This window comes from Pantoea sp. X-Soil-TKNS-1207 (assembly GCF_059730485.1).
On record NZ_AP035958.1, the window covers coordinates 2,750,604 to 2,808,274 of the forward strand.

At 56.0% G+C, this 57,671-nt stretch carries 52 protein-coding genes, 1 tRNA gene and 1 other annotated feature (2 of these 54 cut by a window edge); of the genes, 25 read left to right on the forward strand and 28 right to left on the reverse strand.

What is annotated here, in order from left to right; genetic code table 11:
• From tssM to AC6I8V_RS12980, 7 genes are all read right to left on the reverse strand, one after another.
• A protein-coding gene (gene tssM, locus AC6I8V_RS12950; protein ID WP_497842651.1) for a type VI secretion system membrane subunit TssM crosses the window boundary here: on the reverse strand, positions 1 to 3,587 show its 5' portion. The gene continues 40 nt to the left of window position 1, outside the view; the window shows 3,587 of its 3,627 coding nt (coding positions 1-3,587); it begins with the start codon at positions 3,585 to 3,587; its stop codon lies beyond the left edge, outside the window.
• Positions 3,588 to 3,590: 3 nt separating this feature from the next.
• Positions 3,591 to 4,832 carry a DotU family type VI secretion system protein gene (locus AC6I8V_RS12955; RefSeq protein WP_497842652.1) on the reverse strand — a complete coding sequence of 414 codons (1,242 nt, stop codon included), beginning with the start codon at positions 4,830 to 4,832 and terminating at the stop codon, positions 3,591 to 3,593.
• A gap of 16 nt (positions 4,833 to 4,848) precedes the next feature.
• Entirely contained in the window at positions 4,849 to 6,189 is a 1,341-nt protein-coding gene (gene tssK / locus AC6I8V_RS12960; RefSeq protein WP_497842653.1) for a type VI secretion system baseplate subunit TssK, read from the reverse strand.
• A 9-nt stretch (positions 6,190 to 6,198) separates the two neighbouring features.
• Entirely contained in the window at positions 6,199 to 6,687 is a 489-nt protein-coding gene (gene tssJ / locus AC6I8V_RS12965) for a type VI secretion system lipoprotein TssJ (protein WP_497842654.1), read from the reverse strand.
• Between the two features lie 24 nt (positions 6,688 to 6,711).
• Complete coding sequence (locus AC6I8V_RS12970; RefSeq protein WP_497842655.1) at positions 6,712 to 7,305, reverse strand: SH3 domain-containing protein; 594 nt, start codon at positions 7,303 to 7,305, stop codon at positions 6,712 to 6,714.
• A gap of 1,017 nt (positions 7,306 to 8,322) precedes the next feature.
• Positions 8,323 to 8,979 carry a methionine ABC transporter permease gene (locus tag AC6I8V_RS12975; RefSeq protein WP_497842656.1) on the reverse strand — a complete coding sequence of 219 codons (657 nt, stop codon included), beginning with the start codon at positions 8,977 to 8,979 and terminating at the stop codon, positions 8,323 to 8,325.
• Complete coding sequence (locus AC6I8V_RS12980; protein ID WP_497845837.1) at positions 8,960 to 9,976, reverse strand: methionine ABC transporter ATP-binding protein; 1,017 nt, start codon at positions 9,974 to 9,976, stop codon at positions 8,960 to 8,962. The genes AC6I8V_RS12975 and AC6I8V_RS12980 overlap by 20 nt, the downstream gene beginning before the upstream one ends.
• A 280-nt stretch (positions 9,977 to 10,256) precedes the next feature.
• On the opposite strand from AC6I8V_RS12980, the gene AC6I8V_RS12985 reads away from it, so the two are divergent.
• The 3 genes from AC6I8V_RS12985 to AC6I8V_RS12995 all read left to right on the forward strand — a co-directional run bounded on the left by AC6I8V_RS12985 (position 10,257) and on the right by AC6I8V_RS12995 (position 13,199).
• A complete protein-coding gene (locus tag AC6I8V_RS12985) occupies positions 10,257 to 10,895 on the forward strand; it encodes a TetR/AcrR family transcriptional regulator (RefSeq protein ID WP_497842657.1) in 639 nt (212 codons plus the stop codon).
• A gap of 78 nt (positions 10,896 to 10,973) precedes the next feature.
• Positions 10,974 to 12,353: a D-arabinono-1,4-lactone oxidase gene (locus AC6I8V_RS12990; RefSeq protein WP_497842658.1), complete on the forward strand. Its 1,380-nt coding sequence runs from the start codon at positions 10,974 to 10,976 to the stop codon at positions 12,351 to 12,353.
• An 18-nt stretch (positions 12,354 to 12,371) separates the two neighbouring features.
• On the forward strand, positions 12,372 to 13,199 hold the full coding sequence (locus tag AC6I8V_RS12995; protein ID WP_497842659.1) for a glycosyltransferase family 8 protein: 828 nt from the start codon (positions 12,372 to 12,374) through the stop codon (positions 13,197 to 13,199).
• A 101-nt stretch (positions 13,200 to 13,300) separates the two neighbouring features.
• On the opposite strand, the gene AC6I8V_RS13000 is transcribed toward AC6I8V_RS12995, so the two are convergent.
• Positions 13,301 to 14,422 (reverse strand): Gfo/Idh/MocA family protein, encoded by a 1,122-nt coding sequence (locus AC6I8V_RS13000; protein ID WP_497842660.1) that lies wholly within the window; start codon positions 14,420 to 14,422, stop codon positions 13,301 to 13,303.
• 354 nt (positions 14,423 to 14,776) lie between these two features.
• On the opposite strand from AC6I8V_RS13000, the gene AC6I8V_RS13005 reads away from it, so the two are divergent.
• Positions 14,777 to 14,852, forward strand: a tRNA-Asn gene (locus AC6I8V_RS13005).
• Positions 14,853 to 15,012: 160 nt separating this feature from the next.
• Here the strand turns inward: AC6I8V_RS13005 and AC6I8V_RS13010 are convergent.
• Positions 15,013 to 16,035, reverse strand: a complete 1,023-nt coding sequence (locus AC6I8V_RS13010; RefSeq protein ID WP_497842661.1) for an LLM class flavin-dependent oxidoreductase — start codon at positions 16,033 to 16,035, stop codon at positions 15,013 to 15,015.
• A 220-nt stretch (positions 16,036 to 16,255) separates the two neighbouring features.
• On the opposite strand from AC6I8V_RS13010, the gene AC6I8V_RS13015 reads away from it, so the two are divergent.
• Positions 16,256 to 17,227 (forward strand): fatty acid desaturase, encoded by a 972-nt coding sequence (locus AC6I8V_RS13015; RefSeq protein ID WP_497842662.1) that lies wholly within the window; start codon positions 16,256 to 16,258, stop codon positions 17,225 to 17,227.
• Entirely contained in the window at positions 17,220 to 18,008 is a 789-nt protein-coding gene (locus AC6I8V_RS13020; protein WP_497842663.1) for a phosphate/phosphite/phosphonate ABC transporter substrate-binding protein, read from the forward strand. Before AC6I8V_RS13015 ends, AC6I8V_RS13020 begins: the two co-directional genes overlap by 8 nt.
• Positions 18,009 to 18,036: 28 nt before the next feature.
• On the opposite strand, the gene fusA is transcribed toward AC6I8V_RS13020, so the two are convergent.
• Positions 18,037 to 20,133 (reverse strand): elongation factor G, encoded by a 2,097-nt coding sequence (gene fusA, locus AC6I8V_RS13025; RefSeq protein ID WP_497842664.1) that lies wholly within the window; start codon positions 20,131 to 20,133, stop codon positions 18,037 to 18,039.
• 205 nt (positions 20,134 to 20,338) lie between these two features.
• Here fusA and AC6I8V_RS13030 point away from each other — a divergent pair, with 205 nt between their 5' ends.
• Positions 20,339 to 21,250, forward strand: a complete 912-nt coding sequence (locus AC6I8V_RS13030) for a ketopantoate reductase family protein (RefSeq protein ID WP_497842665.1) — start codon at positions 20,339 to 20,341, stop codon at positions 21,248 to 21,250.
• 53 nt (positions 21,251 to 21,303) lie between these two features.
• On the opposite strand, the gene AC6I8V_RS13035 is transcribed toward AC6I8V_RS13030, so the two are convergent.
• Complete coding sequence (locus AC6I8V_RS13035; protein ID WP_497842666.1) at positions 21,304 to 22,077, reverse strand: YdcF family protein; 774 nt, start codon at positions 22,075 to 22,077, stop codon at positions 21,304 to 21,306.
• A 99-nt stretch (positions 22,078 to 22,176) separates the two neighbouring features.
• Between AC6I8V_RS13035 and AC6I8V_RS13040 the strand changes: the two genes are divergently transcribed.
• Positions 22,177 to 23,232, forward strand: coding sequence for a LacI family DNA-binding transcriptional regulator (locus AC6I8V_RS13040; RefSeq protein ID WP_497842667.1), 1,056 nt, complete (start codon positions 22,177 to 22,179; stop codon positions 23,230 to 23,232).
• A 322-nt stretch (positions 23,233 to 23,554) separates the two neighbouring features.
• Here AC6I8V_RS13040 and tmaR read toward each other — a convergent pair whose 3' ends face one another.
• The 4 genes from tmaR to dacD form a co-directional block, all read right to left on the reverse strand.
• The gene (gene tmaR / locus AC6I8V_RS13045) at positions 23,555 to 23,875 is read right to left on the reverse strand and encodes a PTS system regulator TmaR (protein ID WP_013509702.1); all 321 of its coding nucleotides are present in this window, start codon (positions 23,873 to 23,875) and stop codon (positions 23,555 to 23,557) included.
• Between the two features lie 161 nt (positions 23,876 to 24,036).
• Entirely contained in the window at positions 24,037 to 25,095 is a 1,059-nt protein-coding gene (locus AC6I8V_RS13050) for an FUSC family protein (RefSeq protein WP_497842668.1), read from the reverse strand.
• Positions 25,096 to 25,265: 170 nt separating this feature from the next.
• Entirely contained in the window at positions 25,266 to 25,727 is a 462-nt protein-coding gene (locus AC6I8V_RS13055) for a GyrI-like domain-containing protein (protein WP_497842669.1), read from the reverse strand.
• An 87-nt stretch (positions 25,728 to 25,814) separates the two neighbouring features.
• Complete coding sequence (dacD, locus tag AC6I8V_RS13060; RefSeq protein WP_497845838.1) at positions 25,815 to 26,981, reverse strand: serine-type D-Ala-D-Ala carboxypeptidase DacD; 1,167 nt, start codon at positions 26,979 to 26,981, stop codon at positions 25,815 to 25,817.
• A 195-nt stretch (positions 26,982 to 27,176) separates the two neighbouring features.
• On the opposite strand from dacD, the gene sbcB reads away from it, so the two are divergent.
• Positions 27,177 to 28,598, forward strand: a complete 1,422-nt coding sequence (sbcB, locus tag AC6I8V_RS13065; RefSeq protein ID WP_497842670.1) for an exodeoxyribonuclease I — start codon at positions 27,177 to 27,179, stop codon at positions 28,596 to 28,598.
• Between the two features lie 61 nt (positions 28,599 to 28,659).
• On the opposite strand, the gene AC6I8V_RS13070 is transcribed toward sbcB, so the two are convergent.
• The 5 genes from AC6I8V_RS13070 to ltnD all read right to left on the reverse strand — a co-directional run bounded on the left by AC6I8V_RS13070 (position 28,660) and on the right by ltnD (position 33,707).
• Positions 28,660 to 30,009 (reverse strand): GntP family transporter, encoded by a 1,350-nt coding sequence (locus tag AC6I8V_RS13070; protein ID WP_497842671.1) that lies wholly within the window; start codon positions 30,007 to 30,009, stop codon positions 28,660 to 28,662.
• A gap of 122 nt (positions 30,010 to 30,131) precedes the next feature.
• On the reverse strand, positions 30,132 to 30,911 hold the full coding sequence (locus tag AC6I8V_RS13075) for an HPr family phosphocarrier protein (protein ID WP_497842672.1): 780 nt from the start codon (positions 30,909 to 30,911) through the stop codon (positions 30,132 to 30,134).
• Positions 30,911 to 31,537: a 3-oxo-tetronate 4-phosphate decarboxylase gene (gene otnC, locus AC6I8V_RS13080; RefSeq protein ID WP_497842673.1), complete on the reverse strand. Its 627-nt coding sequence runs from the start codon at positions 31,535 to 31,537 to the stop codon at positions 30,911 to 30,913. The genes AC6I8V_RS13075 and otnC overlap by 1 nt, the downstream gene beginning before the upstream one ends.
• Positions 31,534 to 32,796 (reverse strand): 3-oxo-tetronate kinase, encoded by a 1,263-nt coding sequence (gene otnK, locus AC6I8V_RS13085; RefSeq protein ID WP_497842674.1) that lies wholly within the window; start codon positions 32,794 to 32,796, stop codon positions 31,534 to 31,536. Before otnK ends, otnC begins: the two co-directional genes overlap by 4 nt.
• A 2-nt stretch (positions 32,797 to 32,798) precedes the next feature.
• Entirely contained in the window at positions 32,799 to 33,707 is a 909-nt protein-coding gene (gene ltnD / locus AC6I8V_RS13090; RefSeq protein ID WP_497842675.1) for an L-threonate dehydrogenase, read from the reverse strand.
• Positions 33,708 to 33,967: 260 nt separating this feature from the next.
• Between ltnD and ygbI the strand changes: the two genes are divergently transcribed.
• Positions 33,968 to 34,729, forward strand: a complete 762-nt coding sequence (gene ygbI / locus AC6I8V_RS13095; protein WP_497842676.1) for a DNA-binding transcriptional repressor YgbI — start codon at positions 33,968 to 33,970, stop codon at positions 34,727 to 34,729.
• A gap of 82 nt (positions 34,730 to 34,811) precedes the next feature.
• Here ygbI and AC6I8V_RS13100 read toward each other — a convergent pair whose 3' ends face one another.
• Positions 34,812 to 36,170 carry an APC family permease gene (locus tag AC6I8V_RS13100; RefSeq protein WP_497842677.1) on the reverse strand — a complete coding sequence of 453 codons (1,359 nt, stop codon included), beginning with the start codon at positions 36,168 to 36,170 and terminating at the stop codon, positions 34,812 to 34,814.
• A 374-nt stretch (positions 36,171 to 36,544) separates the two neighbouring features.
• On the reverse strand, positions 36,545 to 37,963 hold the full coding sequence (locus AC6I8V_RS13105; protein WP_497845839.1) for a glutamine synthetase family protein: 1,419 nt from the start codon (positions 37,961 to 37,963) through the stop codon (positions 36,545 to 36,547).
• A gap of 207 nt (positions 37,964 to 38,170) precedes the next feature.
• Here AC6I8V_RS13105 and puuD point away from each other — a divergent pair, with 207 nt between their 5' ends.
• The 3 genes from puuD to AC6I8V_RS13120 are packed head-to-tail and all read left to right on the forward strand — an operon-like array spanning position 38,171 to position 40,792.
• Entirely contained in the window at positions 38,171 to 38,935 is a 765-nt protein-coding gene (gene puuD / locus AC6I8V_RS13110) for a gamma-glutamyl-gamma-aminobutyrate hydrolase (protein ID WP_497842678.1), read from the forward strand.
• On the forward strand, positions 38,932 to 39,489 hold the full coding sequence (gene puuR / locus AC6I8V_RS13115) for an HTH-type transcriptional regulator PuuR (protein WP_497842679.1): 558 nt from the start codon (positions 38,932 to 38,934) through the stop codon (positions 39,487 to 39,489). Before puuD ends, puuR begins: the two co-directional genes overlap by 4 nt.
• Before the next feature lie 25 nt (positions 39,490 to 39,514).
• On the forward strand, positions 39,515 to 40,792 hold the full coding sequence (locus AC6I8V_RS13120) for an NAD(P)/FAD-dependent oxidoreductase (RefSeq protein ID WP_497842680.1): 1,278 nt from the start codon (positions 39,515 to 39,517) through the stop codon (positions 40,790 to 40,792).
• A gap of 32 nt (positions 40,793 to 40,824) precedes the next feature.
• Here the strand turns inward: AC6I8V_RS13120 and AC6I8V_RS13125 are convergent, their stop codons facing one another.
• Positions 40,825 to 41,652, reverse strand: a complete 828-nt coding sequence (locus AC6I8V_RS13125) for an SDR family oxidoreductase (protein WP_497842681.1) — start codon at positions 41,650 to 41,652, stop codon at positions 40,825 to 40,827.
• Positions 41,653 to 41,834: 182 nt separating this feature from the next.
• Here AC6I8V_RS13125 and hisL point away from each other — a divergent pair, with 182 nt between their 5' ends.
• The 12 genes from hisL (at position 41,835) to AC6I8V_RS13185 (ending at position 51,735) form a co-directional block, all read left to right on the forward strand.
• Positions 41,835 to 41,882: a his operon leader peptide gene (hisL, locus tag AC6I8V_RS13130; RefSeq protein ID WP_100396937.1), complete on the forward strand. Its 48-nt coding sequence runs from the start codon at positions 41,835 to 41,837 to the stop codon at positions 41,880 to 41,882.
• Positions 41,858 to 41,979: a sequence feature (His leader region), on the forward strand. It overlaps the preceding gene by 25 nt.
• 54 nt (positions 41,980 to 42,033) lie before the next feature.
• Complete coding sequence (gene hisG, locus AC6I8V_RS13135; RefSeq protein ID WP_497842682.1) at positions 42,034 to 42,933, forward strand: ATP phosphoribosyltransferase; 900 nt, start codon at positions 42,034 to 42,036, stop codon at positions 42,931 to 42,933.
• Positions 42,934 to 42,937: 4 nt separating this feature from the next.
• Entirely contained in the window at positions 42,938 to 44,245 is a 1,308-nt protein-coding gene (gene hisD / locus AC6I8V_RS13140) for a histidinol dehydrogenase (protein WP_497842683.1), read from the forward strand.
• Entirely contained in the window at positions 44,242 to 45,318 is a 1,077-nt protein-coding gene (gene hisC / locus AC6I8V_RS13145) for a histidinol-phosphate transaminase (RefSeq protein WP_497842684.1), read from the forward strand. The genes hisD and hisC overlap by 4 nt, the downstream gene beginning before the upstream one ends.
• Positions 45,315 to 46,382 (forward strand): bifunctional histidinol-phosphatase/imidazoleglycerol-phosphate dehydratase HisB, encoded by a 1,068-nt coding sequence (gene hisB, locus AC6I8V_RS13150; protein WP_497842685.1) that lies wholly within the window; start codon positions 45,315 to 45,317, stop codon positions 46,380 to 46,382. Before hisC ends, hisB begins: the two co-directional genes overlap by 4 nt.
• Positions 46,382 to 46,972: an imidazole glycerol phosphate synthase subunit HisH gene (hisH, locus tag AC6I8V_RS13155; protein WP_497842686.1), complete on the forward strand. Its 591-nt coding sequence runs from the start codon at positions 46,382 to 46,384 to the stop codon at positions 46,970 to 46,972. The genes hisB and hisH overlap by 1 nt, the downstream gene beginning before the upstream one ends.
• Complete coding sequence (gene hisA, locus AC6I8V_RS13160) at positions 46,972 to 47,709, forward strand: 1-(5-phosphoribosyl)-5-[(5-phosphoribosylamino)methylideneamino]imidazole-4-carboxamide isomerase (protein ID WP_497842687.1); 738 nt, start codon at positions 46,972 to 46,974, stop codon at positions 47,707 to 47,709. The genes hisH and hisA overlap by 1 nt, the downstream gene beginning before the upstream one ends.
• Positions 47,691 to 48,467, forward strand: a complete 777-nt coding sequence (gene hisF, locus AC6I8V_RS13165) for an imidazole glycerol phosphate synthase subunit HisF (RefSeq protein ID WP_497842688.1) — start codon at positions 47,691 to 47,693, stop codon at positions 48,465 to 48,467. The genes hisA and hisF overlap by 19 nt, the downstream gene beginning before the upstream one ends.
• On the forward strand, positions 48,461 to 49,072 hold the full coding sequence (hisIE, locus tag AC6I8V_RS13170; protein ID WP_497842689.1) for a bifunctional phosphoribosyl-AMP cyclohydrolase/phosphoribosyl-ATP diphosphatase HisIE: 612 nt from the start codon (positions 48,461 to 48,463) through the stop codon (positions 49,070 to 49,072). Before hisF ends, hisIE begins: the two co-directional genes overlap by 7 nt.
• Positions 49,073 to 49,159: 87 nt before the next feature.
• Positions 49,160 to 49,636: a YbaK/prolyl-tRNA synthetase associated domain-containing protein gene (locus AC6I8V_RS13175; RefSeq protein ID WP_497842690.1), complete on the forward strand. Its 477-nt coding sequence runs from the start codon at positions 49,160 to 49,162 to the stop codon at positions 49,634 to 49,636.
• A 66-nt stretch (positions 49,637 to 49,702) separates the two neighbouring features.
• Positions 49,703 to 50,500, forward strand: coding sequence for an ABC transporter substrate-binding protein (locus tag AC6I8V_RS13180; protein WP_497842691.1), 798 nt, complete (start codon positions 49,703 to 49,705; stop codon positions 50,498 to 50,500).
• A 119-nt stretch (positions 50,501 to 50,619) separates the two neighbouring features.
• Complete coding sequence (locus AC6I8V_RS13185) at positions 50,620 to 51,735, forward strand: succinylglutamate desuccinylase/aspartoacylase family protein (protein WP_497842692.1); 1,116 nt, start codon at positions 50,620 to 50,622, stop codon at positions 51,733 to 51,735.
• Positions 51,736 to 51,804: 69 nt separating this feature from the next.
• Here AC6I8V_RS13185 and AC6I8V_RS13190 read toward each other — a convergent pair whose 3' ends face one another.
• The 5 genes from AC6I8V_RS13190 to gnd all read right to left on the reverse strand — a co-directional run.
• Positions 51,805 to 53,751: a hypothetical protein gene (locus tag AC6I8V_RS13190; protein WP_497842693.1), complete on the reverse strand. Its 1,947-nt coding sequence runs from the start codon at positions 53,749 to 53,751 to the stop codon at positions 51,805 to 51,807.
• A 17-nt stretch (positions 53,752 to 53,768) separates the two neighbouring features.
• The gene (locus tag AC6I8V_RS13195) at positions 53,769 to 54,176 is read right to left on the reverse strand and encodes a GtrA family protein (RefSeq protein WP_497842694.1); all 408 of its coding nucleotides are present in this window, start codon (positions 54,174 to 54,176) and stop codon (positions 53,769 to 53,771) included.
• A 35-nt stretch (positions 54,177 to 54,211) separates the two neighbouring features.
• Positions 54,212 to 56,242, reverse strand: coding sequence for a putative glycosyltransferase family protein (locus AC6I8V_RS13200; RefSeq protein WP_497842695.1), 2,031 nt, complete (start codon positions 56,240 to 56,242; stop codon positions 54,212 to 54,214).
• Positions 56,243 to 56,256: 14 nt separating this feature from the next.
• A complete protein-coding gene (locus tag AC6I8V_RS13205) occupies positions 56,257 to 57,195 on the reverse strand; it encodes a glycosyltransferase family 2 protein (protein WP_497842696.1) in 939 nt (312 codons plus the stop codon).
• 132 nt (positions 57,196 to 57,327) lie between these two features.
• Positions 57,328 to 57,671, reverse strand: the end of a protein-coding gene (gnd, locus tag AC6I8V_RS13210) for an NADP-dependent phosphogluconate dehydrogenase (protein WP_497842697.1). It continues 1,066 nt past the right edge of the window; the window shows 344 of its 1,410 coding nt (coding positions 1,067-1,410); its start codon lies off the right edge, out of view; the stop codon is at positions 57,328 to 57,330.

Here is a 57,671-nt window from a genome sequence, read left to right on the forward strand (position 1 = left end):
ATGCTGCCAGGCGTAAACGACAGCGTGACCTGATGGCCTTCAACGTTAAAGCTGGCCTCGCGCGTCAGGCCATCCGCCGCCGTCTGTCTGGCTCGGTCGAAAAAGCGATTCAATGCCCAGGGGCCGCTGGTGACCAGCGTTGAGGTGGTGCCGTTGGTTAAACCGAGCTGCATACGTACCTGGCTGGTGCCGCCGGGGCCGGGCCAGCTGACCATCTGCACCGCCTGCGGGCCGTGGCTGTAGCGCAGGATCTGACCGTCCACATCCAGCGTCAGGTTGAGGATATCGTTATCCATTTTTACCGTGCGCAGCGTCACGCGGAAGCCAGGCGTGGTCGCGCCATTGGCGAAGAAAGCATCACGAATTGACTGCGCCTGCTGGAACGGGCGCAGCAGCGCTTCACCACCCGGCAACGTTTTGCCATCAATGCCCGGCGTAAAGCGCCAGGCCGCATGGGTGGTATCCACTTTGCTGGCGAGATTAGCGCGGAAGAAGCTGTCCATCAGGCCGCTGCCGGGTGCGAACATGCGGGCCAGATCATCCGGCGTGACTTCGCTGCGGCCGCTGCGCACCAGCGGATAACGGCCCGCGATCGCCTGCTGGCAGAAGCTGCCCACCTCCATCTGGATACGCTTGCGGACGTTATCCATATCGCGACGCTGGGCATCACTGCTGGCGCCCACCGCCATGCTGGAGACCATATTCTGCAACGAACCCGGTAAGCGGCCCGCGCTGGCCTGCACGCGGCTGATGGCATCGCCCGAGGGCGGCGGCATCCCGCTGTTGGCCGCATCCTGCACCGCGGTGAGATAACGATAGAGATCATCAATCTGATGCAGGAAGTCGTCCACCGCCAGCACCTTGCTGCCCTGCTGCAACGGCTGCGCCAGCTCGATAATCGGGGCGAAGTGCGCCGCCACCACCTGCTCCGGTGCCGGATTGCTCTGGCCCTGCGCCGCACTGGCGCGCGGGGCGCTAAACAGCGCTTCCAGCGTGCGGGTGGCGCTGTTGCCGGAGGACGATGCCGGCTGCTGAGCCGTCTGCCCCTCCGTCTGTGGCCGGGTCAGCGTCAGCATTTTGCTCAGGTTGATCACCAGCTGGCGCAGCGGCGAATGGTTGCCGGAAAGCAGACGCGCGGTATTGATGCGCTGCGAGAGATCGGCGCTGTTGTTAAGCTGGATATCGCTGAGGAACTGCTCCCACTGACGAATGTAATCCTGCATATACAGCTGACGCACCGCCAGATCGGTCTGCTGGCTATTCTCCTGCTGCGGGGTTTCCCCCAGCACCCAGCTATCATCCTGATACAACGCCTGCGTCACCGGCGCGATCTGCTTATCGACGTGCTGCCAGTAGCCGTCCGGGGTAAACAGGCCAGAAACCCCGTCATTGACCGATTTGCCGCTTTTGCGCGAGAACACCAGTTCGCTCTGAGGACCGCCCAATGCCGCCAGCGTCACCGGTTGCAGTGCGCCATCACGTTGCAGCAGACGCTTCAGGCGTCCGTAAACGCGCTGTGATAGCGGCATCTGATTAATCAGCGCCTGCTCGCGCTTTACCAGCGCATCATCCTTCGCGTAAGGCGAGGACTGAATTTGCGTTTCCAGCAGCTGTTGCAGATGCCACGCCAGCTGTTTTACTTCTTCCTGGGTAACATTCTGCGGCAGCTCGCGCGTGATATTCAGCATCAGCCAGGCTTGCAGGAATTTGCCGTCATAATGCTTCGGCTGATACAGCATCTGATATGCCTTCAGCGCCTCATAGCTGTAGTCGGCATCGCTGCCGTTGTCATTGCGCAGCCAGCGGGTGATATTTTGCGCCACCTGCGGCAGCAGCAGCTGTTTCAACGCTTTGTTGTACAGCGTCTGGCTGGCATCGCTCACTTCAGTGCCGCGGTACAACCACATACGGCGCGTCAGCGGCGGATCCTGCAACGAAAAGTCTTTGCTTTCAGGCAGATGCAGCAAGGTGTTGAGATACGGCACCAGCGCAAACAGGTCGCCGGTGCCGTTGCGTTGTAGCTCGGCACCCATCTTTTCCACCTGCGGCGTTTTTGCTGCCATCTCCTGCAAATAGGCTTTGTTTTTGCTGTAGCTGGTCAGCCACAGCGCACCGGCAATCAGCACAATCACCAGCAGCGCCAGATAGCCGAACCACAGGCTGGCGCGATTGCGCAGCTCCCACCAGCGATTGCTGGCCGCCAGCCCGGACTCCTGAAACACCACGTCTTCCAGCACATCTTTCAGGAAGAAACTCTGTCCTTTGTTCTGCGGGATCGGCGCGTCTTTTGCCACCTGGTCCCAGCTGCCGGACTCCCCTTCACGCTGGCCTGGCAGATGCAGGGCGCGAGTCAGTTCGCCCATCACGCGGTCAAACGGCAGCCCTTCCTGGGTGCCGCTGGCAAAGTAGATACCGCGCGGTGAGAACTGGGTTTCGAAATCAGATCGGGCAAATAGCGTTTCGAGCGCATCCGCCAGCAACGGCCGGAGGGCGGCAAACTCCTGCGGAAAGAGATAACTTTCGGCGCGTGCCTGGGCATCGCTCTCCGCCAGCAGGGTGTCGGCCAGCCCGGCATCGAGACGCTGTTGCAGCAGGGAATACTCCTGCTGAAACTGGCTGCTGAATTCAAAATCGGCGGTGGACGCCTGCGCCCAGGGGAAGGTAAAGCCCCAGATCTGTTCGCGCTGCGCTTTATCCAGCCCGGCGAAGTAGCTGCGGAAGCCTTTAAGCAGGTCAGCTTTGGTCACCAGGACATACACCGGGAAGCGAATCCCGAGGCGATCGTGCAGCTCCATCAGCCGCTGACGCAGGGCCAGCGCCTGAGCGCGCAGATCCTCCGGCGTTTGCGTCAGCAGGTCCGCCACGCTCAGAGTGACGATGACGCCGTTGACCGGCTGGCGGCCACGGTATTTGCGCAGCAGCGCGAGGAAATGGTGCCATTCGCTGGCATCGCGCTCCTGCTGGCTCTCCTGGGTGGTGTAGCGTCCGGCGGTATCCAGCAGCACCGCTTCGTTGGTAAACCACCAGTCGCAGTCGCGTGTTCCGCCAATGCCGCGCAGCGCCGCCTTACCAAATTTGTCGGCCAGCGGAAATTGCAGGCCGGAGTTAACCAGCGCCGTGGTTTTACCGGCACCCGGCGCGCCGATGATCATGTACCACGGCAGTTGATAGAGATACTGACGGCTAAAACGTTGCGCCCAGAAAGGGGTTCCTTTGCCGTTGTGACGCTGGAAGTGCGCCTTTTTCAGCATATCTGTCGCTTCGGTAAAGCGACTCGCCAGCACCTGTTCCTCATTGGTGAGGCGTTTGCGATCCTGCGGCGGGGCATCCGGCTGCCCGGTTTCCAGGCTCGACATCAGCTTACGGTTGAGCCACAGGTTATACAGCCGCGGGATCGCCTGACTCAGCCCCCACACCAGATAGAGCAACGCGATGCTGATGGCGCGATTCTGTTCCGGCTCCAGCGGCCGGGAATCCACAATGGAAAACACCGGGCCAATCACCCAGATAATGAACGACAACGCGGTGATACCGACAAAGCCCCAGGCAAGGCGACTGGTCAGTAGCGCGAAAAGCATATTCAGCATGGATCAGTTCCCTCTCGCCAGGCCGTTGAGTTCAGCGTGCGTCGCATCCGGCGCCACCAGCAGCGTAATCTCCACGCGACGATTGCGCGCACGATTTGCGGCGCTGGTGTTCGGCACCAGCGGATTGCTTTCGCCGCGCCCTTCCGCTTTCACCCTGGTCGGCTGCGTCAGCTGCTGTTGCAGCAACGTTTGCACCGACTGGGCGCGCGCCAGAGAGAGTTCGTAATTCGACGCAAAACGCGCGCTGCGGATCGGCACGTTATCGGTGTAACCAATCACCAGGATCTTGCCGCTAACGTTGTTCATCGCCGCTGCAATCCGCTGGATCACCGTCTCATAGCGGCCGCGTACCGTCGTCGCCCCTGAAGTGAACAGCCCATCGCCTTTCAGCGTCACCACGCTTTGGTCGGCGTCGTCACGCACCGCGACCAGCCCGGCATCAATTTCCGGTTTGAGGAAGGTTTTCAGATTGAGCGCCGCAGGCGGTGGCGGTGCCGGGTTGCGGATGGCGATTTCCGGCAGCGTGGTCTGATAGATATTCGCCAGCACCGGCGTGGTGTAGTCGCCCAGACGCCAGTTGAGGATGATGTAGAACATGCAGATGCCCAGCCCGGCCACGGCAGCGCAGGCCCACAGCGGGATCATCGGACGCCAAAGTTTGCGCAGCACCGGTTGATCGGTGGGATGGATCGACAGCGCCGGGGCATAGCTGCCGCGCACCCCTTTGATCATCTGCAACAACCGCTGTTTGATGGTTTCCAGCTGCGAGCGGCCGTTATCCAGCACGCGGTAGCGCCCTTCAAAACCGAGCAGCAGGCAGAAATAGATCAGCTCCAGCAGCAGGATATGCTGACGTGGATTCTGCGACAGTTTCGCCAGCAGCTGGAAAAACTTCTCGCCGCCCCAGGTTTCGTTGTGGAACGTCACCAGCAGGCCGTTGCTGGTCCAGACGCCACGGCTGCCCCAGGGCGTCAGCGCCGCGGCCTCGTCCAGCGCGGTGCACAGGCAGTAACGCGCGCCAATAATCACTTCATAGCTAAGGCCGGATTGCTGGCAGCTCAGCTCAAAACGACGGATTTGATCGATCAGCTGCTGGCGCAGACGCGCCGGCTCGTCGTGGGAAACGGAATGTCGGATCTGTGGGATGGCGTTGATCAGCGGATTCGCCGCCGCCACCAGACTATTCTGGCGGCTGACGTCCTGCTGGATGGCTTCGCTATTCGGTTTCGGTTGTGGCTGCATCATGCGTGCTCAGTTTTGATTATTCTGACTGACTGCGAATGGCCCAGAACTCCATATTCAGGCCAGGAAACTCACCGGCAAGGTGCAGCGCAAAGGCACCTGAGCGCTCCATCTCCTGCCACAGCTCGCTGTTCTTATCCAGTTCAAAGTAGCTGTACCCCGCATGCCACGGAATTTGTGGCGGCGCGCCCGGCATGGCCCGCAGCGCCAGACCCGGCAATTGCAGCTGCACCAGATCGCGGATTTTGCTGACGGGCGCGACCTTCATCTGCGCCGGGAAGTGGGTTTTCAATGCATCGGCTGGCACGCTGGCTTTCACCGCCAGCACAAAGCCAAATTCGCGCACCATGCTGCTGTCGGGCACGGTCGCGACATTCAGGCCATGTGAACGCTGAGTCAGCGGCAGCTGGATGGCGCTCTCCTCCATCACCTGCGACAGCCCCTGGCGCAGTTGCAGCGTGAGCCGGGTAAAGCAGCCATGCAGATCGTCATGGTCATACAGCGGCGCGGCATCTGGCGTGCGGGCCGGCGTCCAGGTACTCAGCTCCGCCGCCAGGCTCAGCCAGTGGCAGTAGAGCGATTCGGGATGGAGCAGCGGCAGATGCTGCAAATGGGCATGTAAACCGAGCTGGCGATTGAGCAGCGCCAGCAGCATAAAATCGACCATATCGGCGCTGTTAAAGCGGCCGGTGTTGGGCGCGCGCTGGCTGAGTTGCTGCACGCGCTGCTGCATCAGTCCGTGCAAATCGTTCATCATGCTTTGCAGCGCATGGCTGCCGGTCAGGGTGAGCATCGGCGGGATGTAATCATTGTCGAGGCGGATATGATTATCGCTGCGCTTTTCGACCACGCGCGCCACGCCCATTGCCGTCCATTCGGCGGTGAGATCCTGCTCCAGCATCAGGCGCAGGCGCAATTTGCCGAACTGCACCGTCGCTGCGCCGACCGCCAGCGCATTGTCATCCTCAACCTCGGTTTCCCAGGCGAGATAACGCGCCAGCGAGTCCGGTGAATCCTGAAAGGTCACCGCCTCGCGGCCATTACGTCGCGCCGGGATCGCCAGCACCACTTTTGTCCGATCGATATTGTCGGGCAGATCCAGTGGTGCGGGGCCGTGCTGTGCCTGGCTGAAGGCGAAAAAGGTGCCATCCGGCAGGCAGCCGCTGGCCGCGCTTAACGCCAGTTTGCCCTGACGCAGCAAGGCTTCATCAAACTCAACGTCAAAAAAACCCCAGCTGTACGCGCGCTGAGACTGGCCCCATTCGCGCAGGGTACTGTGCAGAAAGTTTTCCGACTGCTGGAAATGATGAGGGCGCAGGAACATGCCTTCCGTCCACACCACCTTTTCGGCTCTGTTCATATTCATCCTTTACTGCTTAACCGGGCGCAGGCCGTTGATATCAGCAATGATGCTGGCGTCTAACTCGCCGTCGTTGCTTTTCCAGAATTCCCAGAAAGCCCCGCTGTCACCCTCCGGGAAGGGCAGCGCCAGACGCCACACTTTGCCGTCGAGGGACTGATATTCCGCCATGATGCCGATATAGCGCGCTTCAGGCAGACTCTTGCCACTGAGGGTTTTGCTGAGTTGCCCTGGCCGCAGGAAGAACTGCTGGTTGTTCAGAAGCGCGCTGCCCAGCACTGCGGCAGGCTGGTTTTGCAGCGAGTAGAAATCAGCGGACATAAACTCCGCGTCCGAGGTAAGTAACATCACCCGCACCTTCAGGGGCGCACCCGCGTTGATCTGCGGGTGCGCCTGGAAATGCAGGTTGTAACGCGCCACGGATGTCTGGCCGCTACTACAGGCCGTCAGCGCCAGGGCCAGCAGCGGCAACAGCCACTGCCTTAGTCGGGATGCCATAACCTGTCCCTCCATCTCACCGCGTTAGTTGATGATCCAGGTACCGTTATTGCTGTTCTGGCAGGCTTTTCTGTCGCCATCGACCGGGACACAGGTCTTTTTCTTTGCGCTGGCGCGCACACGGCGCTTCGGCTGGTCCGCCTTCAGGGTCTGGTCATACAAATCGCTTTTCACCAGCGCCCGGAACGGAACATAGCCGGTTAACTGCGCAGGCTTCGGCGCGGCTGGCGGGGTTGCTTTCTGTTCACCCGTTTGTGGCGCGTCCGCAGGCTGTGTGTCGGCCTGCGGCGGTTCGCCCAGCGCCAGCCAGTTGTTCTCTACGCTGCCGAGCACGGTATAGGTTTCGCCGGTTTTCAGCGTGCTCACCACCTTGCCGCCGTAGTCCGGACGGGTCATCACCGAGGTCGGATAGAGCGCGCGATATTCTTCATTGATTGGGGTCAGCTGCGTCGGCGGCGTCACCGCATGGCGGTGGATCAGGGCGACGCCATCAACGGTACTGGTCACCAGCGTGTCATCAGTGATGGATGGCGGTGCCTGGCATCCCACGACCGCAAAGACAAACAGCAGACTTAACGCAGTACGAAGATTCACCATTTTCTTCATGTTTAGTTCCATTAATCCCTAAAAAATGGCCATTGGCCGGTTGTTGGCAATACAAATCACTGAATGCAGGCAATCGGCTGCCATTCAGGACCATTCTCAAAAAATTAACCACAACGTCCCCATGGCCTAAACCCGCCGAACGCCGTCAAAAATGATCAGTTCTAATTAAGTATTTCAGATGCAATAAAAGACACGGAAAACCAGGAGGGAATTTTTGCGAGGGCAGAAAACACATTCATTAAAGTGATCAATCTCTGCACCTCAAAACGGGTTTTGCAGTGTTCACAAGACTTTCTTATGTCATTCCTGGTCGTCAGACTGTCATGTTCAGCGAAAGTGATTTATCAGTATTTAATCAGGGTTTACTCATGCTCAGTTATACATACTGAGTGAATGTTGCGATTAATATGCATATAAATCAATACAATGAAAATGTTACGTAACATCATAGCTACCGCACGAGCCTGGTAGATCCCGCCCGAAAGCATAAAATTACATTCCGTATGATAACGTCGGAAAAGATTTACATAAGCCTGACTAAATATCAACGCGACCTTATCCTGGAAATATACATCAACAAAACTTAACAAATAAAATTACCGCAAATTCGATGCGCCATAGAACAAAAACATCAGAATGATCCCAAAAATTGATTTATTTCATAAGAAAATGACCATTTATCATGAATTTTCTTGCATAAAAAATTCATAAAATTTCATAAAAGCATGGCGCTGAATTTTGGCGGGTTAGGAGAAATGGCTAAAAATCTGAAGCGGCAGGTTAATTTACTTACAAAACACCAGGGAGAAGACATTTCATCCACTTAGGGCGCTATTTAATCGATTTTATTAAAATAAATACCCATAGAGATTGTGAAGAAAAAAGAATGATTCAGAATTTCGCCAGATGTAAGCGGGAAATCAGCGGCAATTCAGGGCAGGAATCGGCGCTGATAAGCACTATCAGCACCGTTGAGCAGGAAAATAATCGGGGGTAAAGCAGAGGAAGACGTCGCGGCCTGAGCTGCGGTTAATGTCGTTTATCAACTCGCGCAACCAGACGGTCACCGAGCCACTGAATGCCGCACACCAGGATGATCAATACCGCGATCACCGCCAGCATCACGTTGGTTTCAAACCGCTGATAACCATAGCGAATGGCCAAATCCCCTAAGCCACCGGCACCAATGGCGCCCGCCATCGCCGATGCGCCCACCAGCGCCACCAACGTGACCACAAACCCCGCCAGGATGCCCGGCAGCGCCTCAGGGATTAATACTTCCCACACGATACGTAATTTGCTGGCGCCCATGGCGCGCACGGCATCAATCAGCCCACGATCCACCTCGCGCAACGACACCTCTGCCACCCTGGCAAAATAGGGCGTGGCGGTGATGGAGAGCGGTACGATGGCGGCCCAGGTCCCCAGCGAGGTGCCCACCAGCAGACGGGTAAACGGGATCAGCGCCACCAGCAGGATGATAAAGGGCAGCGAACGAAAGCCATTAATAATCGCCCCCAGCACGCGGTTGATCAGCCGATGCTCGGCGATACCGCCCGCACTGGTCACCACCAGAATCAAGCCGAGCGGCAGACCAGCCAGCAGGGAAAACAGCCCGGAGACCAGCGTCATCAGCAGCGTTTCGCCAATGGCGTTAAGCAATAAATCAATCATGACTGGCGACATAGCCCATAAGCTCCACTTGCGCCTGCTGCTGTTGCAGCCAGCTGATTAAGGGTTGCTGCTGCGTCTGCGGCAGCGCAATAAAGAAACGCACCACGGCGTAGTGCTGAATATGATCCACGCCGCCCTGCAATAACCGGAACGCACCGGGCCACTGGCTGGCGAGGCGCGTCAGCAGATCGCCCTGCGCATCATCACCGGCAAAATTGACCCGATACACCGCCTCCCCTGCGGGTTCAGCCTGTAAACGCGCCGCCAGCGTCTCCGGCAGCTGTGGCAACAGGCCGCGTAATAAGGTTTGCGTCAGCGCGGTTTGCGGGTGGGCAAACACCTGCCACACCGGGCCGCTTTCCACGATTTCACCGGCATCAATCACCGCCACCCGATGAGCAATCGATTTGATCACCTCCATCTCATGGGTGATTAACAGAATGGTGATGCCAAGTTGCTGATTGAGTGACTTCAGCAGCGCCAGAATCGAACGGGTGGTTTCAGGATCGAGCGCCGATGTGGCTTCGTCGCACAGCAGCAGGGCTGGCCCGGCGGCCAGCGCGCGGGCGATGCCCACACGCTGTTTTTGCCCGCCGGAAAGCGCCGCCGGATAGCTATCCGCCTTATCCGCCAGCCCCACCAGTTGCAGCAATTCTGCGACGCGTTGCTGGCGCTGCGCTCTGGCGATACCCGCAATTTTTAGCGGCAGCGCCACGTTCTGCGCCACGGTTTTGGCGGCGAGTAAATTGAAGTGCTGGAACACCATCCCCACCCGGCTGCGTACCGACTGCAACGCTTTTTCCGACAGACCGCTAATCGCCCGCCCCTCGATCTCAATCACCCCTTCATCGGGTCGTTCCAGACCGTTAAGACAGCGGATCAGCGTCGATTTTCCGGCGCCGCTGCGGCCGATAATGCCGAGGATCTCGCCCTGATTCACCGTCAGTGAAACCTTGCGCAGCGCCTGCGTGGTGCCAAACCGGCGTGAAATCTCGCGCACGCTGACCACTTCGGGCGCGGGTTGGATGGCATGTGGCACCGCATCGCTGACCGCACGGCGGGATAATGAAATGTCGGAGGGAAGGAGTAGTGTCATCTTTCAACCTGCATCTGAGGTGAACTGCCCGGTTCACAGACCGGGAATCAGCGCAGTATACGCAGCGCGTTATTATCGCTTAATATCGATTTCAGGATTGTTCTGTACAAAATACATATAAGCGCACCAGCCCTCCGTCTGTACGTGAGATGCTGTGCTAACATCCAGGTTTTGCACCCTTTTATTGAGCACTATGTCGGATATAACCAAACGAAAAAATGACCCTGAAGGGCTAAAAAAACGCATCCTTGCAGGCGCGCTAAAAACCTTTGCCGAATTCGGGATGCAGGGAGCGAGGCTGGAGCAGATCGCCGAACACGCACAGACCACCAAACGCATGGTGGTGTACCACTTTGGTAATAAAGAGAAGTTATATATCGAAGTGCTGGAGCAGGTTTATCAGGCGATTCGTCAACACGAAACCGGACTCAACCTCGCCGCGATGGCCCCGGAGGAAGCGATGGTCAAACTGGTGGAAGCCAGCTTTGATTATCATGTGTCGCATCCCGATTTTATGCGCCTGGTGTGTACCGAAAACCTGCTGCGCGGCCGCTACATCACCCAATCGGAACGCATCAAAGCGCTGAATAAAAGCGCCCTCGATCTGCTCGATGATATTCTGGCGCGCGGTCAGCAGCAGGGCATTTTTATGACCGGCATCAGCACCATTGATGTGCACCGCCTGATCAGCAGCATTTGCGTGCATCATGTCTCGAACCGCTACACCTTTAACGCGCTGTTTAGCCCGGATAATAGTGAAGAGGAAAGTGTGCATCGCAACCGCCAGCTGGCAGTGACGGCCACGCTGCGCTATATCCGCACCACCCCTTAGTCTGCGCCCGTGCTGTGATGGTCTACGCTTTAGTAAGTCAATGGGACCGTCACAGACCTCAGACTAAGGAACGCCGTAGTGAAAGAATCCCCCCTTTATCCATTACGCCATACCGCCAACACCGATAAAACCAGCACCTTGTGGAACTGGGCGCAGAACGCCATTGTCGGCGAGCGTGCGCAGCTACAGCGGCCAGAGAATGAAGCCGAATTACAACATCTCCTGCGACACTCCCAGGGCAAAGTTCGCGTGCTGGGCAGCCGCCTGTCGCCGGGCCGGATGCTGAAAGTGGATGCGCAGGACCTCCTGCTGGATCTCAGCGCATTTCAGGGCGTGATCGCACAGGATGACGAGAGCGTCACCTTTGGCGCCGGCACTCAGCTGGAGCAGGTGTATGCCGCGCTGACAGAAAGGGATCGTATGCTGGCCTCGTCACCCGGTGTGATCGCCGTGCAGACGCTGGCTGGCGCGATGTCCACCGGCACCCATGGCCAGGGGCTGGACCAAAGCTCGCTGGCGGATGAAGCATTGCGCATCCGCATGGTGCTGGCCGATGGCAGCCTGCGCGAATTTAACCGTGGCGACCCCGATTTCCCGGCGGCCCAGGTGGCGCTCGGCGCGCTGGGTATCGTCACCGCCGTGACGCTGCGTACCCGCCCTTTCCGCCTGTTTACCTGCCATAAATTTGCCGTGTCGGCGGATAACCTCGAACAGGATTTACTCAGCTGGAATCAGCAATACGAGCTGAGCAAAGCCTGGTGGTTTGTTGATGACAACCTGATGCACGTCTGGAACGCCGAACAGGCCAGCAGCGAAGATCAGCGCGATTATTACGCCAACCAGCGTGAGGTGATTGAACATGGCGACGAGACGGACAGCAGCCTGAACGACACCATCGATCAGACGCTGGCGCAGATGCATCGCGATACGCAGATTCACGGCAAAGGCGGCAAACAATTCCGCACCGTGACGCGCTTTCGCGATTTCACCGATATCAGCGGCGACATTTACCAGCTGTTTTGTCGTGGTATCGCCGTGCCGCAAATCAATGTGGAGATCGGCGTGCCGCTGGAGAAAACGCCGCAGATCATCAGCAAAATCAAGGCGTGGTATGCGGAAAATCATCCGCATATGCATTATCCCATTATTCTGCGCTGCACCGGGCCTTCGTCTGCCTGGCTTAGCCCGGCGTACCAGCAGCCCACCTGCTTCTTCGGTTTTGTGGTCTATTACGCCGATGACGGTTCGCTGTCGCAGGATGGCCTGCATTTTCTCACCGAGGTGGAGAAACTGCTGGTGGCCGAAGGGGGACGTCCGCACTGGGGCAAATATTATGATGTCCAGCGCTATTGCTGGCGTGATATCTATCCGCAGTGGGACGCCTTTCGCGCCGTGCGTCAGCAGCTCGATCCGCAGCGCCGTTTCAGCAACGACTATGTTACCGCCCTTTTCGATTAAGCCTGACGAGAGGAAAGTATGTTTGCCTGGGTCACTTTATTAACACAACCTGATTATCTGGTGGGGGTAAAAGCCCTGCACCGTTCTCTGAAAAAAAGCGAAACCCAGTGGCCGCTGGTGGTGATGGTGACTGACGCCATTGACCTGGCGACGCGTGAAGCGTTGCAGGCCGATGGCTGTGTGATCCATCCCGTAGCGCCGCTGGCACCACGCGCCGATCTGGATCAGCATTACGCCTCGGCGCAGTTTGGCGAAGTGTGGAGCAAGCTGCGCGCCTGGGAACTCACCGGCTGTGAACGCGTGGTATTCCTCGACGCGGATATGCTGGTGCTGCGCAATATGGATGAACTGTTCACCCTGGATCTCGGTGATTATGCCCTCGCCGCCTGCCACGCCTGTCGCTGCAACCCGAATAAGATTGCCAGTTATCCGGCCAGCTGGCAGCCGGAGAATTGTCATTACACCTGGCAGGAACGCGATCAACCTGCGCCAGCCACCCTGGATCGCTATCTTAATGGCGGCTTTCTGGTGCTGAAGCCGGATATGGCGGTGTTTCAGCAATTGCAGGACAAAGTGGCATCGATTGATGACCTGCGCCGTTACCCCTTCTCCGAGCAGGATCTGCTCAATGAAGTGTTTGCCGAACGCTGGCTGCCGCTGCCGTATATCTACAATGCGCTGAAAACCTTACCGTTTCAGCATTCGGCGATGTGGCGCGAGGATGAGGTGAAGAATCTGCATTACATTCTGGCAAAACCGTGGAAGCGCGATTTGCATCAACCGGAAAGCGAGCGGGACCGCTATTACGCGCTGGATAAGCTGTGGTGGCAGATGGCGGAGGAGTAGCGCGGGGGTGCCAGGTTAGTACCAGGTCGATATCAGGTCGGCATAAATGCCGACCCTACACCCGTAGGGTGCGCATTTGTGCGCACCTGGCCTGACAACACTTACACCGACATCCAGCGACGTTCCACCGCGGACACCGCTACCGCTTCCAGCACCTTCTGCACCTGCAAACCTTCGGCGAAATCCGGCCACATGCGGTCGCCTGCGGCGATGCCGTTAATCAGATCGCGGATCTCCACGGTTTTCTGATCGTTGAAACCAATGCCGTGACCAGCGGAAACGCAGAAGTTAGCGTAATCCGGGTGCGCCGGTCCGGTCAGAATGGTTTTGAAGCCCTGACGGCCAGCGGGTTCATCGTGGATATACAGCTCCAGCTCCGCCATACGCTCCTGGGTATAACGCAGCGAACCTTTGGTACCGGTGACCACGTAGGTCAGCCCCATTTTGCTGCCACAGGCGATACGTGAGGTTTCAAACACGCCGTGCGCGCCGTTTTTAAAACGCAGCAGTGCACTGGCCTGATCTTCGTTTTCCACCGGCAGCAGACGGGTCGGATCTTTCGGGTCCGGGCGCTGCTTAATGACCGTCATCATGTCGCCGCTGACTTCCTCAATATCCCCCACCAGGTAGTGCGCCATATTGACGATATGCGCGGCGAGGTCGCCCAGCGCGCCAAGACCGGCCAGGGCCTGCTGACAGTGCCAGTCCAGCGGGGTTTCCGGCTTCGCCAGATAATCCTCGTTATGGGTGCCGTAGAAATGCACCACCTCGCCAATTTCACCACGGGCGATGATTTCACGCGCCAGCTGGCTGGTGGGGTTTTTCATATAGTTGAAGCCCACCAGAGTTTTGACGCCCGCCTGTTCAGCGGCTTTGACCATCTCTTCGGCATCGGCAACGGAAAGCGACAGCGGTTTTTCTGAGTAGACATGTTTGCCGTTGCGGATTGCTTCCAGCGCCATCTCTTTATGCAGGAAGTTCGGGGCGCAGATATCGACCACATCGATATTGGGATCGCGAACCAGCTCACGCCAGTCGCCAGTGGAACGCGCGAAACCAAAGGTTGCCGCCTGCTTCGCTGCCAGCTCCGGGTTTACCTCCGCCAGCATTTCACGCACGATTTCGCCCTTCAGGGCAAAAACCGTCGGAGCCTGCGCGTAAGCAATTGCATGACAACGACCAATGTAACCACTGCCAATCATACCGATTCTGACTTTGTTCATACCGCACATCCTGGGTTCACGTAAGAAGTGATCTGGAATATAAATTTCACCCTACGTCTCCACAACGGCCAAATGAAATAACTGTGATCATACATGCGAGGTATCTTGCAAAAACGACAAAACTGAATGTAATTTTTCATGGGTTTAGTGACGACAATCACAACATGACATCGTTCTGGCCTGCCATTTGCTGATGAGATGGCGTACACGTTTCATTTCCTGGCCATCAGGCAGTCATGATTTTTATACGCGCCAAAGCACTACTGATGCTTTATTCAGCAGTCAGAAAGATTTGTGAAAAAGGGCTTTGACAAGCCGCAGCCCGCTCGTTACTATGCGCCCCGTTCCAACAATTCCTCTGTAGTTCAGTCGGTAGAACGGCGGACTGTTAATCCGTATGTCACTGGTTCGAGTCCAGTCAGAGGAGCCAGATTCGAAAAAGAGCAGCCTGCAAAGGCTGCTTTTTTTTTGCCTGCGCGCGGCGCCTGCTGGCAGCCACGGCGTGAGTTAAGCAGTACCCGCCAGAGTAAAAAAAAGGGAGGCTCGTAAGCCTCCCAATTAATGCGCGATAACTTGCGCCGCTACGGCGATTAACGCCAGCCCAGCTCCGGGGCCACATGGGTCAGAATCGCTTCCATGACATGGGCACAGTAATCAACGCCCAGCTGATTCGGGATGGTCAGCAGCAGGGTGTCGGCTTCCGCAATCGCTTCATCCTGCGCCAGCTGTTTGATCAACGCTTCCGGCTCGGCGGCATAGCTGCGACCGAAGATGGCGCGGGTTTTCTCGTCGAGGAAACCAACGGAATCCTGCTCCTGGCCGCTGCGACCGAAATAGGCGCGGTCAATATCATTTGTCAGCGCAAAGATGCTGCGGCTGACTGAGACACGCGGCGTGCGCTGATGTCCGGCTGCCTGCCAGGCTTCGCGGTAGGCACGAATCTGTTTGGCCTGCTGGATGTGGAACGGCTCACCGGTTTCATCATCTTTCAGCGTCGAGCTTTGCAGATTCATGCCCTGCTGTGCTGCCCAGACGGCAGTGGCATTCGAACCTGAACCCCACCAGATACGCTCACGCAGCCCTTCGGAGAACGGCTCCAGACGCAGCAGTCCCGGCGGGTTCGGGAACATCGGCTGGGGATTCGGTTTCGCAAATCCTTCACCGCGCAGCACTTCAAGAAACTCTTCGGTATGACGACGTCCCATATCGGCATCGCTCTCGCCCTCTTTCGGCGCATAGCCAAAGTAGCGATAGCCTTCAATCACCTGCTCCGGTGAACCGCGGCTGATACCCAGTTGCAAACGACCGTTGGAGATCAGGTCTGCCGCACCGGCATCTTCCGCCATGTACATCGGGTTTTCGTAGCGCATATCAATCACGCCGGTACCAATCTCGATGCTTTTGGTACGCGCACCCACCGCCGCCAGCAGCGGGAACGGAGAACTCAGCTGACGGGCAAAGTGATGGACGCGGTAGTAAGCCCCATCGGCACCCAGTTCTTCCGCGGCGACCGCCAGATCGATGGACTGCAACAGCACGTCCTGTGCGGAACGGGTGGCAGACTGCGATGATGGCGTCCAGTGACCGAATGATAAAAAGCCAATCTTTTTCATGGAAATATTCTCCTCGCGGGCGGGGTGCGCTCCGGCGTAATAAATCAGTTTTCGATGGGGAAAGGTTACGTCAGCCAGGCCCGTACTGATAGCCAATTGTTTTAAACCGCATCATCAAGATTTTCGACATAAGTAAGAAAATTAAGGTCTTTGTCTTTTTTGCGGCTTTGCCGCATCGTCTGGCAATTCGCTCTCCACGCCGCAGGACAACGCCGCCATCATGACTCAAGGTTCTTCCGCCTATATCAGCGCGCAACAGCGTGAACAGGTCCATCAGCTGGCGCGCAGCTGGCTGTGGCGCAGCGAGTTGCCCACCTGGCTGCTGATACTGGCGGTCTATGCGGGCTGGTTCGCCACGCTGATTTACGGGCAACGCCTCGGTCTGCTGCCTGTCACCCTGCTGATGATCGTCTTCACCACCTGGTATATGTCGTTGCAGCATGAGCTGATTCATGGCCACCCCACGCGCTGGCCGCGCCTGAACCAACTGTTTGGCACCCTGCCGCTGGCGGTGTGGTATCCCTATGGGCTGTATCGCGATTCGCACCTGGCGCACCATCGCAACCATACGCTGACCGATCCGCATGACGACCCGGAAAGTTATTACCTGACGCCTGAGCATTGGGCGCGCCTCCAGCCGTGGCAGCGTCAGGTGATCCACCTGCGCAACACCTTTCCCGGCCGTCTGCTGCTGGGGCCGCTGCTGGATATTCTCGCCACGCTGCGTTCCATGCTGCTGGCCTTCCGCCAGCGCGACGGCCGCGCCTGTGCCATGTGGATCATTCACCTCAGTCTGCTGGCCGGATTGTTTTACTGGCTGGCACAGCGGGGCTACTCCCCGTGGTGGTTTGTGCTGGCGGTGAGTTATCCGGCGCTGGCGCTGACCAAAATCCGCTCCTTTTATGAGCATCGGGCCGAAGAGGATGCGCTGGCGCGCTCGGTCAATAATGAAGCGGCGCTGGCGTGGCGCCTGCTGTTCCTTAACCTCAACTATCATTCAGTACATCACGATCTGCCAGGGCTGCCCTGGTATGGCCTGCGCCGGGTGTACCTGCTGAACCGCGATGATTACTTCCAGCGCAATCAGGGATTCCGCGTAGCGGGTTATGGCAAGTGGCTGCGGCAATTCTGGGCCAGACCGGTGGCGGTCAACGCCCATCCGGGACGACAACAGGATACACAGAATGAGTAAACGGCTGTCCTTACCGATGTACGATATCGATCACGCCAGCACCGTAGCGCTGACTGCGGCGCTGGCGCAGCTGCTGGCGGCGCGCGGCGTCCGGGCCGACGTCGAGTGGCACAGCGACCTGCTGCCGCACTGGCGCGATAAGGCGTTGCTGCTGAGTCAGACCTGCGGCTATCCGCTGGTGAAGCAGCTGCCGACGGTGCAGCTGGTCGGCGCGTTTCAGTCCCGTGCGCCGGGCTGTGAAGGACTGCGCTATCGCAGCTGGCTGGTGGTGCGCGATGAAGATGGCGCGCTGACGCTGGGCGATTTTCGCAACCGGCGCGCGGTGTGCAACAGCGACGATTCGCACTCCGGCTATAACGCGCTGCGTTATGTGGTGGCCCCGCTGGCCCGCGAGGGACGCTTCTTTGCCGCTACCCGCTTCAGCGGCAGCCATCGCCAGTCGCTGGCGGCGCTGCGTGCCGGTCAGGCGGATATCGCCGCCATCGACTGCATTAGCTGGGCGCTGGTGCAGCGCTATGCTCCGCAGGAGCTGGCCGGCCTGACGATCATCGGTGAGACGCCGCTGTGCGCCGCGCTGCCGCTGATCACCGCCGCCGACACCGCTCCCGCCACGCTGGCGCAACTACGCGCTGCGCTGACGCAGCTGGTGCAGGATGAGGAATACCAGGAATTATGTGAGGCCAGCCTGATTGGCGGTTTCGCCACCCCGGATCGCGCCTTTTATGCGGAGGTGTTGCAGTGGGAAGCACAGGCCGCCGCGCTGGGCGTGACGGCGCTGTAAATAAGGCGGCCGGGTGGCCGCCTGAGGTTTAATGACGTGAAGCGATAATCGCGTCGGCCACATTTTTCGGCGCTTCGGCGTAGTGGCTGAACTCCATGCTGTAGGTCGCACGCCCCTGCGACATCGAACGCAGCGTGGTGGAGTAACCAAACATCTCCGCCAGCGGCACTTCGGCGCGAATAATGCGCGCCCCAAAGCGTTCATCCATGCCCTGCAACGTTCCGCGACGGGATGACAGATCACCCATGACGTTACCGGCGTACTCCTCCGGCGTTTCCACTTCCACCTGCATCACCGGTTCGAGGATCACCGGATCGGCCTGTTTCGCCGCCGCCTTGAAGCCGAAAATCGCCGCCATGCGGAACGCCATTTCGGACGAATCGACATCATGGTACGAACCGAACGTCAGCGTGGCTTTCACATCCACCACCGGATAACCCGCCAGCACGCCGCTGTTCAGCGCTTCGCGAATGCCCTTCTCCACCGAAGGAATAAACTCGCGCGGCACCACGCCGCCTTTGGTGGCATCTTCAAAGGCGAAACCGGCACCGGCTTTTTGCGGCTCCAGCGTCAGCACCACATGGCCATACTGGCCTTTACCGCCCGACTGGCGCACAAACTTCCCTTCCACGTCGCGCACCGTTTTACGGATGGTTTCGCGGTAGGTAACCTGCGGTCGGCCAATATTGGCTTCAACGCCGAATTCACGTTTCATGCGATCGACGATGATCTCCAGATGCAGCTCGCCCATGCCGGAAATAATGGTCTGCCCCGACTCTTCATCGGTGTGCAGACGGAACGACGGGTCTTCCGCCGCCAGCCGCTGCAACGCCAGCCCCATTTTTTCCTGATCGCTCTTGGTTTTCGGCTCAATGGAGAGCGAAATGACCGGTTCCGGGAACTCCATGCGTTCCAGCGTGATCACCGCGTTGGGATCGCACAGGGTTTCGCCGGTGGTGACCTCTTTCAGCCCGACACAGGCGGCGATATCGCCCGCCCGGATCTCTTCGATCTCGATACGGTCATTGGCCTGCATCTGCACGATGCGTCCGATACGCTCTTTGCGTCCTTTCACCGCGTTCCACACGCTGTCGCCCTTGCGCAGCACGCCGGAATAGACGCGCACAAAGGTGAGCTGACCGACATAGGGATCGCTCATCAGCTTGAACGCCAGCGCCGAGAAGGGTTCGTCATCGTCGGCATGGCGTTCGGCATGTTCACCGCGCTCATCCACACCGGCGACCGGCGGCACATCCACCGGCGAAGGCATCAGCTCGATCACCGCATCCAGCATCCGTTGCACGCCTTTATTCTTAAAGGCGCTGCCGCACAGCATCGGCTGGATCTGGTTCAGCAGCGTGCGCTGACGCAGACCGGCAATCACCTGTTCTTCGCTCAGGTCGCCCTGTTCCAGCCAGATATCCATCAGGGCATCGCTGGCTTCGGCGGCGGCGGCCACCATGTTTTCCCGCCACTCGGCGGCCAGCGCCTGTAATTCGTCGGGGATCGGTGCGTAGCTAAAGGTCATGCCCTGGGTGGCATCGTCCCAGTAGATGGCGCGCATTTTGATCAAATCGACCACGCCGGTGAAATGCTCCTCCGCGCCAATCGGGATCACAATCGGCACCGGATTGGCATGAAGGCGATCTTTCATCATCTGCACCACGCGGAAGAAATCGGCGCCCTGACGGTCCATTTTATTGACGAAAGCGATGCGCGGTACGTGGTATTTGTTGGCCTGACGCCAGACGGTTTCCGACTGCGGCTGTACCCCGCCGACGGCGTCATACACCATCACGGCACCATCCAGCACGCGCATCGAGCGCTCCACCTCGATGGTAAAATCGACGTGTCCGGGGGTATCAATGATGTTGATACGGTGCGGCGCGAAGCTGCCATCCATACCTGGCCAGAAGCAGCTCACCGCAGCCGAGGTAATGGTGATACCACGCTCCTGCTCCTGTGCCATCCAGTCGGTGGTTGCCGCGCCATCGTGCACTTCACCCAGCTTATGGCTCATCCCGGTGTAAAACAGAATGCGCTCGGTGGTGGTGGTTTTACCGGCATCGATGTGCGCGGAAATGCCGATATTGCGATAACGTTCGATGGGTAGCGGTCGGGGCATGATGCGTCCTTAGTCGATTCGACTGAAAAAAAGCGGGCACCATTGCCCGCCGGTGCCGACAAGCTTAGACCCATTGTACGAATAAATACGAACAGTTTGAGCTATTTTTCACCAGCCCTGGTTACAGCTTTAAGCATTTGTCGACTGGAAACCGCTGTCACTGCGTTTTAAGGTAGGGGTTTCATTCTCAACGGGAAACACAACCATGCGCATTCTGGTAGTCGGCGCCGGCGCAACCGGCGGGTATTTCGGTGCGCGTCTGGCGCAGGCAGGACGTGATGTGACTTTTCTGGTGCGCGAGCGCCGTTTTCAGCAGTTGAAAAACCACGGCCTGGTGCTGAAAACCCCCGGCGGCACCGAAACGCTGCAACCGCAGCTGGCGCAGGCCGGTACCCTGAACGGCACTTATGATCTGATTATTCTGACGGTGAAAAGTTTTGGTCTGGCGCAGGCGATGGACGATATCGCCCCTGCCGTCGGCCCGGACACTCTGATCATGCCGATTCTCAATGGGATGCGGCATATCGACACGCTGCGCAGCCGCTTCGGTGACCAGGTGATCGGCGGCCTGTGTAAAATCAACGCCACGCTGGGCGAGAACGGTGAAGTGGTGCAGATGACGCCGCTGCATATGATTTATTACGGGGCGCTGGACGGCAACAACGATGCCCGCCTGCAACGCGTCGACGAAACGCTGCGCGCCGCGCAGGTTAATACCATCTTCGCCGATAACATCCTCAGCGAGCTGTGGGAAAAGTGGCTGCTGCTGAGCACCCTCGGCGCCGTCTGCTGTCTGGGGCGCGGCAATACCCAGCAGATTCTCACCTCCCAGGGCGGCGAGGCTCTGCTGCGCGGCATCTTTGGTGAAGTGCTGACGGTGATCAGCGCCGAAGGCTATCAGGAGCGCCCGGCGGTAACGGCGAAGATCTACGAATCGCTGAATAACCCCGCCACGCCGATGACCTCATCGATGTACCGCGATCTGACCCAGGGCTATGATATCGAGGCCGATCAGGTCATCGGTGACCTGCTGGTACGCGGCGCGCGCAACGGCCTGGTCACCCCGCTGCTGAACGCGGTTTACGTGAATTTGCAGGTCTATATGAAAAACCGTTAACCGCTCCCCCCTGGCGGCGCGGGTTAGCGCGCCGTTACGGTATGTGCATCTGATCAATTATGCATACGCGACTGGACACCCGGCAGACGCATCAGCCGTTGCCATCCCTCTTCAACCGCTTCCGGCACATCAACATGACCAAAGAACCCTTTGCCACGCGGCCCGTAACCGTTTTCATCGTCGCGCAGCCGCTGCACTTCACCCATCAGCAGCGACAGAAAACGCTCCACTGACCACAGTCCCTGCGGCGGCGCGCCGATAATGCGCAGCATCCCGGAATCCATCATCACCTGCGGTACAAAGACCGGCCAGCTGATAAATTCCGGTGCATCCGTACGTTCGCGCCACTGCCAGCGGAAGGTCTCCCAGGTGCGGCGCTGCATCAGGGGGTCCTGGACCAGAATCACCCGCTGCGGCTGCCACTGATCGGCATCCAGCAATTGCTGGCTGAACGCGGCATTTTCCCCACAGTTGCGTGATTGATCTTCCAGCAGCAACTGATCGTCCGGCAGCGCCGCAAAAAGACGCGCAATGTCGCCCAGCATTGCTGCCTCGCTTTTGCCCGCGGTATCAATCTGCCGATACAGCGGATGCGCCGCCATCATCTGTGCCAGTAAAGGGGTCGAATGGCCGATGCCGCCACTGATTAATAGGGGCAAATGATATTTTTTGCTCAGTGCGATCACGCCTTCGATATTCGGCAGCACCGCGTGTCCGGCAAGGATCGCCAGGTCAGCCTCCAGCGTGCCCTCGTGCGGCATATGATCCAGCGCCAGCCACTCCGCCAGCGTGTTGATGTCGTGAAGGTGTTCATGATTGAGCTGCATATGCTTCTCCTTAGGTTATCACTGGCAGTCTACTGGCTTAAGACCACGACGACAGGGAAAAATTTGCTACACTCGCAGCTTAATCTTCAGGAGAGATCAATGACTTCGCGCTCCGTAACCCTCGATGATGTCGCCCAGCTGGCGGGGGTTTCCTATCAGACCGTCTCCCGCGTGCTTAACCGTTCCGTACAGGTTTCACCGCGTACCCGCGCCAAAGTGGAAGCGGCAATGCACCAGCTTAACTACGTGCCGAACCGGGTGGCGCAGCAGCTGGCGGGCAAAGCAACGCGCACGCTGGGGCTGGCCACCAGCGATCTGGCGTTGATGGCACCGGCGCAGATCGCCTCGGCCATTCAGCAGCGCGCGGCAGCACTCGGCTACCATCTGGTGATTGCCATGGCGGGCGGCAGCGCGCAGGACACGGTGAATGAACTGCTGGCGCAGCGCGTGGATGCGTTGCTGATTAATCTGCCGCTGGATGCCGCCCAGGCGGCGCAGATTCAGCAGCAGTGCGGCGCCAAACCGGCGCTGTTTCTCGATGTTGAGCGCAGCGCAGAGGTGGCGCAATGCCAGTATCTGAGCGAGTCCGGCGCGCGTCAGGCGGTGGATCATCTGGTGGCGCTCGGACATCGCCAGATTGGCGTGCTGAATGGCCCGGCGAGTTCCGCATCGGCGCGCGCGCGTTTTCAGGCCTGGCAACAGGCGCTGGCGGCGCATCAGCTGGAAGCCTGGTGCGTGCTGGAGGGGGACTGGAGCGCAGCTTCGGGGTATCAGGCCTTGCTGACCCAACTGCCGCACGCCCTGCCCCAGGCGCTGCTGGTGGCGAACGACCAGATGGCGCTTGGGGCGATGCGCGCCCTGCATCAGCATGGCGTCCGTATTCCTGGCGAGATGTCGCTGATTGGCTATGACGATACGGCAGAAAGCGCGTGGTATCAGCCGCCGTTAACCACGGTACGACAGGATTTGCAGCAGCTGGGCGCGGTGAGCGTCGATCGTTTACTGGCGCAGCTGGACGGCATCAGCGCGGAGGCCCCGACGCTGGAGACCACGCTGGTGTTGCGTGAAACCACTGCCGCGCCGCTGGCGGAGAGTCTGGATGTCGCCGACGTGGCGCGTCAGTTGCAACAGCTGGCGAGACGTTTGGTGCGTTAACGTCGACAGGATTGGCATAGAAGGTGCCAACCTTGAGAAGGTCGGCATAAATGCCGACCCTACGGATTCGTTGCAATATCACTGACGTAGGGTGCGCATTGCGAAGGTCGGCATAAAAGTTGCTGGCATTGAGAAGGTCGGCATAAATGCCGACCCTACGGATTCATTGCAATATCACTGACGTAGGGTGCGCATTGCGAAGGTCGGCATAGACGGTGCCGGCATTGAGAAGGTCGGCATAAATGCCGACCCTACGGATTCGTTGCAATATCACTGGCGTAGGGTGCGCATTGATGCGCACCAGGCTGCGGGTCACTGCGTATTATTGCGGTTTTGGTTCGCCCATCGCTTTGAGCTTTTTGGACAGCTCGCGACGTTCTTTGGAGAGGTCAGCGTTTTTGATGATGTACTCATCGACGCGATCTTCATAATCGACGCGCATACTGGCGATAATTTCCTGAATCGCCTCAACGCTCATGCCCGGCTTAATGTATTCGCTCAGGTTATCCAGCAGCAACACACGTTTCTGGTTATCACGGATTTTCTTCTCGTTGTCCGTAATTTCGCGCTGCAGTTTGTTTTTACGACGAAACATACGCACAAACTCCAGTACGTCCTGAAATGATTGCTTGGCATTTTCCATGTTGGCACCTTTCTTTGGGCCTGCCTGAGCAGGCGGAATAGTCATAACCTTCAGCTTAGCGGCTTGCCAGCCTTGTAAGCAATTTTCACAGCTAAAATCGGACTGGCACTTATCTTAGCGCAAAGAAAGCGTGATTCACATTAAGTCATTGCCGGGGAAAACTATTTACGCAACGCCAGACGCACCAGGTCGGTCATACGCTCCAGCTGACGTGCCTGTTCGAGGCTCAGCCAGACGTAACCGTAAATCGCCGTGGTCTCCAGCCGCCCGCTGCCGCTGGCGATCAGCTGCTCCAGCTCCTGCATAATGTTCTCCAGCTCGTGGCTGTTGGCCGCTACCTGCTCCGTTTCCCCCTTCAGCATCAACGCCGCCAGGGCATTCAGGGTGTTTTCGGTCATTTTCTGGGTACGGCGCAGCGTCGCCGCATTGAGCAGCAGCAGATGGCTTTCGCGCGATGCCCACCAGGCATCAATCTGCATCTGCATTGTGTTAACCATATTACGGTTGATGGTCTGAATCGCTTCAAACACCGATTTTGGAATACGCGTCTCTTTGCTGGCCGGTTCCAGGAGCGAGCGCATCTTGATCACGCTGGTGAGCAGTTTCTGGAACGGTTTATTCAGCCGTGGTTTATCCACCAGGTTGGGAGAAAACCCGGTGTGATGAATTTTCGCCATATTGATAAAGGCATCGGACAGCTGGATACGCCAGTGGGTGTAGGCGCGTTGCGCCCAGATAGCGCTGCACAGCAACGCCATTAGCGATCCCAGTATCACATCGCCGCCGCGCCATAACGCCACGGTGAAATCCCCCGCCGGTGCGCCCACCACCACGCTTAGGGTGATACCAATCAACAGCGCCATATAAGGATGTTTACCGAGGGTGAGATAACCACACACCACCATCACCACAAAGCACCACACCAGCATCACCGGCAGCGAGATCAGCTCCAGCTTGAGGGCGATCAGCCCCGAGAGCGACCCGGCAAAAGTGCCGCCAATACGCTGTACCGCGCGCGGAAACACGTTGCCCCAGGTGGAGATCGGTCCCATTACCACCACCAGCGTAATCAGCGGCCAGGTGCCCTCCGGGATACCGGTCAGACGCACAAACAGAAAACACAGCACGAAAGATATCGCGATGCGCACGCCGTGTACGGCGCGGTAATGGCGGTAAAACCAGAACTCGATGGGTGAAATGGGCTTATCAGCGCGTAACATGATTATCCGGGAACGGGAAATATTGCGCGCTATGTTAGCTGGCAAAGGACGATTACTTAACACCCAGCGCGCGATTTACCTGACTTTTTGACTACTTCTTACAAAATTCAACATGCGCGCTACATCCATTTTTCTCAACAGAAACATGGATGTAACGCAATAAGCTTTTTTCAGCGGGGCCGCACCGGGATATACATATCCAGCCGCCAGTTGCCGCTTTGCGATCCGTCGGAAAGGTAATGTTCGAAACAGGGGCGATCGTCAATCTGCCACTCGGTGTGGGTCTGCAACTGGTCAAAAAGTCCGCGCCAGGCAGCGAAGAAATCGTTATTGAGCACGTCGAGGCGCGCGTGGAAGTAGCGGCCGCCGGACAAGGTGCCCTGCTGAATATCATCGCCTGCGGGCAGCACGAAATCGTCCGGGACGCTGAGCACCGTTTCCACGCCCAGCTCTTCAGGCGGGCGCTCCTGCGGATTACCATAGTAGATGGCCAGCCACTCCCCTTCGAGGCCGTGGCGGGCCACCCAGGCTTTCAGTTGCCCGAAACCCTGGGGCACCGTCTGCTGCCACGGACCGGTCAGATGATAGCCGACCCAGTGTTGCGCCGGGCGCTGAATGACGGACGTTTGCATGGTTCACCTCGGTATCAGCGGTAAAGAGCCACTGTGCCACAGCCGCCGCCGGACGGCGACGCTGCTGATGCCGAAGTTAGCGACGGATTACAGTTTTTGCTTCAGGTAATCTTCAATGCGCGTCACGATGCCCGCCGTTTCCACCGCGTTCAGGGTGTAGAGCGGGTAGCTCGCCAGCTGTTGATCTTTGTCCATCACCTGGATTTCACCAATCTGCTCATTGGCTTTCAGCGGCGCTTCCAGCTCTTTGCGATTGATAACGTATTTGGCTTTGACGTTCTGCACCTCGGTGCGCGGCAGCGACAGGTAGATATCCTGCGTGGTGCCAACGTCGACCTGATGCGGATTGCCGTACCAGACGTTTTCGGTGCCGATTTTCTTACCGCCGTGGAACAGCTGCACGGTGTCGAAGTTATTCTGGCCCCAGATCAGCAGCTTACGCGCCTGTTCTTCACGCCCTTTCGCGCTTTTCCCGCCCATAATCACCGCAATCAGGCGATGACGACCCACAATATTTGAGGCGATGATATTGAAACCGGCGGTTTCGGTGTGGCCGGTTTTCAGGCCATCAACGTGCAGATTGTTATCCCACAGCAGACCGTTACGGTTGTTCTGGGTGATGCCATTCCAGGTGAGGGTTTTCTCGCTGTACATGGCGTAGAAATCGGGTTCGCCGCTGATGATGGCGCGTGACAGCACCGCGAGGTCGCGCGCGGTGGTGTGCTGGCCCGGCGCATCGAGACCGTGGACGGTTTCGAAGTGGGTGTGCGTCAGACCGAGCTTCTGCACATAACTGTTCATCATGGTGACGAAGTTGTCCTGGCTGCCCGCGACGTAATCGGCCAGCGCCACGCAGGCGTCGTTGCCGGAATCGATGATCACGCCACGGCTCAGATCACGCACCGTCACTTTGTCGCCCGGCTTGAGGAACATCAGCGAAGATCCTTTAAATACCGGGTTGCCCGCAGCCCAGGCATCTTTGCCGACGGTGACCACATCGTCACGGCTGATTTTGTGCTGATCGATAGCGCGATCGACCACATAGCCCGTCATCAGCTTGGTCAGACTGGCTGGGTTGCGCTCCTCGTCGGGATTACCGGAGGTAAGAATCTGACCGGTAGCCGCATCCATCAGGACCCAGGAAGCCGCATCAATCGCCGGTGGCGTCAGGGGAAATGGCATGCTGTCGTCAGCCTGCGCCAGCGATGCCCACATAATCATTCCAGAAACAGTAACCAGCAGACGCCTTTTCAACACTTCTTCCTCAAAAAATGAATTTACCGCCGCACTTTGTACGGCAAATGGCTTTAACAGGTTTGAATAAATTGAAAAAAAGTATGAACTGAGGACAAATACTGCGCGCTGGCGCGCAGACCCGCGGAGGAAGGTTGTACTGCGCCAGCCGGACGACTATTCTGTGCGTTGATTTTCCACTGCCAGGATAACGCCGTGCCCGCCTCCGAGTTCACCTTTCTGTTTCACGATTACGAGACCTTCGGCAAGAGTCCGTCGCTCGACCGTCCGGCCCAGTTTGCCGGGCTGCGTACCGATAAAGATTTCAATGCCATAGGTGAACCGCAGGTGTTTTATTGCCAGCCCGCGGATGATTATCTGCCGCAGCCGGAAGCGGTGATGATCACCGGTATCACCCCGCAGATGGCGCAGACGCGCGGCGTGCCGGAAGCGGCGTTTGCCGAACGCATCCACGGCCTGTTTAGCGAGCCACAGACCTGCGTGGTGGGTTACAACAATGTGCGTTTCGATGACGAAGTGACTCGCAACATTTTTTATCGCAATTTCTTCGATCCTTACGGCTGGAGCTGGCAAAACGGCAACTCGCGCTGGGATTTGCTTGACGTGATGCGCGCCTGCTATGCGCTGCGCCCGGAAGGGATTGTCTGGCCGGAAAACGACGATGGCTTTCCCAGCTTCAGACTGGAGCATCTGACCAAAGCCAATGGCGTAGCGCACGAACAGGCGCACGATGCCATGTCGGACGTCTATGCCACGCTTGCGATGGCGAAGCTGGTGAAGGAGAAGCAGCCGAAGCTGTTTGAGTTCCTGTTTACCCATCGTAATAAACAGAAGCTGATGACGCTGATCGATATTCCGCAGATGAAGCCGCTGGTGCACGTCTCTGGCATGTTCGGCGCGGCGCGCGGCAATACCAGCTGGATTGTGCCGCTGGCGTGGCACCCGGAGAACCGCAACGCGCTAATCGTGGTGGATCTGGCCGGTGATATGACGCCGCTGCTGGAACTGTCGCCGGATGAACTGCGCGAACGGCTCTACACCCGCCATAGCGAGCTGGGCGCACATGCGGCGGTGCCGATCAAACTGGTGCATATCAATAAATGCCCGGTGCTGGCCCCCGCCAATACGCTGCGCCCGGAAGATGCCGGGCGGCTGAATATTGATCGTCAGCACTGCCTGGATAACCTCGCGCTGCTGCGTCAGCAAACCGAGGTACGTGAGAAAGTGGTCGCGCTGTTTGCCGACGCCGAGCCGTTTACTCCGTCGGACGACGTTGATGCGCAGCTGTATGACGGTTTCTTTAGCGATGCCGATCGTGCGGCAATGAATATTGTGCGCCAGACGCCTGCGCAGAATTTACCGGCGCTGGACCTGACGTTTGATGATAAACGCATCGCGAAGCTGTTGTTCCGCTATCGCGCGCGCAATTTCCCCGGCACGCTGGATGATGCGGAGCAGCAGCGCTGGTTGCAGCATCGTCGTGAAGCGTTACATGCGGAGCGCGTTCAGGCGTTTCTGCTGGAGCTGGAGTCGCTGGCGAGCTTACATGAAGACAATGCCGAGAAGATGGGGCTGCTGAAGGCGCTGTATCTGTATGCGCAGGAACTGGTCTCGTAGCCGCCGTAAAGAAACCAATGTCGGGCAAGGTCGGCACAAATGCCGCCCTTGCCCCCGAATGTTACAGTACGGCCCACAGCAGCCAGGTGAGCGCAAAACCGCTCAGACCCATCAGCGTCGTCAGTACCGTCCAGGTCTTCAGACCATCCGCTACCGACAGCCCCAGATAACGCGTCACCACCCAGAACCCCGCATCGTTAACGTGTGACAATCCCAGACCGCCGAAACAGGCCGCCAGCGTGACCAGCACGCGCTGCATATCCGTAACATCCCCTACCGCCTGACTCAGCAGGCCGCTGGTGGTCAGGATAGCTACCGTGGCGGAACCCTGCGAAGCACGCAGCGCCAGCGACAGAATAAACGCGGCAGGCACTAACGGCAGGTGCAGCGTCTCCAGCGTCACCGCCAGCGCTTTACCCACGCCGGATTCCACCAGCACTTTACCGAATGCCCCACCGGCACCCGCCACCAGAATGACGCTGGCCGAGCTGGGAATGGCGCGACCCGTCAGTTCTTCCAGTTTGTCTTTGCTCCAGCCGCGACGTAAGCCCAGCAGCCACGCCGCCAGCGCCAGCGCAATCAGCAGCGCAATCGGCGGGGTACCGATCACCGTCATCACCGAACGCAGCGTGCTGCCTTCCGCCAGCAGGGTATGCGACAGCGTCCCCAGCACGATCAACACAATCGGTACGACAATCAGTCCGGCGATGGTCAGGGCGCCCGGCGGTGAGGCTTCTCTGCTGGTGCCTTCAGGTTTCGCCAGTTGCAGCTGCTCCAGTACCTCCACCGACAGATGGTACTGGCGACGGTTCATCAGTTTTGCCACGAAGTAGCCCACGATCCCCACCGGAATGGCGATCAGGATCCCCAGCAGCATCAGCCAGCCCATATCGGTATGCAGAATACCTGCGGCAGCGGCGGCGCCCGGATGGGTCGGCAACGCGACGTGCACCGTCAGCATTACCCCGGCCATCGGCAGACCAAACTTCAGCGGCGACACCCGCGCCACCTTGGTAAAGCCGTAAATCAGCGGGATCACGATGATAAAGCCCACTTCAAAAAACACCGGAATACCGAGGATAAACGCCGCCATGGTCAGCGCCGCGACGGTACGTTTGATGCCCAGCGATTTACTGAAGCGTTGTGCCAGCGATTCGGCACCGCCAGAGGCTTCAATGACCGCGCCGAGCATCGCTCCCAGCACGATAATTATGGTGATACTTCCCAGCAGGCCACCCATACCGCTGACAATGGTCGTCATGATTTTATCGGTCGGAATGCCGGTAGCAATCGCGACCAGCAGGCTGACGATCAGCAGCGCAACAAACGGATGCACTTTGGCTTTAATCACCAGCAGCAGCAAGATCACGATGCTGGCGACGGCAATGGCTAACAACAACGCGGTTGACATGATAATCCTCTGATTTAATTAGTATAGTTTGGGTACAGTTTCTCTGGTATTGGCAAATACAGGTGATAAAAACCCCGCGCAGGGCGCCAGGCGTCCTGTGTGGGGGGGTGTAACGTTAAGGGTTATTGCGCGTAAGGTGCGAACCAGCCAAGGCCCGCTTCGGTGGTGGTGCGCGGGAAATATTCGCAGCCGATCCAGCCGTCGTAACCGATCTCGTCCAGCAGGCTGAACAGCCACGGATAGTTGATTTCACCTTCATCCGGCTCGTGGCGATGCGGCGCCGAGGCGATCTGGATATGACGATAACGACCGGCATATTCACGGATCAGGTGGCTCAGGTTGCCATCCACCAGCTGCGCATGGAACAGATCCAGCTGGGTGAAGACATTGGGCCGATCGATGCGTTCCATCATCGCCAGCGTCTGGTACTGGCTGGCGTAGAGATAGTTCGGTTTGGTCACCGGATTGAGCGCTTCCAGCAGCAGACGAATGCCGTGCGGTGCGAAACGTTCGGCCGCGTAATGCATATTGCTGACAAAAGTGGCTTCATAAGCCGCACGATCGGCCCCAGCCGGGACAGTGGCGGCCATCACATGCACCTGCGGACAGTTCAGCGCCAGCGCATATTCCAGCGCGCGATCGATATCGGCATGAGCCTCAGCTTCACGCCCCGGAATGGCCGATACGCCCCACTCGCCCGCCGCGACATTGCCCGCTGCGGTGTTAAACAGCACCAGCGCCAGCTGATGTTTCTCCAGCTCGGCCTTCAGCACCTCGGCGGGATAGTCGTACGGAAACAGAAATTCCACCGCACGGAAACCCGCCTTAGCGGCTGCGCCAAAACGTTCCAGAAAGGGAACTTCGTTGAATTGGGTGGATAAATTAGCAGCAAACTTTGGCATCAGTAGTTCCTCAACTCAGCCACTTCATCATCGTTCAGATAACGAATGGCTCGATCGCCCAGGGTAAACATCAGGCGCGCCGTTTCTTCCAGTTCTTCGGTATTATCCGCCGCTTCGCGCAGTGATTTACCCACCACCACCGGCCCGTGGTTCGCCAGCAGGAAGGCACGATAGCGCGACGCCAGCTGTGCCAGATCATCCGCCAGACGTTGATCGCCCGGCTTGTAATACGGCACCACCGGCACATCGCCGACGCGCATGACCACATAGGGGGTAAACGGACGGATGCAATTTTCCTGGTCCAGCCCCTGTAAGCAGGAGAGCGCCGTCAGGTAATGGCTGTGCAGATGGACCACCGCTTTGCATTGCGGATTGTTGAGATAGAGTGCGCGGTGAAAGGCGATCTCTTTCGACGGCTTATCACCGGAGATCCATTCACCCTGCAAGGTCACTTTCGACAGGCGATCGGCCTGCAATTCGCCAAGACAGGAACCAGTTGGCGTGGCCAGCAGATTGCCGTCTTCCAGCAGCAACGACAGGTTGCCAGCGGAACCGGTGGCATAACCACGCTGAAAAAACGAGGCGCCAAGTTGCACCATCTCCAGGCGGGCTTGTTGTTCGGTCATGCTGAAAACTCCGTTTGTGCGCGGGCAAAAAATTGTTCATCGCCAAAGTTGCCCGATTTCAGGGCCAGCGATAGCGGCTGATGGATATCACGCACCCAGGGTACGCCTGGAGAAATGGTCGGCCCGATATGGAATGCCGTGACGCCGAGGCTTTGCGCCACCACGCCTGAGGTTTCCCCACCGGCGACGATAAAGCGCTGCCAGCCGCGTGCTTTCAGCTCACGCGTTACGGCGGCGAACAGCTGCTCCACCGCTTCGCTGCTGCGGGCGGCACCGTACTGCTGCTGAATCGCCTGCAACTGCTGCGCATCGGCGGTGGCGTACAGTAACGGGGCCAGCGCCTGCTGGCTGTTGTCGGCCACCCAGTCGCACAGCTGCTGGGCATAACCGGCCACATCTTCCAGACAACGTTCCACCTGTACTTCAAAAGAGGGGGCGAGCTGACGGTAGGCATTGACCTGGCGATTGGTCATCTGCGAACAGGAACCGGAGATCACCACCGCGCGTTCGCCCTGCGGACGGCCAGCCTGTTCCGCTTCAGTCGCGTCCTGCTGCGCCGTCGCCCAGGCGCGGGCAATCCCGATCGCCAGCCCGGAACCGCCGGTCACCAGACGCATCGCCTTCAGCGCCTCGCCCTGCGTCAGCAGATGCTGCTCGTGCAGCGCGTCCAGTACCACATAGTTGATGCCCTGCGCTTTCAGCGTGTCCAGCTGAGCGCGCACCGCATCCGCGCCCCGATCGAGCAGGCTGGCGTTGATCACCGCGGCCTGCCCCTGCGCCTGACGCGTCATCAGACGCACCAGATTGCTGTCGGTCATCGGCGTAACCGGATGATGGCGCATACCCGATTCCGACAGCAGCTGGTCGGCCACAAACAGGTAGCCCTGATACACGGTGCGACCATTGATCGGCAGCGACGGCGAAATCACCGTCTGGCTTTCGCCCAGCGCTGCCAGCAACGCATCGGTAACCGGGCCGATATTGCCTTCAGCGGTGCTGTCGAAGGTGGAGCAATATTTGAAGTAGAAACGATCGCAGCCCTGCTGTTGCAGCCAGCGCAGCGCCGCCAGCGACTGATCAATCGCCTGCTGTGGCGGGCAGGAGCGCGACTTCAGGCTGATGACAATCGCCTGCGCGCTCAGGTCATCGTGGCTCTCCGGTACGCCGTTGAACTGAATGGTCGGCAGACCGTTCTGCACCAGAAAGCTGGCGATATCGGTGGCGCCGGTAAAGTCGTCGGCAATCACGCCTAAACGCATGGTTACTTCTCCTTTGCCTGCGGCAGGGTGATGCCGCTGAAAATTTTGATCACCGCGCTGTCATCTTCACGCCCGTAACCGGCGTTGCTGGCTTCGGTGAACATGTTGAGCGCGGTGGAGGCCAGCGGCAGCGGGAAATGCAGCGATTTGGCGGTGTCGGCCACCAGGTTGAGATCTTTGACGAAGATATCAACCGCCGATTTCGGCGAATAATCGCCGTCCACTACGTGGCGCATACGGTTTTCAAACATCCATGAATTGCCCGCCGCGTTGGTCACCACGTCATACATGGTCTCCAGCGGGATACCGGCACGCGCGGCCAGCGCCATGGCTTCCGCACCGACGGCGATATGTACGCCCGCCAGCAGCTGGTGCACGATTTTCACCGTCGAACCGAGGCCGATTTCGCTGCCTACGCGATAGACTTTGGCCGCGACCGCGTCCAGTACCGGTTGCAGGCGCGCAAAAGCTTCATCGCTACCGGAGGCCATCACGGTCATATCACCGGTCGCCGCTTTCGCCGCACCGCCGGAGACCGGCGCATCCAGCATCACCAGCTGATGCTGCGCCAGTTGCTGCTCGATAAACTGGGCGTCCTGCGCCGAAATGGTGGAAGAGACCATCACCACGGTGCCCGGCTTGAGCTGCGCCGCCAGGCCGGTTTCGCCAAACAGAATGGCTTTCACCTGCGCCGCGTTGACCACCAGCAGCAGGACGGCATCCAGCTCCGGCGCGAAGGCGGCAGCGGAGGTTTGTGCGTCGCGCGCACCGGCCTGACGCAGGGTCTCCAGCGCCTGTGGATTGAGATCGACACCCCAGGTATTCAGCCCAGCGCGAATACAGGATTGCGCCGCGCCCATGCCCATGGAACCCAGGCCAACTACACAGATATTATTGACGGTTGCTGACACAGCGAACCTCCGTTGTTAATTTAAGTGATTATTTGTTCGTTGCTGTTAATTCTGCCGCAGACCCCGGCGAATAAATGTGCGGCGCATCACATAAATTAACTTATGAGTACCGTCCATAACAGGGATTCACACCAGGGTAAATGCGCTCCATCGCCTGTTATCGGGGCATTTCTGCTGATATTCTGCAAAGATAATTTGTACTGCGCGCTGTGAAGCGATGCTCTACAATGTTAAAAAATGGTAATTTCGGGGAGACTGATGTGATTCCGGTTGAACGTCATCAACAGATTTTAGCGCTGGTTGCCGAGCGCGGTGTGGTGAGTATTGCCGAGCTGACCGAACGGCTGGGGGTGTCTCATATGACTATCCGCCGTGATGTGCAGAAGCTTGAGGAGCAAGGCGCGGTGCTGTCGGTGTCAGGCGGCGTGCGTTCTGCCGATCGGCTGGCGGCGGAACCGTCGCATCAGGTAAAGACCGGCATGTACAGCAGCGAAAAGATGGCGATTGGACAGCTGGCAGCGCGTCACATTCCGCGTAACAGCTGCATCTATCTGGATGCCGGCACCACCACGCTGGCGCTGGCGCGTGAGCTGGTTGAGCGCGAGGATTTGCAGGTGGTAACCAATGATTTTGTTATCGCGCGTCTGCTGATGGAGAGCAGCGGCTGCAAACTGATTCACATTGGCGGCAGCGTCTGTCGCGAAAATCGCTCCAGCGTCGGTGAAGCGGCCGCGCGCAGCTTGCGTCATCTGGCGATTGATATCGCCTTTATCTCCTCCTCCTGCTGGGGACCGCGCGGGTTGTTCACACCGGACGAGGACAAGGTGCCGGTAAAACAGGCAGCGAGCGACGTAAGCAGTAAGCGCGTGCTGCTGAGCGATAGTTCGAAGTACAACAAGATTGCGACCTGGCTGGCGTTGCCGCTGGATCGTTTCGATACCCTGATTACCGATAGCGAGCTGAGTAAAGCCGCGCGTGAGGTGCTGAGTATGGGGAGCTGGGAGTTGCAGATTGCCGAGTAAAACCTGATGCGGCAGGGTCGCCATCAATGGCGACCCTGGGTTGTAGGGTGCGGAATGATCCGCACCGTGCGTTCTTTAAATCTTAAACTTCTTCGCTGTACTGCGGCACCGGATTACGGAAGGTGCGCGTCACAAACGCCAGGTAAATAATACCCACCGCGGCCCAGACCAGACCCAATACCATTGAGGTCTCTTCCAGGTTGATCCACAACGCGCCTACCGTCAGAGCGCCGAGTACCGGCAGCACCAGATAGTGGAAGTGGTCTTTCAGCGTCTTGTTGCGCTTCTCGCGGATCCAGAACTGAGCAATCACCGACAGGTTCACAAAAGTGAACGCCACCAGCGCACCGAAGTTAATCAGCGCGGTTGCCGTCACCAGGTCGAAGTTGATCGCCAGCAGCGCGATGGCACCTACCAGCAGCACGTTCAGCGACGGGGTACGCCACTTCGGATGAACAAAACCGAAGAAACGCTCCGGGAACACGCCATCACGTCCCATCACATACATCAGACGAGAAACGCCTGCATGTGCCGCCATACCGGATGCCAGCACCGTAACCACCGAGAAGATCAGGATGCCAAACTGCAACGCCGGCCCCGCGACAAACAGCATGATTTCTGGCTGTGAGGAGTCCGGATTCTGGAAGCGTGAAATATCCGGGAAGTACAGTTGCAGGAAGTAAGACACCGCAATAAAGATCACACCGCCAATCAGCGCGGTAAGGAAAATCGCGCGCGGGATGGTGCGTTCGGCGTTTTTCGTCTCTTCCGACAGCGAACTGATGCCATCAAAGCCGAGGAACGAGAAGCACAGAATGGTCGCGCCGGTAATCATCGGCACCACATGCGCATCCTGTGACCAGAACGGTTTGGTGCTGGTCAGCGTACCGGCTCCGACACCGTGCGCCACACCGTAGATCACCATGCCGGTAATCCCGATCATCACCACCACCTGCAACACCACAATCAGGCTGTTGAAGTTAGCGACGGTTTTGATGCCACGCAGGTTGGAGAGCGTCATAAAGCCCACCAGCAACACCACAAAGATCCACGACGGAATCCCCGGCACCAGTGTTTCGAAATAGCTTTTCGCCAGCAGGATGTTAATCATCGGCATGAACAGGTAGTCCAGCAGCGATGACCAGCCCACCATAAAGCCGACGTGCGGACTGATGGCCTTCTGTGCATAGGTATAAGCGGAGCCCGCAGATGGGAAGCGGCGTACCAGCTTACCGTAGCTAATAGCAGTGAACAGAATGGCGATCAGCGCGAACGCATACGCAGTGGCGACGTGGCCGTCGGTCAGACCCGATACGATGCCGAAGGTATCAAACAGGGTCATCGGCTGCATATAAGCCAGGCCCATCATGACAACCGGAATCAGCGTCAGGGATTTTTTCAGATGTGCGCGCTGTGGTGCGGCGGAGGTATTAAGCGACATTGTTCAGCCCCCCTACAGCAACAACCTGACTGGGTTGTACCACAGGGAAACTGCGCAAATTGCGACAGGAGGTGGGTTGATAAGCATTTGCGCTAACCGCAGCGCCGTAGTCATCACGAAAGCGAGTACCAGCTTGCGCCGGTGCAGTTGTAAACAGCCCCATCTTTGTATCCTCAAAATCTCACGCACAACGCGTGTTAACAGTATCTATCTATCCGGATGCGTGTCCGGCCTCGGTTTAATTAGCAAAGGAATTACACTGCAAAAAAATAACCGACGCGATAAGCGTCGGCTATGTTTGAATTTTGCAGGGCGCATATTTTGCCTTAATTGACGGCGCCAACACAAGATGTTGCAACAAATCTTCATGCTAATCAGGCATTCTTCAGCATCCAGTCAATCTCCGTGGCGGTGATCAGCCGTTCAAACTGCATCAATTCATACTGTTTGCAGCTGTGCCACACGCCGCTGAAGCGCTCGCCGAGCAGCTTTTGCAGCGGATAGCTGTTCTCAAATTCGTACAGCGCATCGCTCTGACGAATCGGCAGCGCCAGCCCTTCCGCTTCATGGCCGTTGCCTTTCACCGGGTGCGGCAGCGGCAGCTGATTGTCCAGCCCGTGCATAATACCGGCAAGAATGGTTGACACCACCAGATACGGATTTGCATCCGCCCCGGCAACCCGATATTCCACGCGATGGTTATCCATATCGCCGCAGGGAATACGCAGCGCCACGGTGCGATTGTTGTGGCCCCAGGAGGCTTGCAACGGCACAAAGGCATCCGGCAGGAAGCGGCGGTAAGCGTTGACGTTCGGCGCCAGCAACGCCATCGAGGCGGGCATCAAATCAATCATTCCCGCCAGCGCGCGCTTCAGCAGCGGTGAATCGCTGCCGTCGTCGAGAGCGAAAGCGTTGTGATCGGCGGCATCCAGCATACTGATATGCACATGCATACCGCTACCCGCGTACTCCTCATAGGGTTTCGCCATAAAGGTGGCCGTCATGCCGTGATTTTCCGCTACCTGGCGCACCAGACGTTTCAGCTGAATGGCGTGATCGCAGGCTTTTAATACGTCGCGGGTATGGTGCAGGTTGATCTCGAACTGACCCGGCGAGGCTTCCGCCAGCGCGCCATCCGCCGGAATGCCCTGCTGTTTCGCCAGATCGTCGATATCACGCAGCACATCAGCAAAGTGATCCAGATTGTCCACCGAGTAGACCTGGCTTTGCATATTGCGCTCATCGCTACCCGGCGCACACGGCGGCTGGATGTAGCCTTCCGCATCGCGCTTTTTATCCACCAGATAGAACTCCAGCTCTACCGCTACCACCGGAAACAATCCTCGGTTACGCAGCTGTTGCCACAGCTGATTGAGGACATTGCGGGGTTCAACGTCAAAGGGAGTGCCATCTTGGTTGCACATCGTCAGCAGCAGCTGAGCAACACGTTGGGGATCGGCCGCGGAGGGCATTAAAGAATCGGGAACAGGAAAGCAGATGTTATCTGGCTCGCCGAGCGCCTGTCCCAGTCCGGCCTCTTCGACGGTGTTACCCAGAATATCCATGGCGAAAACCGAAGCCGGGAAGTAGCACCCTTTTTCCAGCTTTGCCAGTGCTGAGACGGGAATCCGCTTACCGCGAAATACCCCATTCAGATCGTTCAGAAGAATATCGACATACTGCGTTTCAGGATGGCGTTCCAGCCAGGTTTTCACCTCCAGCTGGAACGCGCTGGTTCGCTTCTCTTCACTATGTCGCGTGAAGTCTTCCACTTCCACGAGGTTCGTCATGATCCCACCCGCCCTTTACCGTTTATCAGGTTCGCGCAATGCTCAAAATAACAGCCACCCTTCTAACATAGCTCCATCGCAAAAAGTGTGCAAATGTAACAAATCTGTTTGAAGATTAGCCAGGCGATTGCTAGATTGACATTATATTGCACACTTTTACGTCAGGTGCGCTTTATCGGCGAAAATATTGAACAGCGGCGCGGAGACGTAATGGGCATTATTTTTGACAAACCCTTGATTGGCGTAGTGATGTGCCAGAACCACATCGGCAGCCATCCAGGCCAGACCGTTCATAACAAGTATCTCGATGCCATCGTGCTCGCCGGTGGTCTGCCCCTGCCTTTGCCGCATCAACTGATGCAGGCCCCTCATCTATTAGAAAACAGTATGACGCTGCTGGATGGCATTTTGCTGACCGGCAGCCCGAGCAACATCGAACCCTGGCATTATGGCGAGGCAGGCGTGGAGCCTTATGCCGATCCGGCGCGCGATCGTCTCGCCTTCGGCCTGATTACCCACGCTATTGGTAAAAAGATGCCGATATTCGGCATTTGTCGGGGTTTACAGGAGCTGGTGGTCGCCAACGGCGGTGCGTTGCACCGTCAGCTGCATCTGACACGGCAGTTCCATGAGCATCGCGAAGATGATTCTCTGCCGCTGGAGCAACAGTATGCCCCGGTCCATCCGGTCACGCCGGAGGCCGGGGGCCTGCTGAGTCAGTTGCTCGGCAGCACGGATGACTTTGCGGTGAATTCGCTGCACCAACAGGGGATCCGTGAACCTGGCCCGCAATTGCGCATCGAGGCGCGCGCAGCCGATGGTCTGATTGAAGCGGTGAGTTTGCGTCAGCACCCGTTTGCCCTGGCTGTCCAGTGGCACCCGGAGTGGCATTCGACCGACGATCCGGTATCGCGCCGGTTGTTCGAGGCTTTTATTCACGCCGCCGTTTGTTATCACAAGGAAAAACGACCATGAACGACGCCACTCTGGCGCCCGGACGACGCTTATCGCAAATCCGCCAGGAGTTGGGACTCTCTCAGCGCCGTGTCGCTGAGTTATCAGGTTTAACCCACAGCGCCATCAGCACCATCGAGCAGGACAAAGTCAGCCCGGCGGTGAGTACCCTGCAAAAACTGCTGAAGGTGTATGGTCTGTCGCTGTCGGAATTTTTCTCAGAACCCAAGCAGGACAACACGCCGCGAGTGATTATTCGCCCTGACGACCGGGTGGAAATCGGCAGCCTTGGCGTGTCGTTGCAGTTAATTGATAACGGAGCGCCGCAGCGGTCGCTGGCAATGCTGCTGGAAAACTATGCGCCCGGTGCCAGCACCGGCGAAAAGCTACGTCATCCCGGTGAAGAGACCGGCACGGTGCTGGAAGGCGAAATCACGCTGGTGGTGAACGGGCAGAGTTTTCATCTGTACGCCGGAGAAAGCTACGTGATCGACACCGGTTTACCGCACAGTTTTACCAATACCTCCGATCAACCCTGTCGGATTGTCAGTGCTCATTCACCGGCAAATTTCTGAGGCCACGCGCATTAAGGAGGTTGTGATGCAACATGTGGGAAGTTATTACGCTGCGACAGTGAACGCGCACGAGCCATGGCCAGGATTACAGGACAGCATTCAGTGCGACGTCTGCATTATTGGTGGCGGCTTTACCGGGTTGTCATCGGCGCTGTTCCTGACCGAAGCCGGTTACGATGTGGTGGTGCTGGAGGCGGCGAAAATTGGCTTTGGCGCCAGCGGTCGCAACGGCGGCCAGGTGGTGAACTCCTACAGCCGTGACGTGGATGTCATTGAGCAGCGTTACGGCAAAGACACCGCCAGTATGCTGGGCAGCATGATGTTCGAAGGGGCGGATATTATCCGCGATCGCATCGATCGTTATGCCATTGCCTGTGATTATCGTCCTGGCGGCATCTTCGCCGCGCTGAACAATCGCCAGATGGGCCATTTACGCAGCCAGAAAGCCAGCTGGGAACGCTATGGCAACCGGGGATTGGAATTGCTGGATGAGCGCGGTATCCGGCGTGAAGTGGCCACCGATCGCTACGTCGGCGGGCTGCTGGATAAGCGCGGCGGGCACCTGCATCCGCTCAATCTGGCGCTGGGTGAAGCAGAGGCGATTCGCCGTCATGGCGGGCGCATCTATGAGCAGACGGCGGCGTTAAAAGTTGAATACGGCACGCCCAATCGGGTTAAAACCGCGCAGGGCGATGTCAGCGCGACCTTTGTGATTTTTGCCGGCAATGCCTACCTGCCCTCGCAGCTGGAACCGCGCCTGAGCCGCAAAAGTATGCCCTGTGGTTCGCAAATTGTGACCACCGAGCCGCTGAGCCGCGACACGGCACTCGGCCTGCTGCCGAACAATCACTGCGTGGAAGATTGTAATTATCTGCTGGATTATTTCCGCCTGACCGCTGATAACCGCCTGCTGTACGGCGGCGGCGTAGTGTATGGCGCGCGCGAGCCGGAAGATATTGAGGCGCTGATCCGACCGAAGCTGCTGCGGACTTTCCCGCAGCTGCGCGATGTGAAGCTAAGTTATCGCTGGAGCGGCAATTTCCTGCTGACGCTGTCGCGGATGCCGCAGTTCGGCCAGCTGGAGAAGAACGTTTACTTTATGCAGGGCGATAGCGGCCACGGCGTCACCTGTACCCATCTGTCCGGCAAACTGATTGCCGAAGTGCTGCGCGGTCAGGCGGAACGGTTCGATGCCTTTGCGAAATTGCCACACCTGCCGTTTCCGGGCGGACGACGGTTTAAGGTGCCACTGACGGCCATGGGCGCGGCCTGGTATGCGTTGCGCGACAGGTTGGGAGTGTAGATCGAGGGTCGCCATCTATGGCGACCCTGGGATTATTCTAACGGCATTTTCATCGGATCGTCGTAGCTGTATTCAAATCCCAGCTCATTACAAATTCGTGCGCCATCAATCACTTTGCCCGCATCGCGCTGCGCTTCAGCGTTAAACTGCGGCGGCGTTAAGCCCAGCTGGCGGGTTACGCTGGGATAAAAGCTGTCGCGCGTCGGATGTTTCGGCGCGCACAGGTTATAAACACGCCCGCCTTTCGGCGTCTGCAACAGCAGCACAATGGCGTCGACCACATCATCCAGATGCACCAGGTTCACCACATGCGACCCCTCGCTAAGATCGGTTTTCCCGGCGAGGAAGCGTCCCGGATGGCGATTCGGCCCCACCAGCCCGGCGAGGCGCACAATATCCACGCTGGTGCCCGGCAGATCGTGCAGCCAGTTTTCCAGCGCCATCAGCGTCTTGCCGGCTACCGTTTCCGGCCGCAACGGGGTGTGCTCTTTCATCACGCCCGGTCCGGCACCGTACACCGAGGTGGAACTGGTGAAGATAATGCGCGGCACTTTATACACCAGCGCGGTATCCACCACGTTCTGCACCGCCTGCATATAGTCTTCACCGCCCTGCACCGTGCGGCTGGCGGGCAAGGTCACCACCAGCGCATCCACCGACATCAGCGTCGCCAGATCGTCCGCTTCACACTCCAGTTCCGGCGTCAGCACCAGCTGGCACGCCTCAATACCACAGCGACGTGCCGCGTCCACGCCGTCCGGCGACGTTTTGCTGCCGGTCACCTGCCAGCCGCGTGCCGTTAGCGCCATCGCCAGCGGCATACCCAGCCATCCCAGCCCCACAATCGCGACCTTTTTCATATCGACTCCTGGCTTTGCTGCTCAAAGACACTTCATCTTAGTGCTGTCGTCGGTGTCAAACCAGCGCAAACTGTTTCGGGGAATTCCGGAAAACCGGGTTAAAAAAAGTCTTGCCAGCCGCCGTTATCTTCGTTAGGTTAATCAGCACGCAAATGAATACCCATTCAGCAACGGAATTTTTTATGACACGCGTTCAGTTCAACCACCATCATCACCATCATCCTGACTAGTCTTTCAGGCGATGAGTGCTGGAAGACGTTTAGGATCTTCCAGTGGTGCGAACGCAAAGAAAGCCCCCGGAAGATCATCTTCCGGGGGTTTTTTTATGGGCTGACGCAACCCAACTGAGTTCAGACAGGATTGAATAAGAGGACAGGAACCATGTTAGATAACACCCGTTTACGCATAGCTATGCAGAAATCTGGCCGTTTAAGCGATGAATCACGCGAATTACTGGCCCGCTGCGGCATTAAAATTAACCTTCAGCAGCAGCGTCTGATTGCGTTTGCGGAGAACATGCCTATCGACATCCTGCGCGTGCGCGATGACGATATCCCTGGCCTGGTGATGGATGGCGTGGTGGATCTCGGTATTGTCGGCGAAAACGTGCTGGAAGAAGAGTTGCTGACACGCCGCTCTCAGGGCGAAGACCCGCGTTACTTCACGCTGCGTCGCCTCGATTTCGGCGGTTGCCGTCTGTCGCTGGCGATGCCGGTGGATGCTGAGTACACCGGTCCACAGTGCCTCGACAAATCCCGTATCGCCACCTCCTATCCTCACCTGCTGAAAAAGTACCTCGATAAACAAGGCGTGGCGTTTAAATCCTGTCTGCTCAATGGTTCCGTTGAAGTGGCACCGCGTGCCGGTCTGGCCGATGCCATCTGTGATCTGGTCTCCACCGGCGCCACGCTGGAAGCCAACGGCCTGCGTGAAGTTGAAGTGATTTACCGCTCCAAAGCGGTGCTGATCCAGCGCGACGGCGAACTGCCAGGTGCCAAGCAGGAGCTGGTCGACAAACTGATGATGCGTATTCAGGGCGTGATCAAAGCGCGTGAGTCCAAGTACATCATGCTGCACGCGCCAAGCGAGCGTCTGGAAGAAGTGATTGCCCTGCTGCCAGGCGCAGAGCGCCCAACCGTGCTGCCGCTGGCCGGTGAAGTGAGCCGTGTGGCGATGCACATGGTGAGCAGCGAAACGCTGTTCTGGGAAACCATGGAAAAACTGAAATCCCTGGGTGCCAGCTCAATTCTGGTGCTGCCAATCGAAAAAATGCTGGAGTGACAGAATGAGCACCCTGATGACACCCATTGACTGGCAGCAGTGCAGCACTGAACAGCAGCAGGCGTTGCTGATGCGCCCGGCGATCTCCGCCTCCGACAGCATCAGCCAGGTAGTGCGCGATGTGCTGGTGCAGGTAAAAGAACGCGGCGATGACGCGCTGCGCGAATTCAGCGCGCGTTTCGATAACGCGCAGGTGGAAAACCTGCGCGTAACCGCAGAACAGATGCAGGCCGCCAGCGACCGTCTTAGCGATACGCTGAAGCAGGCGATGGCCGTGGCGGTTGGTAATATCGAAACCTTCCACAACGCGCAGATTCTGGCGACGGTGGATGTGGAGACCCAGCCGGGCGTGCGCTGCCAGCAGATCACCCGTCCGGTGCAATCGGTTGGCCTGTACATTCCGGGCGGCTCTGCGCCGCTGTTCTCAACGGTACTGATGCTGGCAACCCCGGCGCGTATCGCCGGATGCGGCCGCGTGGTGTTGTGTTCGCCACCGCCGATTGCTGACGAAATTCTCTATGCCGCGCAGCTGTGCGGCGTCAAAGAAGTGTTCCAGGTGGGCGGTGCGCAGGCGATTGCCGCCCTCGCCTTCGGTACCGCCACCGTACCGAAAGTGGACAAGATTTTTGGCCCAGGCAACGCTTATGTTACTGAGGCGAAACGTCAGGTGAGTCAGCGTCTGGACGGTGCCGCCATTGATATGCCTGCCGGTCCGTCAGAAGTGCTGGTGATTGCCGATGCAGGCGCGACCCCGGCTTTCGTCGCCTCTGATTTGCTGTCGCAGGCGGAGCACGGCCCCGATTCTCAGGTGATTCTGCTGACCCCGTCGCTGACGCTGGCTAACGGCGTGGCGGAAGCGGTTGAGCAGCAGCTGGCCCAGCTGCCGCGCGCCGCCACCGCGCGTCAGGCGCTGGAGAGCAGCCGCCTGATTGTGGCGCGCGATCTGGCGCAGTGCGTCGCCATCTCTAACCAGTACGGCCCGGAGCACCTGATTATCCAGACCCGTCAGCCGCGCGAGCTGGTGGATGCCATCACCAGCGCCGGTTCGGTGTTTCTCGGCGACTGGTCGCCGGAGTCCGCGGGCGATTACGCCTCTGGCACCAACCATGTGCTGCCGACCTATGGCTACACCGCCACCTGTTCCAGCCTCGGACTGGCGGATTTTCAGAAGCGTATGACGGTGCAGGAACTGACGCCGCAGGGTTTCCTTAACCTGGCGGCCACCATCGAGACCCTGGCGGCCGCTGAACAGCTGGAAGCCCACAAAAATGCCGTTACCCTGCGAGTTGCAGCCCTGAAGGAGCAAGCATGAGCCTGAATGTTGAAGATCTGGCCCGCGCCAATGTGCGCGCGCTGACGCCGTATCAATCAGCCCGTCGTCTGGGTGGCAATGGTGATGTGTGGCTGAACGCCAATGAATTCCCGCTGCCAGTGCCGTTTGAGCTGTCGCAGCAGACGCTGAACCGCTACCCGGAATGCCAGCCAAAACTGGTGATTGAGCGTTATGCCGGCTACGCGGGCGTCACTCCGGAGCAGGTGCTGGTCAGCCGTGGTGCCGATGAAGGTATCGAACTGGTGATGCGCGCCTTCTGCGAGCCGGGCAAAGATGCGATCCTGTTCTGCCCGCCAACCTATGGCATGTATAGCGTCAGCGCCGAAACCATCGGCATTGAATATCGCACCGTTCCGGCGCTGGAGAACTGGCAGCTCAACCTGCCTGCGATTGCCGACCAGCTCGACGGCGTGAAAGTGGTTTATATGTGCAGCCCGAACAACCCGACGGGCAACCTGATTAACCCGGATGATATCCGCGCCCTGCTGGCGATGACCGCCGGTAAAGCGCTGGTGGTGGCCGATGAAGCCTATATCGAGTTCTGCCCGCAGGCGACGCTGGCAGGCTGGCTGAAGGATTATCCGCATCTGGTGATCCTGCGCACCCTGTCGAAAGCCTTTGCGCTGGCAGGCCTGCGCTGCGGTTTTACCCTGGCGAATAAGCCGGTGATCGACCTGCTGCTGAAAGTGATTGCCCCCTACCCGCTCGCGACGCCGGTAGCCGATGTGGCAGCCCAGGCGCTGAGCGACCAGGGTCTGGCGCTGATGCGTGAGCACGCATTGCAGCTGAATGACAATCGTAGCTGGCTGCTTGAGCAGCTGCCGAAAATCAGCTGTGCGGAAGAGGTGTTCCCGAGCGAAACCAACTACATTCTGGTGCGCTTCACCGATTCGCCGAAAGTATTTAAAACCTTGTGGGATGAAGGCATTATCCTGCGCGACCAGAATAAAAACCCCGGCCTGGCGGGATGCCTGCGCATCTCCATCGGCACCCGTGAAGAGTGCGAGCGCCTGATCGCCGCACTGCAAGCCTTACCAGTGGAGCAAGCATGAGTCAGAAGACCCTTTTTATCGACCGCGATGGCACCATCATCTCTGAACCGCCAACGGATTTTCAGGTGGACCGCATGGAAAAGCTGGCCTTTGAGCCAAACGCGATCCCTGCCCTGCTGGCGCTGCAAAGCGCTGGTTTCCAGCTGGTGATGATCACCAATCAGGATGGCCTGGGTACCGACAGCTTTCCGCAGGCCGATTTTGACGGGCCGCACAACCTGATGATGCAGATCCTGACGTCGCAGGGCATTCGCTTCAGTGACATCCTGATCTGCCCGCACAAGCCGGAAGACAATTGCGACTGCCGCAAGCCGAAAACCAAAATGGTTGAAGCCTGGCTGGCAGAAGGCACGCTCGACGTGGCCAACAGCTACGTGATTGGCGACCGTCTCACCGATATCCAGCTGGCGCAGAATATGGGCATCCAGGGCATCCGCTACGGCGCGGAAGGGGAAGACTGGAACGCCATTCAGCAGCGTCTGACCAAACGCGACCGCTACGCGCTGGTGAATCGCAACACCAAAGAGACGCAGATTAAGGTTGAAGTGTGGCTGGATCGTGAAGGCGGCAGCAAGATTAACACCGGCGTCGGCTTCTTTGATCATATGCTGGACCAGATCGCGGTGCACGGCGGCTTCCGCATGAACATCGACGTAAAAGGCGATCTCTATATTGACGATCACCACACCGTTGAAGACACCGGCCTGGCGCTGGGCGAAGCGCTGCTGAAAGCGCTGGGCGACAAACGCGGCATCGGCCGTTTCGGCTTTGTGTTGCCGATGGATGAGTGCCTGGCGCGCTGTGCGCTGGATATCTCCGGCCGTCCGCACCTCGAATACAAAGCGGAATTCAGCTATCAGCGCGTGGGCGATCTCAGTACCGAGATGGTCGAACACTTCTTCCGTTCACTGTCCTACGCGATGATGAGCACGCTGCACCTGAAAACCAAAGGTCGCAACGACCATCACCGCGTGGAAAGTCTGTTCAAAGCCTTCGGCCGTACGCTGCGTCAGGCGATCCGCGTTGACGGCAACACCCTGCCGAGTTCGAAAGGAGTGCTGTGATGAACGTGGTGATTCTCGACACCGGTTGCGCCAACCTGTCGTCGGTTAAGTGGGCGGTGGAACGCCTCGGCTACACCCCGGAGGTGAGCCGCGATCCTGACGTGGTCCTGCGCGCCGACAAACTGTTCCTGCCCGGTGTCGGCACCGCGCAGGCGGCGATGAACCAGTTGCAGGAACGCGACCTGATTGAGCTGATAAAAGCCTGTACTCAGCCGGTGCTGGGCATTTGCCTCGGTATGCAGCTGCTGGGACGCGGCAGCGACGAGAATGGCGGCGTCGCAACGCTCGGCATTATCGACCAGCCGGTGTCGCTGATGGATACCCAGGGCCTGCCGCTGCCGCATATGGGCTGGAACCAGATCACTTCGCAGGCCGGGAATCACCTGTTCCGCGGCATCGACGACGGCAGCTATTTCTACTTCGTGCACAGCTACGCCATGCCGGTCAACGCCAATACCATCGCCCAGTGCGACTATGGTCAACCGTTCACCGCCGCGCTGCAAAAAGATAACTTCTTCGGCGTGCAGTTCCACCCGGAGCGTTCTGGCAAAGCGGGCGCGCAGCTGCTGAAAAATTTCCTGGAGATGTAATGATTATTCCGGCTTTAGATTTAATCGACGGCAAAGTGGTGCGTCTGCATCAGGGCGATTATGGCCAGCAGCGTGACTATGGCAGCGATCCGCTGCCGCGTTTGCAGGATTACGAACGCCAGGGCGCGCAGGTGCTGCATCTGGTGGATTTGACCGGCGCGAAAGATCCGGCCAAACGTCAGATCCCGCTGTTGCAGACCCTGCTGGCTGGCGTGAAAGTGCCGGTGCAGGTGGGTGGCGGTATCCGCAACCGTGACGACGTCGCGGCACTGCTGGCCGCCGGTGCCAGTCGCGTGGTGGTGGGTTCCACCGCGGTGAAGCAACCGGAAGAGGTGAAAAGCTGGTTCCGCGAGTTTGGCGCGGATGCCATCGTGCTGGCGCTGGATGTGCGTATCGATGCGGATAACCGCAAAGAGGTGGCGATCAGCGGCTGGCAGGAAGCGGCAGGCGTGACGCTGGAAGACGTGATTGGCTGGTATCAGCCGGTGGGGCTGAAACACGTACTGTGCACCGATATTTCGCGCGACGGCACCCTGAGCGGTTCCAACGTGGCGCTGTATCAGGAAGTCTCTGCGGCATTCCCGGACATCGCGTTCCAGTCCTCCGGCGGCATCGGTTCGCTGGATGACATCGCCGCCCTGCGCGGCAGCGGTGCGCAGGGCGTGATTGTTGGTCGCGCGCTGCTGGAGGATAAATTCACGGTTTCGGAGGCGATTGCATGCTGGCAAAACGGATAATTCCCTGTCTCGACGTTCGTGATGGACAGGTGGTGAAAGGGGTTCAGTTCCGCAATCACGAAATCATCGGTGATATCGTGCCGCTGGCGCAACGCTATGCGCAGGAAGGCGCCGATGAGCTGGTGTTCTACGATATCACCGCCTCTTCCGATGGCCGCGTGGTAGATAAAAGCTGGGTTTCGCGCGTGGCGGAAGTGATCGACATCCCCTTCTGCGTGGCGGGCGGCATCCGCAGCGAAGCAGATGCGGCGCGTATTCTGGAGTTCGGTGCAGATAAAATCTCCATCAACTCCCCGGCGCTGGCCGATCCCACGCTGATTACCCGTCTGGCGGATCGCTTTGGCGTGCAATGTATCGTCGTGGGTATCGATACCTGGTTCGACGAAGCGACCGGCAAATATCACGTTAATCAGTACACTGGCGATGAATCCCGTACCCGTGTGACCCAATGGGAAACGCTCGACTGGGTGCAGGAAGTGCAGAAGCTGGGTGCAGGCGAGATCGTGCTGAATATGATGAACCAGGACGGCGTGCGTAATGGCTACGACCTGGTGCAGCTGAAGAAAGTACGTGATGTCTGCAAGGTGCCGTTGATTGCCTCCGGCGGAGCAGGCACCATGGCACACTTCCTCGAAGCCTTTGAGCAGGCCAATGTTGATGGCGCGCTGGCGGCTTCGGTGTTTCATAAACAGATTATTAATATCGGTGAGCTGAAAAGCTTCCTGATTGACAACGGTGTGGAGATTCGCGCGTGTTAACTGCAGAACAACTGGCCCGTCTGGATTGGGTCAAAACCGCGGGCATGATGCCCGTTATCGTCCAGCACAGCGTCTCTGGCGAAGTGCTGATGCACGGTTATATGAATGAGGAAGCATTGCAGAAAACCCTCGCGGACGGCAATGTCACCTTCTTCTCTCGCACCAAAAACCGTCTGTGGACCAAGGGCGAAACATCGGGCCACTTTCTGCAAGTGGTGAGCATTACCCCGGATTGCGACAACGATACGCTGCTGGTGCTGGCGAATCCCATCGGCCCCACCTGCCATCTCGGCACCTCAAGCTGCTTCTCGCCAGCGGCCCCGGACTGGACCTTCCTCTATCAGCTGGAGCAGCTGCTGGCGGAACGCAAACATGCCGACCCGGCCAGTTCCTACACCGCCAAACTGTACGCCAGCGGCACCAAGCGCATCGCGCAGAAAGTGGGTGAAGAAGGCGTAGAGACCGCGCTGGCGGCAACGGTGAATGATCGTTTTGAACTGACTAACGAAGCCTCCGATTTGATCTACCATCTGCTGGTGCTGTTGCAGGATCAGGATCTCGACCTGAGCACCATCATCAACAACCTGCGCGCGCGCCATAAATAACGGATTGCGCCTGATGCTGCTCAGAATCGGCTTTGATAGCGAATTTTGAGCAGCATACTTCTCAGTTGGTTATCAGGAGCCGGCTCTATGAGCACCCATGAAAAACTCCTTGCCCTGCTCAACCAGCATCAGGCGCGCTACCGTCTGATGTCGCACGCGGCCACCGGCAAGTGTGAAGCGGTGGCGGCGATTCGCGGTACCGACGTTGGCCAGGGAGCGAAAGCGCTGGTGTGCCACGTTAAAGGCAATGGCATTAAACAGCATGTGCTGGCAGTGCTGCCTGCCGATCAGCAGGCGGATTTAAGCAAAGTCGCGCAAGCCGTTGGTGGTCGTCGTGCGTCACTCGCCAGTCCGGCGGAGGTGGATGCGCTGACCGGTTGCGTATTCGGCGCCATTCCGCCATTCAGTTTTCATCCCGACTTGCTGCTGGTAGTCGATCCGATGCTGTTTGAGCGCTATGACGAAATTGCTTTCAACGCCGGAATGCTGGAGCAATCGGTGGTGCTAAACATCGAAGATTACAAAACGCTGCATAATGGTAACGTGATGAAAATAATCCAGTAATTGCCATGACGCGCTGGCGGCGGTACTCTGCGTGGTTCCACATCACGACAAAGAAGACCGATTTTTATGGCAAGTTCACGTTTTACTACCCGGCTGCGTCAGACGCTGGCGCTGGCTGTGCTGGCAGGTTGCGCGTTTGGCGCACAGGCGAAAATTGACCAGGTTCGTTTCGCCGTTGACCCGACCTATCCTCCTTTCGAATCCAAAACGCCGCAGGGCAAGCTGGTCGGTTTTGATATCGATCTCGGCAACGCGCTGTGCGAACAGATGAAAACCAAATGTGTGTGGGTGGAAAGCCAGTTCGACGGCATGATCCCGGCACTGAAGGCACGTAAATTCGATGCCATTCTTTCGGATATGGGCATTACCGAAGAACGTCTGAAGCAGATCGACTTCTCCGTCCCCATGTACGACACCCATACACAGTTGATCGCGCGTAAAGGCTCTGGCCTGCTGCCCACTGCGGAGTCGCTGAAAGGCAAAACCGTGGGTGTGGAACAAGGCACCGTGCAGGAACGTTACGCCCGCGCCAAATGGCAGCCGAATGGCGTAAACGTGGTTCCTTATGGCGATCAGGCGCAGGTGGAAAGTGACCTGGTGGCCGGCCGTCTGGACGCGGTGTTCACCGATGCAGCCCAGGCCGCAAATGGCTTCCTGAAGCAGGCGCAGGGTAAAGATTTCGAGCTGGCTGGCCCAATCGTGCAGGACCCGATTATCGGTCCTGGCACCGCCATCGGTCTGCGTAAAGGGGATACCGAGCTGAAAACCGCACTCGATGATGCCTTCAACGAAATCAGAAAGAACGGCACCTTCGACAAGATTCAAAAGAAATACTTCGCGACAGATATCTCCATTCAGCAGTAAATCCGGGGCGGCTTTTGCCGCCCTTCTTTACAATCGCACTATAATAATTGCCAATCGGATAACTCTCGCCGCAGAGCTTCAGCACGCGCTTCGGCAGACAACAGGACATCATCAACCCCATGCAACAACAACATCATCCTCTGTTAAGCGCATCTCTTGGCACACAGCGCGAAATCTTCAGCTTCCACTTCAGCGGCGATGGGCATCAACGTGTGTATATTCAGGCGGCGCTTCATGGTGATGAACTGCCGGGCATGGCCGTGGCGTGGTATCTGAAGCAGAAACTGCTGGAGCTGGAATCCGCCAGGCAACTGAAAGCCTCGTTTACGCTGGTACCGGTCGCCAATCCGCTGGCGCTGGGGCAACACTGGCACGGTACACATCTGGGGCGCTTCCATACTCTCTCCGGCCAGGACTTTAACCGACGCTTTCCGGCGCTGGGTAATACACTCGCTGAGCAACTGGCAGGGTCTCTGACCCAGAGTGAATACGAGAACAAGCGGCTGATTCGCGATGCGATTGATCGCCACTATCGTGGGGTGATTGCCGCGACTGAACTGGAATCGCAGCGTTTCACCCTGATGCGCCTCGCCAGCCAGGCCGATTTGATGATTGACCTGCACTGTGACTGGGATGCCCTGCCGCATCTCTACACCACGCCGCACGCATGGCCCGATATCGAACCACTGGCGCGCTGGCTGGGTAGTGAAGTGCAGCTGCTGGCGCAGGTCTCCGGTGGCGAACCTTTCGATGAAGCCTGCTGCGAGCCGTGGATGACGCTGGCCGAACGTTTCGGCGATGAATATCCGATGCCGCGCGGTCTATTGCCGGTAACCCTGGAACTGCGTGGCGTGGCTGATGTTTCGCCGGAGCAGGCCGAAAAAGATGCGGATGCGATTATCAATGCGTTGATTGAAGGGGGTTATATCGCGGGAGAAGTGGGTGAATCCCCTGCCCTGATCAATCCGGCGACGCAGCTGGCGGGATGCGAATATATTTTTGCACCGCACTCGGGGCTGATTCTTCATCGTCGTAAGGTTGGAGAACGGGTGAAAGCCGGTGAAGTGGTGGCGGAGATTGTTGATCCCGTTACGGACCAGGTGACACCGCTGATGGCCGAATTTGGCGGCGTGCTGTATGCAAGGCATCTGATGAAGTTCGCAACAGCCGGAATGCTGGTGGTGAGACTTGCGGGGGAGAATGCGGGAAGAAGTGGGGAGTTGCTGGTGGGTTAACTCTTCCCACCATTTTGCGCCTGTCAGAGAAAAGTGCCATCTATTGATGATAGTTGGCACTTGCATTATTTAATTTTCCAATGAATAAATAGCCGGTTTAAAGCCAAAATCATGGAACCAGGCATAACCCTCTTCGACGATTGATAAACTTACTACCTTTGCCGTGCCCTCTGCATCAGGGATCTCAATATTAAATGTTTGACTGTTGCCATCATCCAGATAAACCTCAACAGGAAATTCTAAACGTGTACTCCACTGTTTCACATTGTCTGAATCAGTTGGCTTGGCAAACTGCCATGATAAATTGATCGGATGATTAGGTGATCCGGTAAATAGCGGCCAGGCTGAATGATTTATCAGCGTCACATTCAAAACAAGCTTTCCATTTACCTTATCTGCATGGTTAATATTTAACGAGACCTTGTTAAACTCATGAGCGGGAAAAACAACAGCGTTAGGGTCACAACTTTTCAGTCCCTGAGCTGAAGAGTTATCTTTAGCTTTAAGTAACCAGATATCTTTTAGTCCCTGCAAGTCTGCATATCCTGCTGGATATAGACCATACTTGCCAGCAATACGATCACACGCCGCTCTGAATGTATCGAAATCATTAATAAATACCTGATCACGGCCTTTTTCTTTCACCAGCCCAACGATTTTCATCTGAATTTCAGGAGATGAGTGAAGGAATTTAGATGCAGCATGGCCTTCGTAATAATCAAGTGTGCCTGTTGCGAGGTAATTCCAGATGATCTTATTTTTATCAATCCAGGCAGGCAAGTGCGTATAAGGGACAAAGTTCTTAACGGTAGATAAAAGAAATATGGATAATACTGCGACAAAAGCAACCGGAAGATATGTTTTTTTCAGAACTTTTTTACATGATAACTGGAAAGCTAATGTACCAATAATCATAAATGAAACTGGCACAAGATAATAATTATTATTCACTGCATGAATTGAGAAGAAAGCCAGATTGATAAAAATCATAACAATCGAAATGAGAGCCACAGCAAGCAAAATCTTATCTTTCTTCCTCCTGGCAACCCAGAGTGTGAATAGAGAGAGGATGATACATGTGCACAAACTTAGTGAGCTATATATATCGGAAAAATAGAAAGCTAATGCCTTAGGAACGTTATGTATATCTACTGCCTGGTCATGACTACTATAAGTAGAGTTGAGCAGCCCACCGGTATTCACCCACGAATAATATGAATAGGGTATTATTCCTGTCAGAAAAAAACATAAAGCCCACACACTGCTATTTTTGAAGAAATTCTTTATTTCAAACCTGAATATATTCCATGAAAATATAATCAGAAAAGACATTATTACAGAAAAAATATTTGCCACTCTGACATTAAACAAAATGCCACAAAGCAGCCCTGATGCTATCAAATAGAACCATTTTTTATTTTCAGCAAGAAGCGCTCTGTTATTAATAAAACAAAGAAGCGGCATTAATAAGATTGTTAAGACAATGGATTGACTATCGTAAGTTCTGGATGAATCCAAATAATAATAGAAAAGAAAAATAAAACATACCAGACTGATAACTGGTAAGGTCTCTGATTCCATATTTTTGATGGAAATCATAAATACTAATGATGCGAGAAAAACACCAATAATTAAGATATAAGGTTGAGATTTGTCTTTGGGAAAAAAAGACATAATCATTCCAGTGCCGATGGGGTATTGAAGAATTACTTTATCGGAACTCGCCACATAATGGTGACAATGAGGAGCAACCAACTCATCCCAATCGTCAGAACTTAATCCTGCGCCTTTTGCGGTCTCGAATAAAAATCGTATCTGATTTTGATTTAAAGATGAATCAAAGCCACCAATAAATCCATTTTGGCGGATCAGCTCAGCCTGTCGTAAATAACCATAGTTATCACAACCATAAGCTACTACATCTTTTTGTTTATAATTAGCATGAAAAGCTGTGCATAGAATTATCAACAGAAAAATGAGCTTTATGAAATAACCCTTGCCACCTTGAATTGTCATTATTACTTTCCATTAAGTCATTTATAAATAAAAATCTTTGAATTAATATAATTAAAAACCATTCCAGCTAAACTCCCTATAGCGACACCGAATAAGGGAAAATGTAAGATAAAATCTGAAGACTTCACCGATATAAAAAATGCGATATAGTTTACAATGCCACCTACAACCATTACGCCGATATACCTTAAAAACTCATGATGTAGTTTTATATCTTCTTTTGTATCTGAAAATGTAAATTTCCGGTTGAAAATCCAGGTGACGAAAACTGCACAGACAAAAGAGACTGCTTTTGCCACATATATTCCTGATAGATCTTTTGCAAGGTAAAAAACACCTGCATCAACGACAAATCCTATCCCCCCGACGAGACCAAATTTGAAAAAAGTCGTTAAATGTGAATTAGAAAGAATTGTTTTTTGCATATGATGACCTGGAATATTTTTTATAATAAGACACTTTATTTAAGAACCATAATTAATGGCTTCACTCCGTTAATATCCAGCCATCCAATGCCTTCCTGGACTGGCAGAATATCTATCTTTCCACCAGGCAGTTCTGATGCGGGGATATTAATAACTAAATTTCGAGATGAGTGACCAACCATATAAGGCAGAGGGACTCTTTTAAAATCCTGCTTCAATACCGAACCCTCATCGTTTAGAATCCTGACGCCTAAATTAAGAGGATATATGCTTCCTTCGCCAATTATTTCGTCACTGTTATTTTCAACCTCAATGGAAAAAATCCATTCTTTTTCATTCGAGGTTAAAAGCGGATCGCTTTTTTTATTTATTTTAATTTGATCGTTAGTCAACGGTACTAATCCAAATGGTTTGCTCACATCAGGCAAAAACCACTTTTTCATATTAAGATCAAGACGGCATATATCATTTTGTAGATTATGTTTATTAACATAATTGTACACTCTGGAGATATATGTAGATTCTGGATAAGAAGAAAAATCCCAGTCAGGCGGATTAAATGTGGAAAAGCCGTTTATCGTTCTTACTCTAAAGTATTCTGCAATAAATAACGCATCAACATTGTGAGGGTATAATGATATGATGTTCGATGATATATTCTTTGGATATATTTCATGCTGTTTCCCAGTAACATAAAATACTTTGCATCCAGCAGGAGGAGTGGGTATTTCCTGTATACCCTTAAGATAAGAGACCCTATTTAAATCGGCGGGATTAAATAAATTAACTTGTTCAAAAATCAAAAATAAAAGCAACACCGATACAGATAATTGATATTTCTTTATATTTAGCAATGACAGGAAAATTACAATTCCCAGTGTTAAAGGGAAAATAAGGAAAAGCCCAAAGCGAGATACGACACGCACGCCTTTGGCACCAGGCACGTATCTCCATACATACTCCCATAATGACCAACCATCTACTTTAATCATCATGGAAATACAAATGAAGAATGTAAGTAAGAATGCTAATGGGAATCTGAACTTTTCATCCCGTTTAATATAAAAAAACATTGTCAGAGTAGACAACAGTGCAACGATCCATATCCCAGGGGGGAACCCAGTGCTAAGTTCAGTACCCCGATCTATTGCAGGACCCATAGCATCGAATAAAACATTACTTAATGATCCATAAAGTAAACTTTCAGATCCAGGATCAATTAAATTATACCAGCCCGGCATATAATGCATTACAGCATCCAATGACTGGCCATGTGTCTCTTTTAGCTTGGGTAAATAAACGATAAGAAACGGTATTATTGTAATGAAAAATGTGAGGGCTGGTAATAATAGGACAAGCCAGTTTAGTGAAATATTCTTAACAGAATACTTAGATGACTTATTAGTGAAAAGAAGAAGTGTGATGAAGATAAAAACAGCGCAAAATAGAAGGTAATACCACGCCATGTAAAATGATGTCAATAGCCAGGCTGATAACAGACATGACGAGACACACCCATAGAATGCAGTTTCCTTCCACTCTGATTTAATTAACATTCCCTTTAAATAGGAGAATAATAGAAGCGTTAACAAAGGTGCAAATGCGACACTGAAGAGTTGCGCGTGTCGTGCTTGTATAACCAGACTATTACTCAACGTGAATATTATTGCGCCCGCGAGAGCGCAATAATAATTCAATTTCATTTTTCTGCATAGAACGAAAAATGACAAAAAACCAATAATCTTCAGAGATACATTCAACAATTCTGAGGAGATAAGGATATCAAAACCCATTACGCGAAAAATTGAAAATATCACCCCATAAAGAAAATATCCATCATTGTATCCCAGGGTGTTTTCATAAGGAAAAAAATAAGCGACTTCTTTCCAGTTCGAAACCCCAGAAAAAACGTTATACCAATGCTCAAGAATACTTGCCTCAATTATTGCATCGAATCGGTTTCCTAAAACCAGTTCGAAACCCGTAGCAAATTGCTTATGGAATTCGAATCCTACGACAAAAAGTATTGAAGCAATTAATAAAAGGGTTCTTCTAATAGTAAGCATTGATAATTGCTGTCCTAGTTGCCGATAATTTTAGGAATTGACAAATAAGCCAGCCTTTTCATTTCTCTTCTGCCGATCGTAACACTTTCAAGAATCAGACCTGCAGTAAATGATATACCAGCCAAAAGGAAAAGACCTGTTGATAACAGTGCAGTTGGCAGGCGAGGAACTAATCCGCTAGTCACATAGGTTTCTGCGAGCGGAATCGCCAGCACGATACTAATTATCGAAAACAGTAACCCTAATAACCCATAGAAAAAAAGCGGCCTTTCAGAAGAATAAAGTTTAATGATTGTTTTAAGAATTCTCAATCCATCTTTATAAGTGCTCAGTTTACTATCGGAGCCTTCCATTCTCGAAAAATAAGGGATTTTGACCTCGCCATATGGCATACGAAGTTCAAGAGCATGAACGGTCAGTTCTGTTTCAGTTTCAAATCCCTTTGCCATTGCAGGAAAAGATTTTACATATCTGCGTGAAAAAACCCGATACCCTGATAACATATCGGTAAACGAGCCGCCAAAAATACTCTTCACGCAGCCAGTTAATAGTTTATTCCCAAATGTGTGTCCCGCACGGTAGGCTTCTTTTTCTGTATGTACGCGAGCACCAACAACCATATCAAGACCGTTATCAATGAGTTCATTGATTAATGTTCGACAGTTGGAAACATCGTAGGTAGCATCACCATCAACCATAATATAAATGTCCGCCTCAACATCAGCAAACATTCTTCGCACAACATTACCTTTGCCTTTATTATTGACTCTCACAACTCTGGCACCCGCTTCCTTTGCACGCAGAGCAGTGTTATCGGTCGATTTATTATCAAAGACATATATTTTTGCTTCAGGCAAATAAGTCTCAAAATCTGATATTACTTTTGATATTGAAACTTCTTCATTATAACAAGGAATAATGACAGCAATGTCACACTCGTTATGATTATCCATTATTGATAATTTCCTTTGCTTTAGATTCTAATTGGAGAACCATGATAAATATAAGATGGGAATTGAAAAATTTACTGTGTAAAACCACTTTTCATAACATAAAAAAACCCGGCTACCGCCGGGTTTTCATCTTTATTCTAACCATTCAGTATGGAATACACCATCTTTATCAATGCGCTTATAGGTATGCGCACCGAAGTAGTCACGCTGAGCCTGAATCAGGTTCGCTGGCAGAACTTCTGAGCGATAGCTGTCGTAGTAAGCAATTGCCGCAGAGAAGGTCGGGGTCGGAATACCGTTTTGAACAGCATATGCCACTACATCGCGCAGCGCCTGCTGATACTCATCGGCGATATTCTTGAAGTACGGCGCCAGCAGCAGGTTAGCAATGTTAGCGTTTTCTGCGTAAGCATCAGTAATTTTCTGCAGGAACTGAGCACGGATGATACAACCAGCACGGAAGATTTTTGCAATCT

Coding starts and splice junctions, on each gene's coding strand:
- AC6I8V_RS12955 (WP_497842652.1), bottom strand. CDS start 4,832: ATGATGCAGCCACAACCGAAACCGAATAGCGAAGCCATCCAGCAGGAC.
- tssK (WP_497842653.1), bottom strand. CDS start 6,189: ATGAACAGAGCCGAAAAGGTGGTGTGGACGGAAGGCATGTTCCTGCGC.
- tssJ (WP_497842654.1), bottom strand. CDS start 6,687: ATGGCATCCCGACTAAGGCAGTGGCTGTTGCCGCTGCTGGCCCTGGCG.
- AC6I8V_RS12970 (WP_497842655.1), bottom strand. CDS start 7,305: ATGGAACTAAACATGAAGAAAATGGTGAATCTTCGTACTGCGTTAAGT.
- AC6I8V_RS12975 (WP_497842656.1), bottom strand. CDS start 8,979: ATGTCGCCAGTCATGATTGATTTATTGCTTAACGCCATTGGCGAAACG.
- AC6I8V_RS12985 (WP_497842657.1), top strand. CDS start 10,257: ATGTCGGATATAACCAAACGAAAAAATGACCCTGAAGGGCTAAAAAAA.
- AC6I8V_RS12995 (WP_497842659.1), top strand. CDS start 12,372: ATGTTTGCCTGGGTCACTTTATTAACACAACCTGATTATCTGGTGGGG.
- AC6I8V_RS13000 (WP_497842660.1), bottom strand. CDS start 14,422: ATGAACAAAGTCAGAATCGGTATGATTGGCAGTGGTTACATTGGTCGT.
- AC6I8V_RS13010 (WP_497842661.1), bottom strand. CDS start 16,035: ATGAAAAAGATTGGCTTTTTATCATTCGGTCACTGGACGCCATCATCG.
- AC6I8V_RS13015 (WP_497842662.1), top strand. CDS start 16,256: ATGACTCAAGGTTCTTCCGCCTATATCAGCGCGCAACAGCGTGAACAG.
- AC6I8V_RS13020 (WP_497842663.1), top strand. CDS start 17,220: ATGAGTAAACGGCTGTCCTTACCGATGTACGATATCGATCACGCCAGC.
- fusA (WP_497842664.1), bottom strand. CDS start 20,133: ATGCCCCGACCGCTACCCATCGAACGTTATCGCAATATCGGCATTTCC.
- AC6I8V_RS13030 (WP_497842665.1), top strand. CDS start 20,339: ATGCGCATTCTGGTAGTCGGCGCCGGCGCAACCGGCGGGTATTTCGGT.
- AC6I8V_RS13035 (WP_497842666.1), bottom strand. CDS start 22,077: ATGCAGCTCAATCATGAACACCTTCACGACATCAACACGCTGGCGGAG.
- AC6I8V_RS13040 (WP_497842667.1), top strand. CDS start 22,177: ATGACTTCGCGCTCCGTAACCCTCGATGATGTCGCCCAGCTGGCGGGG.
- tmaR (WP_013509702.1), bottom strand. CDS start 23,875: ATGGAAAATGCCAAGCAATCATTTCAGGACGTACTGGAGTTTGTGCGT.
- AC6I8V_RS13050 (WP_497842668.1), bottom strand. CDS start 25,095: ATGTTACGCGCTGATAAGCCCATTTCACCCATCGAGTTCTGGTTTTAC.
- AC6I8V_RS13055 (WP_497842669.1), bottom strand. CDS start 25,727: ATGCAAACGTCCGTCATTCAGCGCCCGGCGCAACACTGGGTCGGCTAT.
- AC6I8V_RS13070 (WP_497842671.1), bottom strand. CDS start 30,009: ATGTCAACCGCGTTGTTGTTAGCCATTGCCGTCGCCAGCATCGTGATC.
- AC6I8V_RS13075 (WP_497842672.1), bottom strand. CDS start 30,911: ATGCCAAAGTTTGCTGCTAATTTATCCACCCAATTCAACGAAGTTCCC.
- otnC (WP_497842673.1), bottom strand. CDS start 31,537: ATGACCGAACAACAAGCCCGCCTGGAGATGGTGCAACTTGGCGCCTCG.
- otnK (WP_497842674.1), bottom strand. CDS start 32,796: ATGCGTTTAGGCGTGATTGCCGACGACTTTACCGGCGCCACCGATATC.
- AC6I8V_RS13100 (WP_497842677.1), bottom strand. CDS start 36,170: ATGTCGCTTAATACCTCCGCCGCACCACAGCGCGCACATCTGAAAAAA.
- puuD (WP_497842678.1), top strand. CDS start 38,171: ATGGGCATTATTTTTGACAAACCCTTGATTGGCGTAGTGATGTGCCAG.
- puuR (WP_497842679.1), top strand. CDS start 38,932: ATGAACGACGCCACTCTGGCGCCCGGACGACGCTTATCGCAAATCCGC.
- AC6I8V_RS13120 (WP_497842680.1), top strand. CDS start 39,515: ATGCAACATGTGGGAAGTTATTACGCTGCGACAGTGAACGCGCACGAG.
- AC6I8V_RS13125 (WP_497842681.1), bottom strand. CDS start 41,652: ATGAAAAAGGTCGCGATTGTGGGGCTGGGATGGCTGGGTATGCCGCTG.
- hisG (WP_497842682.1), top strand. CDS start 42,034: ATGTTAGATAACACCCGTTTACGCATAGCTATGCAGAAATCTGGCCGT.
- hisD (WP_497842683.1), top strand. CDS start 42,938: ATGAGCACCCTGATGACACCCATTGACTGGCAGCAGTGCAGCACTGAA.
- hisC (WP_497842684.1), top strand. CDS start 44,242: ATGAGCCTGAATGTTGAAGATCTGGCCCGCGCCAATGTGCGCGCGCTG.
- hisB (WP_497842685.1), top strand. CDS start 45,315: ATGAGTCAGAAGACCCTTTTTATCGACCGCGATGGCACCATCATCTCT.
- hisH (WP_497842686.1), top strand. CDS start 46,382: ATGAACGTGGTGATTCTCGACACCGGTTGCGCCAACCTGTCGTCGGTT.
- hisA (WP_497842687.1), top strand. CDS start 46,972: ATGATTATTCCGGCTTTAGATTTAATCGACGGCAAAGTGGTGCGTCTG.
- hisF (WP_497842688.1), top strand. CDS start 47,691: ATGCTGGCAAAACGGATAATTCCCTGTCTCGACGTTCGTGATGGACAG.
- AC6I8V_RS13175 (WP_497842690.1), top strand. CDS start 49,160: ATGAGCACCCATGAAAAACTCCTTGCCCTGCTCAACCAGCATCAGGCG.
- AC6I8V_RS13180 (WP_497842691.1), top strand. CDS start 49,703: ATGGCAAGTTCACGTTTTACTACCCGGCTGCGTCAGACGCTGGCGCTG.
- AC6I8V_RS13185 (WP_497842692.1), top strand. CDS start 50,620: ATGCAACAACAACATCATCCTCTGTTAAGCGCATCTCTTGGCACACAG.
- AC6I8V_RS13190 (WP_497842693.1), bottom strand. CDS start 53,751: ATGACAATTCAAGGTGGCAAGGGTTATTTCATAAAGCTCATTTTTCTG.
- AC6I8V_RS13195 (WP_497842694.1), bottom strand. CDS start 54,176: ATGCAAAAAACAATTCTTTCTAATTCACATTTAACGACTTTTTTCAAA.
- AC6I8V_RS13200 (WP_497842695.1), bottom strand. CDS start 56,242: ATGCTTACTATTAGAAGAACCCTTTTATTAATTGCTTCAATACTTTTT.
- AC6I8V_RS13205 (WP_497842696.1), bottom strand. CDS start 57,195: ATGGATAATCATAACGAGTGTGACATTGCTGTCATTATTCCTTGTTAT.